Below are 50,800 nucleotides of genomic sequence, written 5' to 3' on the forward strand. Positions count from 1 at the left end.
CGGTCGGACCGTCACGACGCAGTGGCCGTCGCGCTCGCCCATCGACTCGACGACGCCGACCGTCCACCGGTCGACGTGGTGCGACGGCTCCCGGGCGTGGACGCGGTCGTGGTTCATTTGCCCGCCTCGGCTGCGCCCGCACTTCCTCCCCCGTCGACGCGCCGCACGGCGAGCGCGCCCTCGCAGGTACACGTCTCCTCGCACTTCGGACACTCCGCCGCGGGGCGCTCGATCGGATCGCGGTGGACCGTCTCGTAGCCGTGCGCGTCGAACAGCCGCTCCGGCGAGTCGTCGCCGCCGTGGTACCACGAGTCCGCGAGGAACAGGTCGACGCCCCGTTCCGCGCCGGTCTCGTGGAGCCGCCCGAGCAGCCGGCTCCCGAGCCCGCGACCGGTCGCGCCGTCCCGGACGTACCCCATCTCCAGGTGCCCGTACAGCGCCGCGGCGGGGAGCAGGTCGGGGTCGTCGAAGAAGTACATCTCCTCGGCCACGTCGGTCGGGTCGTCGAACTCGCGGAGCGCCATGACGCCGAGGATCGCGCCGTCGCCTTCGCCGTCCCCGTCGCTCTCGACTTCGGTCCCCTCGGCGCCGCCGCCCGCGTCCGCCTCGACCGCGACCAGCACGTGGTACGTCGGGTCGCCGATCCCGAGGTCGACGCCGTAGGAGCTCCCCTCGCTGAAGTGCGAGGTGATGAGCTCCTCCAGCGGCTCGGCGTCCGCCGGCCGGGGGTCGCGGATCGCGATATCGTCCATCTATCGGAGAGACGCCGCCGCCGACAAAGAACGGTGCGGTGTCGGCACCGCGCGTTCCGCTCGCCTCACACGCCGGCGCCCGGCCGCCAGACGCCCTGCCGCCGGTCGAGCCACGCCACGACGACCACGTGGGGCAGCGTCATCGCCGCGATGGCGACCAGCGACACGGCCAGCAGGTCGCCGGGCGCCGCGACGCCCGCGGGGACGCTCGCGCCGACCGCGGCCACGACGAGAAACCCGCCGAGCGTGAGCGGCGCGGCGTCGCGGCCGAAGCGAGCGAGCGCCCCGAAAGCGTCGCCGGCGGACGCCGCGCCCGCCGCCTCGGGGTCCACGAGGACGAGCCGCCCGACGTGCCGGAGCGCGTGCCACAGCGCGAAGTACACGCCGATCGCGAACACGGGCGCGGCGAGCAGGAACCACGCCCACAGCACCGCGAGCTCGCCGACGTCGCGCCGCCAGCCGCCCGGGTCACGCCGCGAGCCGTCCGCGTCGCGCCCGTCCCGGACCCGGCGGTATCCCAGTCCGACCGACGCCAGCGTCGCCGTCGCCATCCCGACGCCGACCCCGATCCGGACCGCGGGCGCAAAGAGGGGGTCGACCGCGGTCGCGGCCGCACCGGGGTCGACGAGGAACAGCCCGACGATCCACTCGGCCACCAGCCGGTACTCCTCGGGGTGTGCGAGGAGGGGGACGCCCATCGGCAGGCCGCCGCGGACGACGAGCGCGAGCCACCGCTCCCCGGAGGTGGGCAGGTGGTCGACCCCGGCGATCGCGAGCGTCGCCACGTCGCCCTGCCCCCAGTGGAGCCAGGTGAGCGCGATGAACCCGACGAACGCCGCGACGGGCGCGGCGAAGAACGCGGCGACGACCGCGCCGCCGAGGACCGCGTAGACGACCGAGACGACCGCGATCGACCGCCGAAGCGACACGCCCGGCGCGCCCCGGAGGGGAACGAGGTGGTCGACCGCGCCGTGGGCCATCCCGACGGCGAGGGTGCCGAGCGCGAACGTCGCGACGCCGACTTCGACCGGAAACAGAGGGGTCACGGCGCCGATCGGCAGCAGCGCGGCCAGCGCCAGCGCCGGGCGGCGCGCGAACCACCGGTCGACGCGCTCGCTCGCGGCGGCCGTTCCTGCCCCGGCTCGCTCGCCCGGCGACGCCTCCCCGGCGTCGCGCTCGCGAGCCTCGGCCGGAGGGGCGTCGGCCGCGCCCGTCGACGCCGAGGACGCCTCAGTCATCGACCACGTCTGGGTCCGGGTCGGCCGGCGCCTCCGGGCCGGAGACGTCGCGCTCGGTTCCGCCGGACGGCGACGGCCCGGCGACCGATCTCCGGCGGTCGTTCCAGTCGAGCACCCACTCGAACAAGACGAGGCCGTTGATCGTCATCGCTCCCGCGGCGACGAAGAACAGCATCTCCTCTATCGGAAGTCCGAGGACCGCGATCCCGGTCGTCAGCTCCGGCGACAGGTACCAGGTCCCCATCCCGATCGCGATCCGGTCCGCGACCCAGAAGTACGCTGCCGGGACCAGCGTCGCCGTGACCCACAGCCGAGGCGTGCGCGCGAGGTACCCCCCGCCCACGCTCCACTGGAGCGCGAGGACCGGCCCGACCCACGCGATCAGCCCGCCGAGGTACAGGAACGAGGGGTCGAGCCGAACGAGCCCCAGCCCGACCGGCACCATCGCGAGGCCGACGGCGACCCCGGCGGCCCGCGGCGCGCGGTCGAAGTCTCCCTCCCGGAACGTCGGGTCGAAGCCGATCCGGTGGAGCGCGAACGCGACGACGACCGTCTGTACCGTGAAGAAGAGGTACTCCCCCAGCGGGATCGACAGCGCCCGCGCGACGACGGCGCCGTCGGCGTATCCCCACGCCCCCCGTCGGATCATGTAGCTGATCCACGGCGTGGTGTAGGCGTACGCGATAGCGACGAGGATCGCGATCCCGGCGACCGCCCGGCGCTGGCGCTCCGGCTCGTACCGCGGGGCGACGTACCACAGCAGCGCCAGGACGGGGAGACTGAAGACGAGATGAAACTGGAGATACGTCAGCGTCGGCAGCATCGGACCACCCCAACGAGGACGCTCATGTCTACGTGTACTCTCTAGTTCTCTTTAACCCTTCAGCCGAACGTGGTCAGGTATCTCCGGCCCAAACCGGTTCGGGGATCACGCTTCGGCGGCGAGCACGCCGTGCGACTCCAACACCTTTCCGAGCCGGTACATGGATGCGACGACCGAGTCGCAGACCGGGCGCACCGCGGACTTGGGGACGAAGCCGACGGCGAGTCCCGCGACCTCCAGCATCGGGAGGTCGTTCGCGCCGTCGCCGACCGCCACCGTCTCCGCCATCGGCACGCCGGCCTCGGCCGCGAGGTCGGCGAGCGCGTCGTCCTTCGTCCCCTCGATGAGCGGCCCCTCCGCCTCGCCGGTGAGCGCGCCGTCTGCGTCGGTCGGCAGCCGGTTGGCGACTATCGTGTCCACCGAGACGCCCTCGCGGGCGAGCGCGGCCTCGACGCCGCGCTCGAACCCCCCGGTGAGCACGGCGACGTGGTGCCCCTCGTCGCGTAAGCGCTCGATGAGGCGCGCGGCGCCGGGACGGATCCGGACGGCGTCGAACGCGTCCTCGACGTCGGCAGCCGAGAGGCCGTCCAGTAGCTCCGCGCGCTGGTAGAGGCTCTCGGCGTAGCTGAGCTCGTCGTTCATCGCCCGCTCGGTGATCTCGGCGACCTCGTCGGCGACGCCGGCCCGCTCGGCGAGTAAGACCGTCATCTCGGAGTCGGAGAGCGTTCCGTCGAAGTCGAACGCGATGAGGCTCATGGCACCCGTTCGTCCCGGCGGGGCCTTGAAGCGCGCGGTCGACGGGTCACTCGCCGTCCGCGTCGGCGAGGAACTCCACGTCGCCGGCGATCACCGCGCTCGCGATGACCCCGACGCCGACGAGGAGCGCGACCCCGAGGGTCGTCAGCGTCACCGAGACCGCGGACCCGCCGACCGCGACGCCGACGAACGCCCCGACGGTCCCGCCGACGCCGCCGGCGATCACCGCAAGCGTCTGTGCCTCGCGCATAGCTGTCGGTTCAGTAACACGGTTTATAAGCGTTCCTCCCGGGTTCTCTCGGGTGATAACGCTGAGAGGGAGGCCCGAGTCCGTCCGGATCCGCTTCAGCGCGGATAGCTCCGACCGAGGTCGACGCCGACGGACTCGTCGCCGTCGTCGTTCGCCTCGTCGTCAGCGCCGTCGGAACCGCTCTCCTCCTCGCCGCCCGGACTCACGCTCCCGGTCCGGTAGCCGGCCATGTCGAGGGTGACGTACTCGAAGCCGAGGTCGGTGAGGTGTTCGTGGACGGCGTCGGCGAAGGCGGGGTCGAGCGCGCGCTCCAGCTCGTCTGGCGCGATCTCGACGCGGGCGAGGCCGTCGTGGTCGCGGACGCGGAACCCCGAAAAGCCCCACTCGCGGAGCACCCGCTCGGCCTTCTCGACGCGGGTCAGCCGCTCCTCAGTCACCTCCAGCCCGGTCGGGATCCGCGAGGAGAGACACGCCATCGAGGGCTTGTCGGCCACGGAGAGGTCGTAGGCGTCGGCGATCGCGCGGACCTCCGCCTTCGAGATCCCGGCGTCGAGCAGCGGCGAGAACACGTCGAGCTCCTCGACCGCGCGCAGCCCGGGCCGATGCCCCTCGCCCGGATCGTCCGCGTTCGTCCCGTCGCAGACGGTGTCGATCCCGAGCCCTTTGGCCGTCTCGTACATCCGGCCGAGCCGCATCGTCCGGCAGTGGTAACACCGGTCGCCGTCGTTGGCGACGAAGTTCGGGTCGTCCAGCTCTGAGAACGTGACCGTCTCGTGGTCGATTCCGATCTCGTCGGCGACCCGCTTCGCGTCGTCGAGCTCGGCCGCGGGGAGCGTCTCGCTGCGGGCGGTACACGCCACGGCGTCGTCGCCGAGCGCGTCCCGCGCCAGCGCGGCCACCACCGCCGAGTCGACGCCGCCCGAGAACGCGACGAGGACCCCGTCGCGCTCGCCGAGCGCGTCGCGGGCGCTCGCAGCCTTCGCCGCCGTCTCGGGTGCGAGCGACCCGTCGTCGGCCGCTCGCGCGTTTCGGCTCATGGCCGGCGTTCGCGGCGGGCGCGAAAAAGCCCGTCGCACGCGGAACCGGCGCCGTCGTCCCGCGCTTCCGAACCGGCGGACCCCGGGAGCGACCCGCACGCTTTACATCGTTGCCGCGATACCGGCGGGTAGATGGAGCTGGAGGCGATCCCCGGCGTCGGCGCCAAGACGGCCGCGGCCTTACGCGAGCTCGACGACCCGGCCGCGACCGTCGAGTCCGGCGACGTGGCCGCCATCGCCCGCGCGCCGGGCGTCAACGAGGCTCGCGCGGCCCGCATCGCCCGCGGGGCGATCCGCCGCCGCCACGGCGACGACGGGCGCGTGCTGGCCACCGACCGCGCCCGCGAGCTGTACCGGGAGGCGATCGACCTGCTGCGCGAGCGCACCGTCACCGACTACGCGGCGAAGCGGCTGGAGACGTTCTACCCGAGCGCGTCGGCCTCGCGGATCGAGGAGGCGCAGGCGTTCGCCGCCGAGGCGACCGACCGCGAGCCCGCCCCGGCGGTCCGCGAGGCGCTCGCCGACTGCGCGCCCCTCTCCGACCCGCCGACCGTCCGCGTCCGCGACCGCTGCCTCGCCACCGCCGACGCCGAGACGCTCGCTCGCGCCGAGGCCGAGGTGCCGGAGCTCTCCGTCGAGACCGTCGAGGACGCGCGCGACGTCTCCGAGCTCGGCCGGTCGTACGCCTCGGTCATCGTCTTGGACGAGTCGTTCGCCGGCCTCGACGTGGAGGGCGACGTGAGCGTGCGGCCTGACGCCCTCGAAAACCCCGCCGAAACCGTCCCCGAGCGCCTGCTCGCGTTCTTCGCCGAGAACCGCGAGCGGCTGGAGGCGGCCGCGGCGGTCCACGAGGCGGCCGCGGCGGCCGGCGACCCCGTCTCGGGAGGTGATCCCGACGGCGAGAGCGACGCCGGCACCGACCCCCCGGTCGAGACCGACCGCCTGCGCGACGCGCTCTCGCGGCTCGACGACGACGGCACCATCGCCGGCGACGCGGAGCTGGACCGGCTTACGGCCGCCGTCGACGACCTCGACGCCGCGGTGTCGACCGCCGCGTCCGTCGCCGACGACCGCCTGCGCGAGGCGATCCGCGAGCGCGACGTCACCATCGAGGGGACCGACTTCCTCTCCCTCGTCGAGCAGGGCGCCCGCGTCGACTCCCTCTTGGACCGCGAGCTGGCCGACGAGTACGACGCGGCGGTCGACGCCGCCCGCGAGCACCTCGCCGACGCGCTCCGCCTGGAGCCCGAGGAGGCGGAGCTGGCCGAGCGCGTCTTCGGCGGCGACCCCTCCTTCCCGGTCGACCACGACGAGAGCGCCGTCTCGCGGCTCCGGACCGAGCTCTCCGCGGCCCGGGACCGCCGCGCGGCGAAGCTGAAGGCCGACCTCGCGAGCGACCTCGGCGACCTCCGCGAGCCGGTCGAGCAGTTGGTGCGCGACGCGTTGGAACTCGACGTGGAGCTCGCGATTTCGCGGTTCGCACGCGACTTCGACTGCGCGATGCCCGAGGTGGTCGACCCCGACTCGTCAGATCCGGGCTTCCGCATCGAGGGCGGCCGGTCCCCGCTGCTCGACGTCGACTTCGCGGCGGTCGAGCCCGTCGACTACGCCGTTTCCGGCGCGACGCTCCTGTCGGGGGTCAACTCCGGCGGGAAGACCTCCACGCTCGATCTGGTCGCCCTCGTCGTCGTCCTCGCGCAGATGGGGCTCCCCGTGCCCGCCGAGTCGGCCACGGTCGAGCGGTTCGAGGAGATCCACTACTACGCGAAGTCGCAGGGGACCCTCGACGCGGGCGCGTTCGAGGCGACGCTGCGCGACTTCGGCGACCTCGTCGACGGCGCCGACGGCCGGCTCGTCCTCGTCGACGAGCTCGAATCCATCACCGAGCCCGGCGCCTCCGCGAAGATCATCGCGGGCATCTTGGAGGCGCTCGACGACCAGGACGCGACCGCCGTCTTCGTCTCCCACCTCGCCCGCGAGATCCGCGACGCCGCCGACTTCGAAGTCGCGGTCGACGGCATCGAGGCCGCGGGGCTCGTCGACGGCGAACTCCGGGTGAACCGCTCGCCGAAGAAGGGGCACCTCGCGCGGTCGACGCCGGAGCTCATCGTCGAGAAGCTCGCGGACGACCGCGGCGGCGAGTTCTACGGCGACCTGTTGGAGAAGTTCTGAGCGGCGGTTCGTCGACGGCGCGTCTCAGAGCCAGACGAGCCGCCACTCGCCGTCGTCGGTCGCGACGAGCCACTCCAGTTCGAACTCGTCGCCGTCGTCGGCGGCGACCGTCACCGAGACGATAGCGTTCTCCGCTGCGACGGCCTCGACCGTCTCGTCGTCCGCCGCCCCGCCGAAGAAGTCGGAGACTGCGCGGACGCGCTCGGCGTCCACGTCCCGCGCGACGACCTCGGCCGCGACGACCTCCTGCCGTCGGGCCCCGTCGAAGAGCCCCGGCACGTCGGCCGCGACCTCGCCCAGCGGGGAGGCGGGGTGCGCGAGCGCTTCGACGTCAGCGGCGAACGCCGTCGCATTCTCGGCCGTGCCCGCCCGCCGGTAGTACTCCCTGACGACCGTCACCGGCCCCTCCGGCTCGCCGGGCCACACGAGCCGCCACTCGTCGTCGTCGGTCGCGACGAGCCAGCGGAACTCGGCCTCCTCGCCCTCGCCGTCGACGACCGTCGCCGAGACGACCGCGTTCTCCGCCGCGATCGACTCGATCTCCTCGTCCGTCAGCGAGGCCGCGAGGAACCCCGAAATCGACCGGATCTCGTCGGGCGAGACGTCCTCGCCGACGACCGCGGCGTCCGAGAGCTCCTGCCTGATGACCGCGTCGAACGCCATCGGGACGTCTTCGGCGATGCGCGACAGGGGAGAGAAGGGGTGTGCGAGGGCCGTCACGTCCGCCGCGAACGCCTCCGCGTCTTCGCTCGCGCTCGCCCGCCGGTAGTACGCCTCGACCGCCGTCGCGGGACTGCCGGCGTCGCCGGCGGTGGAGAAGCGTCCGGCCGCGAGCGCGAGGACCGTTGCGCCGCCCGCAGAGAGGAACGACCGTCGTTCCATGAGCGTGTGGGAAGGAGTAACAAGTAAAAACTCTTTTCCCAATTTCGCCCCGAAACGGCCCGCAGATGCCGCTCAGTCGCCGTCGAGCTCCGCCGTGACCGTGATCTCCACGTCGAGCGGCGCCGGAAGTCGAGATACCTCGACGCAGGTCCGCGCCGGGTACGGTTCCGAGAGGAACGACCGGTACGCCCCGTTCACCGCGTCGTAGTCGTCCATGTCGGTGAGGTAGACGGTCGCCGACACGATCGCGTCCGGGGTCGTCCCGGCGGCCTCCAGGATCGCGGCGACGTTTTCGAGCGTCTGCGTCGTCTGTTCGGCGACCGACTCGGGGGCCTCGCCGGTGTCGGGGTCCACGCCCGTCTTCCCCGAGACGTGGACCGTGTCGCCGGAGACGATCCCCTGTGAGTACGGGCCGAGGGCCTCCGGCACGTCGTCCGTCGTGATCTCTCGCATTGTTCGGAGGAGGACGCGCCGCGGTATCAAGATGCGGGTCGCGGGTGTCGCCCCGGCCGCTCCGGCGCTCTTCGTCCCGCCGACATATTCATACTGGCTCGGTCGGAATCGAGCCGTATGCCAGCCGTGTCCCCGTTCGGCGTCCTCCTCTTCGCGGCGCAGGTCGGCGTCGGCGCTCAGGTGTCCCGCTTGCTTTCGACCACCGACCGCGCTCGTCGCGCCGCGGTCGGGCTCGCGGTCGCGGTGCTCGGACTGTTGGTCCTGTTCCGCTTCGGCGCGGTCGCGGCGCTCACGGCCGACCTGATCGCGCTCCTCGTCGTTGCGAGCGCGACCGGATCGTCCGGTCGTCGCCCGACTGCGGGGTGACCCTCGGCAGGTGACCTCTCGGCTTCGTTCGCTTCTTATAGTGATCGCGACGGTCGATAGCGGGAGTAGGTGTAGTACATCTTTAGTGGGCAGTTTATAAGTGGAATCTCGACGTTGCCGTCGGTTGTTTATAAGTGATCGATGCTACTGCGGTGAGGGCTTCCAAAGCCCCAGCCGTCGAGGGCGGTGTACGCTCGCTGCGCTCCCTCATTCCGGTGCTTACGTCGCCTACACCGCCCTCGACGGCTGCCCCTTTAAGTTCCTCCCCACACCGCACAGCACTGCCGGAAGACGGTCGCCTCGCTTCGCTCGGCGCTGCGTCTTCCGTACTCCCGCTCGCTCCCTGCGGTCGCTCGCGGGACCGCAGCCTCACGCCTCCCCAGCCTCGCCGCTCACGCCCTCCGGGCGTTCGCGGCGTCCCTCGCGGGCTGGCTCGCGGCCGCCGGTGGCGGCCGCTCGCAGGCGCGCCACCGCACTTTCCTTTTATAAGCGCTCGTCGCCGTCGCCCACGGCTATTTAAATACGACATCGCGACCGACGATCTGCGATACCTCCTCTCGGTATCGCTCGACGACGGGAAATTTCAGTTTCGTCTCCGTTCGATCCGAGGCGCGGAACCCCACCGGAGCGCTCCCGCCTCAGTCGTCGTCGGCCACCGCGGGCTTCCGGCGGTCGTCGCGGGGGCCTTCGAGGTCGACCTTCGGGAGCATGTCTCGGAGGTAGCGCCCGGTGTGCGAGGCGTCCTCGCGGGCGATCTCCTCGGGAGTGCCGTCCGCGACGAGCTCGCCGCCGCCGTCACCGCCCTCGGGGCCGAGGTCGATAACGTGGTCGGCGTTTTTCACGAGGTCGAGCTCGTGTTCGATGACGACGACGGTGTTCCCGGCGTCGACGAGCCGGTGGAGCACGTCGATCAGCTTGCGCTCGTCCTCCTTGTGGAGCCCCGTCGTCGGCTCGTCGAGGAGGTACAGCGTGTCGCCGGTCGCGCGCTTGCCCAGCTCCTCGGCGAGCTTCACGCGCTGGGCCTCGCCGCCGGAGAGGGTGGTCGAGGGCTGACCGAGCTCCATGTAGCCGAGCCCCACGTCCTTCAGGAGCTTCAGGCGGCGTTCGAGCCCGCGGTGGCTCTCGAAGAACTCGTGGGCCTCCTCCACGCTCATGTCGAGCACGTCGGCGATGGTCTTCCCCTTGTACTCCACGTCGAGCGTCTCGTCGTTGTAGCGCGAGCCGCCGCACTCCTCGCAGGGAACGTACACGTCCGAGAGGAAGTTCATCTCGATCTTGACGGTGCCCTGCCCGCCGCACTCCTCGCAGCGGCCGCCCTTCACGTTGAACGAGAACCGGCCCTTCTCGTAGCCGCGGCGCTTCGAGAGCTTCGTCTCCGCGAACAGCTCGCGGACGTGGTCGAACACGTCCGTGTACGTCGCGGGGTTCGAGCGCGGCGTCCGCCCGATCGGCGACTGGTCGATGAGCCGCACCGTCTCGACCTCGTCGAGCCCCTCGATCGCGTCGTGCTCGCCGGGGTCGACCGAGGTGTTGTCGTTCATCTCGCGGGCGAGTCCTTTATAAAGGATGTCGTTGACGAGCGTCGACTTCCCCGAGCCGGAGACCCCCGTCACCGTCGTCAGCGTGCCGAGCGGGACCGGCACGTCGAGGTCCTTCAGGTTGTGCTGGCGGGCGCCGCGCACCACGAGCTCGCCGTCGGGCTCGCGGCGCTCGTCGGGCACCGGAATCGACTTCCGGCCCGCGAGGTAGTCGGCGGTGACCGACTCGTCGGTCGCGACCACCTCGTCGAAGTCGCCCTGCGCGACCACCTCGCCGCCGCGCTTGCCCGGGCCGGGGCCCATGTCGATGATCTCGTCGGCCCGCCGCATCGTCTCCTCGTCGTGCTCGACGACGAGGAGGGTGTTTCCGAGGTCGCGCAAGCCTTCGAGCGTGTCGAGCAGCCGGTCGTTGTCGCGCTGGTGGAGGCCGATGGAGGGCTCGTCGAGGACGTAGAGGACGCCGACCAGCCCGGAGCCCACCTGCGTGGCGAGCCGGATGCGCTGGCTCTCGCCGCCGGAGAGGGTCGACGCCTCGCGGTCGAGCGTGAGGTACTCCAGGCCGACCTCCTCCATGAAGCCGAGCCGCGCGCGGATCTCCTTTAAGATCTCCTCGGCGATGGTCGTCTCGCGCTCGTTGAGCTCCGACTCCATCCCCTCGAAGTGCTCGCGCGCCTCGGCGATCGACAGCTCGTTCACGTCGGTGATCGACGTGCCGGCGACGAGGACGTGCCGCGACTGCTCTTTCAGGCGCGTCCCCTCGCACTCGGGGCAGGTCGTCACGGCCATGTACTCCTCGATGTGGTCGCGGGCGCGCTCGGAGTCGGTCTCCACGTGGCGCCGCTCCAGGTTCGGGATGACCCCCTCGAACCTCTCGGTCTTCTCGCGGGTGCCGTTCTTCGTCGTCCACTCGAAGTGGACCATCTCGTCGGTGCCGTAGAGGAACTGCCGCTGAATCCCCTCGTCGAGCTCCTCGAACGGGGTGTCGAGGTCAACGCCGAAGTGGTCGGCGACGTTGTCGAGCTGGCGGGAGTAGTAGGTGCGGTCGTAGCTCCACGGCTCGAACACGTGTTTGAGGGGTTTCGAGGGGTCCTCGACCACGAGGTCCTCGTCGACCTCCTTCGTCGAGCCGATCCCCTCGCACTCGGGGCAGGCGCCGTACGGGCTGTTGAAGGAGAACGAGCGCGTCTCGATCGCGGAGAACTGGACGTCGGAGTTGGGGTTACCGAGCTCCTCGGAGAACTCCACGACGAGGCGGTCGTCGCCGTCCGCGTCGGCCGCGAGCGACCCCGTCGAGCGCGCGTTCGACGCGAAGGGCACGTCCTCGGGCGGGTCGGGGACGATCAGCTTGAGGGCGCCGTCGGCCTCTTCGAGGGCCGTCTCGACGGAGTCGGTGATCCGCGAGCGGGCGTCCGACGAGACGGTCACGCGGTCGACGATCACGTCGATCGTGTGGTCGTAGTTCTCGTCGAGGTCCGGGTCGTCGAGGGTCAGGTCGACCGGCTCGCCGTCGACCTCGACGCGGCTGTACCCGTCGCTCACGAGCTCCTCGAAGAGGTCCTCGAACGCGCCCTTCTGGTCGCGCACGACCGGCGCGGCGATCTTCGCGCGGGTGTCCTCGGGGAGCTCCAGGATCTGGTTCACCATGTCCTGAGCGGACTGCTCGCCGACCTCCTCGCCGGTGACGGGGTCGTACTGGGTGCCGATCCGGGCGTACAGCAGGCGGAGGTAGTCGTGGAGCTCGGTGACGGTCCCCACGGTCGACCGGGGGTTGTTCGCGGCGTTCTTCTGATCGATGGAGATCGCCGGGGAGAGCCCCTCGACCGACTCCACCTGCGGTTTGTCCATCTGCCCGAGGAAGTTGCGGGCGTACGCGGACAGCGACTCGATGTAGCGGCGCTGCCCCTCGGCGTAGACGGTGTCGAACGCGAGCGACGACTTCCCGGACCCGGAGAGCCCGGTGACGACCGTGAACTCCTCGCGCGGGATCCGGACGTCGAGGTCCTTGAGGTTGTGTTCCTCGGCGCCGCGGACCTCGATGTACTCCTTACTCATTTCACTCCTCCGTTGCGGGCGCGCGCGGGAATAGTCGTCGGTCGCGGGGGCCGCGAGGGGCCGTTCCCGCCGTCGGCCGCGTCGAGCGCGGGGCTCACTCCGCGTCGAGCGCGGGGCTCACTCCGCGTCGAGCGCGGGGCTCACTCCGCGTCGAGCGCGGGGCTCNTCGAGCGCGGGGCTCACTCCGCGTCGAGCGCGGGGCTCACTCCGCGTCGAGCGCGGGGCTCACTCCGCGTCGAGCGCGGGGCTCACTCCCCGACGAACTCCGCGGGCGGCGAGAGGTCGCGGCGCCCCCCGAAGGTGACGAGGAAGAGGACGCCAATCCCGACGCCGTACGCCAGCATCAGCGGAATCGTCGCGAGGAACATCGTGATCACGTCGGCGGGGGTGAACACGGCCGCGACGAGCAGGATCCCGATCGTCACCTCGCGCCAGCGTGCGCGGAACACGCGGTACGGGACGCCCGCGTTGTTCAGCAGCACCATCGCGATCGGGATGTCGGCGAGGAAGCCGATCCCGATCGTGGTGTAGATGACGAGCCAGAGGAAGTCGCTCACCTGGTAGGTGATCACCATGTCGGCGAGCCGGGCGTCGGTGACGAGCCAGCCGATGAGCCCCGGCGCGATGGTCGTGTAGCCGAGCGCGAAGCCGCCGATCATGCCGGCGCCGAGCGCGCCCGCCCACAGGTACACCTGGTAGAGCCGCCCGGCGACGAAGCCGCGCTCGCGCAGCGCGGGCCACGCGTAGTAGAGGGCCACCGGGAACGCGGCGAAGATCCCGAGCATCACCGAGAACTTCACCATGAAGATGAGCGCCTCGACCGGGTGGAGGGTGATGATGTTGATCCCGCCCTCGATCTCCGCGGGCACGCGCCGCTCGAGGTCGCCGCGGACGGTGCCGAGCCCGCCGAGGTACAGCCACGTGAACGCGGCCGCCATCACGGCGCCGAACACCGCGACGATCCGGAACGACCGCGTGCGCAGCGAGTCGAAGATGAACTTGAGGTCCGTGTAGTAGCCGCCGATGTCGTCCTCGGCCGCCTCCTCCTCGCCGTCCGTGAGCTCGGCGAGGAACGTCGAGCTCGCGCGCGAGGTCCGGTTCTGGACGGAGCCGACCAATCCGTCCCCGCCGGCGTCGCCGTCGCCGCCAGCGCTTCCGGCGTCGCTCGCGTCGCCGTCCGCGTCGCCCCCCTCGCCGTCGCTCCCCTCGTTCACCTCGTCGAAGCGGTCGAGGATCGCCTGCGCCTTCTCCGGGTCGTCGTCGTCGATCGCGGCCTGCGCCAGCGCGAGCGACTCCTCCTCCTCCATCTGGGCGAACGCGTCCGCGGGGGCCGCTCGGACGCCCGCGGCGTCGAGCTCGCCCACGTCGATGGCGGTCGGGTCGCCGTACTGGTAGCCCGCGCTCGCCGTGTCGAGGTCGGTGTACACCGCCCACAGCGTCGCGACCGCGGCGAACGCCAGCGCCCACAGCGCGGCGTAGATCCCGAGCGCGGTCGCGGGGTCGAGGCCGAGCCCCTCGCCCGGCGCGAGGAAGCGCCGGGTGCTCCCCGCGAGCCGCAGGAGGTCGTTGAACGCGGTCCGGCCGCCGTACTCGTAGAAGCCGTACACGACCGCGCCGCCGAGGACGGTCGCGCCCCCGACGACGTTCCAGTGGTTTCGGACCGCGCCGAGCACGTCGATCCGGTCTGAGCTCCGCTTCGCCGTGACGACGAGCTTCGCGAGGTAGAGGCTGAAGCCGTACAGCGCGACCAGCGGGAACGCCCACAGCAGCTGGGTGAACGGGTCCGGCGGGGAGAAGACGGCGCCGAACACGAAGATGGCGACGACCGCGTAGCGCCACTTGTCGCGGAACGTCTCGTACGGGACGATCTCGGCGTACGAGAGGCCGGTGATCACCATCGGCATCTGCCCGGCGAGCCCGAAGGAGAGCGAGAGGAAGACGATGAACTCGGTCCACATCACGATCCCGTAGGTCGGCTGGATGTCGGCCTCGAGGCCGAACTCCGCGAGGAAGCCGAACATCAGCGGGAAGAAGGCCAACACGCCGTAGGCGACGCCGGCGGAGAACAGGCCGGCGCCGAGCAGCCCGAGCAGCGCGAGCTTCCAGCGGGCGATCGGCGACTTCGGCCACATGCCGCGGGCGCGGAGCTCGTCGCGGGTGACGTAGATCAGCGGCGGGATCGCGACGATCGCGCCGACGATCAGCCCGATCTTCGCCTGGAGGAGGATCACCTCGAACGGGGTCGTCGCGATGATGTCCGCCTCCTCGGCGACGGCGGCGCTCATGTTCGACTCCGTCACCTCCCGGAGCCGGTCCCAGATGTACGTCCGGAGCGCCCAGAACGTCGCGAGGAAACCGATCAGGAAGACGACGAACACCTTCTGGAGGTCCTTCTGGATCGACCGAAGGAACGCCTTCGCCGTCTCTTGGCCCTCCGCGATCGACCGTTGGGTGTCCTCGTCGAGGGCGCTCGCCATACGGAGGGCGAAGGCCGTCGCCGTTATCAACCTTTTCGACCGCGGGCGCTCCCGCCGCCGACGCTCCCCGCCGATCCGGCCGACGACGCTCCCGGACACGCCGGCGAACGGGGCCGATCGACCCCGCGCGGCGCCGCTATCCGAAAAGGTTGATAACCGCCCGGTCGCGTAGGGCAACTGAATGGACGACTCGGACCGGTCGCGCGACGACGACTCGGCCGCCGCTGACGGGTCGACCGACGAGGCCGAACCCGGAAGCGACGGCGCCGTCGACGGGGGGTCCGAGGCCGACGAACCCGACGACTCGCCGGCGTCCGAGAGCGTCGAGTCCGAGGTGACCGCGGAGGTCGAACCCGAGGTGGGGTCGGCCGAGAGCGACGCGGACGAGTCCGCCGACGAGCGGCCGGAGACGCTCTCGGACCCGGACGAGGTGGTCGAGGCCGAGGACGCCGGTCGGTCGGACGCCCTCGACGACGAGAGCGAGAGCGACCAGGGGTCGGTCGACGACGCCGCGGGCGCGGGCACCGAGGCCGCCGGCGACGGCGGCGCCCCGGCGACGACCGCCGACGCCGCGGACCCCGCGACCGCCGGCGTGCCGGCGACCGAGGACGACGAGCCCTTCGACGGGATCGAGGGCCCCGAGACGGACGAGGAGATGCCGCTGGCGGCCCACATCGAGGAGATGATGCGCCGGCTGGCGGTCGTCTTCCTCATCGGCGGCCTCGCCACCCTCGTCGTCGTCACCGAGTCGACGGAGCTGATCAACTACTTCTGGAGCTACCACATCCCGGCGCCGATGGAGAACCGCCCGCGGCTGTACGGCCCGCTCGAACTCCCGCTCACCCGGCTGAAGGTGGCCGGTCTCGCGGGCGTCGTGGTCGGGCTCCCGGCGTTCGTCTACGAGACGTACCGGTTCATGCGGCCGGGGCTGTACCAGACCGAGCGGCGCTACTACCTCGCCGCGGTGCCGACGAGCCTCGTCTTAGGTGGCATCGGGATCGCGTTCGCGCACTTCCTCGTGTTGCCCGCGATCTTCTCGTACTTCACCACCTACACCGCCGACGCGGCGACGATCGCCTTCGGGCTCGCGGAGACGTTCAACCTGATCGTCATCATGCTCGCGTTCATGGCGATCGTGTTCCAGATCCCGCTTTTCATCATGCTCGCGATCATGATGAACCTCGTCACCCGGCAGTGGCTGGAGGCGAAGCGGCTGATCTTCTGGGGGTCGTTCCTCGGGATCGCGTTCCTCTTTAGCCCCGACCCGACCGGCATGGCGCCGATCATCGTGACGCTGACGATGATCGCCCTCTTCGAGGGGACGCTCGCCATCCTGCGCTGGACCGGGAACTAAACCGGCGTCGGGCTCCGGTGGCGTGTCTCGACCGCACGTCCCCGGAGGTTCGACACCAAACAGCTTTGGTAAGCGGTGGTTCGGTGTTATACACCCATGTGCGCGTGTCCCCGGACCGACGCCAGTGGCACAGCCGAGACGGAGCGCGACTCGCGGTCGAGAACCGCGTCGGCTCCTCCCTTCGGCGAACGATGACTCCAGAGACACGGGTCCTCGATTCGTCGACGGTCTTGCTCGTCGGGGCGAACGACTGGGTCGTCCAGCTCGCGGAGACGCTTGAGGGCCGGACCGACGCGACCGTGACGCGGGTCCGAACCAAGGCGGAGGCGCTCGACGCCGTCAGGGAACGATCCCCCGACTGCCTCGTCAGCGAGTACGCGCTGGAACGCGAGACCGGGATCGACCTCCTCAGAGCGGTCCGCGACGAGACCGCGACGCTCCCGGTCCTGTTGTGTACCGCGGCGGGGAGCGAGGCCGTCGCCAGCGAGGCGATCGGGGCGGGGGTCACCGATTACGTCGCGCTCACGGAACCGGACGCACGGATGACAGACGAGCTCGTCGATCGAACGGAACGGGCCGTCCGGTCCGCAAGGCCCTCGGTCACGCAACGGGAGCGTGCCAGACAGTTCGACGCGGTGTTCGACGACTCCCGGACCGCGACGTGGGTGCTCGACCCGGACGGATCACTCACCCGCGCGAACGAAACGGCGCGGGAGATGGTCGGCGTCGACGTCGAGGCGACGCTCGGCGAGCCGTTCTGGACGCTCCCGTGGTGGTCGCGGAGCGACGCCCCGAACGCGGACGTCCGACAGATCGTGACCGACGCGCTGGGCGGCGAATTCGTCAACGCCGTCGTCACGCAGCCCCCGGACGTCGACGACCAGCGCGTCGTCGACCTCTCCGCGCGCCCCGTCGAGAACGAGCGCGGAGCGCTCGTTTCGGTCGTCGTCGAAGGCGTCGATATCACCGAGCGCGTCGAGCTGGAGCGCGACCTCCGTCAGTCGGAGGAGCTCCATCGCGTCACGCTGAACAACATGACAGACACGGTCCTCATCACGGACGAAGACGGCGAGTACACCTACGTCTGTCCGAACGTCCACTTCATCTTCGGCTACACGGCCGACGAGATCCGCGAACAGGGGACGATCGACGACCTCCTGGGCGAGGACCTCTTCGATCGCGCCGAACTCGCGGCGGACGGCGTTCTCAAGAACATCGAAACCACCGCCACGGACAAGGCCGGCCGCGAGCACACGCTCTTGGTCAACGTCCGCGAAGTCTCGATTCAGGACGGGACGGTCCTCTTCAGCTGTCGGGACATCACGAAGCGCAAGCGGCGTGAGGAGGCGCTCACGACGCTCCACGAGACGGCTCGCGATTTCCTCTACGCGGAGACGCATCAAGAGGTCGCCCAGCGCGTCGTCGACGACACGCCGGGCGTGTTGAACCTGGACGCGAGCGCGGTGTACCTCTTCGACGCCGACACCAACGACCTCCGACCCGCGGCGTATTCCCCCGCGATGAAGGCGCTCAACGGGCCGCTCCCGGTCGTTCACGCCGACGGGGAAGCGATCCCGAGCTACAGCTTCGTCGAGGACGAAGCGCTGTTTTTCGACGACGTCCACGGAGCCGACCGCCTCGAAAACCGGGCGACGGACCTTCGGAGCGCGACCTACATTCCACTCGGCGACCACGGCGTGTTCGTCGCCGGCTCGGACCGGGTGGGCGCCTTCGACGACGTGACGCGGGACCTCGCCGATCTGCTCGCCGCGACCGCCGAGGCGGCCCTCGACCGAATTTCCCGGGAGTCTCGACTCCGCGAACAGGACCGCACGCTCCAGCGCCAAAACAAACAGCTCACCGCCCTGAACCGAATCAACGAGACGATCCGCGAGATCGATCAGGCGGTCGTCCAAGCCGAAACGCGAGAGGAGATCGACCACGCGGTCTGTGAGCTGTTGACCGGGGCCGACCGCTTCAGGTTCGCCTGGATAGGCACGGTCGACCCGGCGACCGACACCGTCGAACCGCGGGCCTGGGCGGGCACCGGGCGGGGGTACCTGGACAGCCAGTCGTTCGCGGTCGGCGTGGAACACGCGGAACCGGCCGGCCGAACCGCGGCCACCGGCGACGTGACGCTGGTGACGAACGTCGCCGCCGAGCTCCGAGACGCCCAGTGGCGCAAGGACGCGCTGGCCCGCGACTACCTCTCCGTGCTGAGTATTCCGCTCGTGTATAACGACCTCTCGCACGGCGTCCTGACGGTGTACGCGCCGGCCCGGGACGCGTTCGACGACACGACGAAGGCCGTCCTCGCAGAGCTCGGCGAAACGGTCGCCTCCGCCCTCAGCGCGATCGAGCGGAAGAACGCGCTGCTCACGACGTCGATGACGCGCGTCGAGTTCGACGTCGACGATCCGGGGTTCGTCCTCTCGCGGCTCGCGCGGGACGCGGGCTGTACCCTTTCGTATCAGGGGGGCGTCCGACAGTCCACCGAGGGGAGCTACGTGTTCGTCACCGTCGAGGACACCGCCTTAGAGGCCGTTATCGAGGCCGCCTCGCAGCTCGTCGCGATCGACGACGTGCGGACGATCAGCGCCGGGGAGGACGGCGGGGTCTTGCGACTCAGGCTCACGCAGCCGTTCCTCGCCTTGGACCTGGCCGATCACGGCGCCGTGTTTCGCGAGGCGACGGCCGATCCGACTACGACGACGCTCGTGATCGACATCCCGGACAGCATCGAGGTCCGGACGATCACGCGGCTCGTCCGGGAGACCTTCTCCACCGTCGAACTCAGCGCCAAACGAACGCTCGACCAGACCGCCACGCACGACCCCTACTCGAAGTTCCTCGACAAGCTGACCGAGCGGCAACTCGAGGTGATCCAGACCGCGTACTACAGCGGGTACTTCGAGTCTCCACGCGAGAACACCGGCGAAGACGTCGCGGCGACGTTAGGGATCTCTCCGCCCGCCTTCTACGCGCACGCCCGGACCGTCCAGCGCAAACTGTTCGCGACGCTCTTCGAGGAGAACAACCTCCCGATCGCCGCGTCCGCGGAAACGGTTGAATAACGAACCACCCGTTCTTGAGATGGTTTGATAGTAAACCTGTACACATACCCTTATACACTTATTATGTCTGCCCAGAGTGTCCCGCGCCGTCTGCTGGCACTCGTGAACTCACGATGAAAGACCTCGAACCCGAAACGGACGACGAAACCACGTACGAGTGCTTCGAGTGCGGAAACATCCTCATCAGCGAGCGCAAGCCCGGGCAGTGTCCGGACTGCGGCGGACCGATGCGAAACCGGCAGATGCCGCTCGAATGACGATGGCCTCCAAATCGGACAACGCCGGCGACGAGTCGGCCCGAGAGGCGGACGAACCGGTCGAGCCGACGTCCGCGGTCGAAACGGCCCGTCGCCAGCTGTCCCACGCCGCCGACCACCTCGACATCGACCCGAACGTCGTCGAACGCCTCAAACACCCGAAGAAGGTCCACGAGGTGACGATCCCCGTCGAGCGAGACGACGGGACCGTCGAGGTGTTCACGGGGTATCGCGCCCAACACGACAGCGTCAGAGGCCCGTACAAGGGCGGGCTCCGGTACCACCCGCACGTAACCAGAGACGAGTGCGTCGGGCTCGGTATGTGGATGACCTGGAAGTGCGCGGTCATGGACCTACCGTTCGGCGGCGCCAAAGGCGGCGTCGCCGTCGATCCGAAGGACCTGAGCACGGACGAGAAAGAGCGGCTCACTCGTCGGTTCGCACAGGAGCTCCGGGACGCCATCGGTCCCAACCGAGACATACCAGCCCCCGACATGGGAACCGACCCGCAGACCATGGCGTGGTTGATGGACGCGTACTCGATGCAGGAGGGCGAAACGATACCCGGTGTCGTCACCGGGAAACCGCCGGTCGTCGGCGGCAGTGAGGGTCGCGAGGAGGCCCCGGGTCGCAGCGTCGCGATCATCACGCAGTTGGTCTGTGAGTACTACGACCGTCCGCTCGCGGAGACGACGGTCGCGGTCCAGGGGTACGGGAGCGTCGGGGCGAACGCCGCGCGGCTGCTCGACGACTGGGGAGCGACCGTCGTCGCGATCAGCGACGTGAACGGGGCGATGTACGACCCGGCGGGGATCGACACGGCGTCCGTCCCGTCGCACGACGAGGAGCCGGAGGCCGTCACCACGTACGCGGACACCGTGATCACGAACGACGAGCTGCTCACGCTCGACGTCGACGTCCTCGTTCCGGCGGCGCTGGGGAACGTGATCACCGAAGCCAACGCCGACGCGATCGCCGCGGACCTCGTCATCGAGGGCGCGAACGGGCCGACGACCGCGGCGGCCGACTCGATCCTCGCGGCGCGGGACGTCGCGGTGATCCCGGACATCCTCGCCAACGCCGGCGGCGTCACGGTGAGCTACTTCGAGTGGCTCCAAGACATCAACCGTCGGTCCTGGTCGCTCGAACGCGTGAACGACGAGCTCGAAACGGAGATGCGGGCCGCCTGGCGGGCCGTCAGAACGGAGTTCGAAGCGCGCGACGTCACGTGGCGCGACGCGGCGTACATCGTGGCGCTCACGCGGATCGCCGAGGCCCACGAGTCCAGGGGACTCTGGCCGTAGCGGATCGGGCTCCTCCCCGCCCGCACGGCACCGCCGGCGGACGTTCCCCCGCGGTTTAGCGTCGCAGCGCGGCGCTCAAGAGGCCGACGCCGCGTCGCCGCGCCGCCGATACGCATTTGTCCGCTGCGGAGCGATCGGGCCCGTATGGTCCTCGGTCTCGTCGTTCCGGCCGCCGTCTCGTTCGTGTTCGCCGCGATCGCGGCGTACGTGGGTGCCCTCCGCGCGCTGGAGGTCTACTTCGACCCGAACCAGGACAGCGTCTTCCTCATGGACGACCGCGACCCGCCGCGGCGGCAGTGACGCCGCGGCGGCCGCGTCGCGGCCGGTGACTCGTCCTCGCCCTCTCACTCCCCGCCGAGCAGTTCGACGAGCAGCGCGTTCTGCGCGTGCATCCGGTTCTCCGCCTGGTCCCAGACGAGGGCGCGGTCGGACTCCAACACGTCGTCCGTGATCTCCTCGCCGCGGTGTGCGGGCAGGCAGTGCATCACCTTCGCGTCGGTGCCGGCCAGCAGGTCGGCGTCCACTTGGAACCCGTCGAAGGCGGCGAGCTTCTCGCCGCGTACGTCCTCCTGCCCCATCGAGATCCACACGTCGGTGTACACCACGTCGGCGCCCTCGACGACCGCCTCGGGGTCCGTCGTCGGCGCCACGTCCAGCCCGAACTCCGCGGCGCGGTCGAAGACGGATCGGTTCATTCCGTACTCCGCGGGCGTGGCCACCTCCACGTCGATGCCGGCCATCGCGGCGCCGACGACGAACGACTGCCCGACGTTGTTGCCGTCGCCGACCCACGCGACGGTGGCGTCCTCGCCGACCGTCTCCCGGATCGTGAGCAGGTCCGCGAGCGTCTGGCAGGGGTGCGCCTCGTCGGTGAGCCCGTTGATCACGGGGCAGTCGGCGTACTCGGCGAGGACCTCGACGTCCGCGTGGTCGAAGAGGCGTGCCATCACGCCGTCGACGTACCGCCCGAGCACGCGCGCCGTGTCCCGCAGGGGTTCCCCGTGGCCCAGCTGGATGTCGTCGGGCCCGAGGAACATCGCGTGGCCGCCGAGTCGGGTCATCCCCGTCTCGAAGGAGACGCGGGTGCGCGTCGAGGGCTTCTCGAAGATCATCCCGAGCGTCGCGTCCGCCAGTCGGGGGTCCGTCTCGCCCGCCTTCATCGCGGCGGCGCGGTCGAGCAGGGCGTCCAGTTCGGCGGGCGTCACGTCGTCGATGTCGAGGAAGTCGTCGGTGGCGAGTGGCATCGTTGGGTTGGGTGTGGTGTCGTTCGAAAACGGTGTGCGTCGGGTTCGCGGACGGTCAGCGTCGCTTCCGGCAGACCTCGGTCAGCACGTCCACGGCGCGGTCGAGGTCAGGGAGCGGGAGCCGCTCGTCGGGCGCGTGGTCGAGGTCGGAGTTCCCGGGGCCGTAGGTGACCATCGGGCAGTCCCACGCGGCCGCGAAGAGGTTCATGTCGCTCGTGCCGGTCTTCCGGAGCAGGCGCACGTCGCCGCCGGCGCCCCGTATCGCGACGCGGAACGCCCGCGCGAGGTCGGTCCGCGGGCTCTCCATCACGGGCGGCATCGGCTCGCCCCAGTGGACCGAGCCCGTCGACAGCTCCGCCTCCGCCAGCTCGTGGATCTCGTCGACCGGGCGCGAGGGCGGGATCCGGAGCTGGACGTCCATCGTCGCCTCCACGGCGAGGCCGTCGTCGCTCAGGCCGCCGTCGACCGAGATGGGCTTGGTCGTCACCTGGTCGAACACGGCGGTCTCCGCGTCGTCCGGCGTGAACGCCGCCTCGACGCCGTGCCACCAGTCGATCGCGTGCTGGATCGCGTTCGGCTCCGGCCGCGAGGAGTGGCCCGACTCGCTCGTGTTGACGTACGTCCCCTCCAGCAGGCCGCGGTAGCCGAGGGTGATCCCCCGCCAGCCCGAGGGCTCGCCGTTGATCACCGCGTCGGGCGCGTCGCGGTCCTCGATGAGGGCGCGCGCGCCGCCGGAGTCGACCTCCTCGCGGACGACGCCCGCGAAGGAGACGCCGGTCTTCACCGCCGCGACCGCCATCGCGACGAGCGGCCCGGTCGCGTCGACCGCCCCGCGGCCCCACAGCACGGGGTCGCCGGGCTCGCCGACGCGGACGTCCGAGGGCTCTGGCAGCTCGCCCTCCGGCGGCGCCGGCCGCACCTCGACGGGGATGTCCCCGGGGACGGTGTCGACGTGGGAGGTGAGGAGGACGGCGTCGTCCGCCGGCGCGCGGACGTTCCCGACCTCGTCGATCCACGCCTCGCGGCCGTTCGCCTCGAAGAAGTCGACGAGGCGCTCCGCGGCCCGCTCCTCCTCGCCCGACGGCGAGGGGATGGAGACCATGTCGTACAGCAGCTTCCGAGCGGGCGTGTCGCAGGCCGCGGGGTAGCCGCCGCCGGCGACGACGTCGGTGCCGCCCTCGGAGTCGGCTTCGGCCTCCCGCTCCGTGCCGGCCGCCATCAGCCGATCACCTCGGCTATCGCGTCGACGACGGCGTCGGCGTGTTCGCGCTCGATCGTCAGCGGCGGTAGCAGCCGCAGCACGGTCCGCCCCGCGGGGAGCGCGAGGATCTGGTGGTCGATGGCGAGGTCGCGCAGGAGGCGGTTCGAGCCGCGGCGGACCTCGATCCCGACCATCAGCCCGTCGCCGCGCACGTCGCGGACGTCGTCGCCGAGGCGGTCGCGGAGCTCGCCGCGGAGGTAGCTCCCTATCTCGTCGGCGTGTGCCGCCAGCTCCTCGCGCTCGATCACGTCGAGGGTGGCGCCCGCGGCCGCGGAGACGACCGGGCCGCCGGAGAACGTCGAGCCGTGGTCGCCGCTGTCCTCGGCGATCCAGTCGCGGCACAGCGTCGCGCCGATCGGGAGCCCGCTGCCGAGCCCCTTCGCGGTCGTGAGGATGTCCGGGACCACGTCGTGGCGGTCGGCCGCCCACATCGAGCCCGTCCGGCCGAGGCCGGTCTGGATCTCGTCGAGGATCATCGCGGCCCCGCTCGTCGCGGTCGCGACGCGGACGGCCTGGAGGTACTCCGTCGAGACCGGGTTGATCCCGCCCTCGCCCTGGAGCGGCTCTAAGATCACCGCGGCGGTGTCCTCGTCGACCGCCTCGCGCATCGCGTCGGCGTCGCCGTACTCGACGAACTCGACGCCGCCGGCGAGGGGGCCGAACCCCTCCTTGTACTTCTCCTTCCACGTGGTCGCGAGCGTTCCCATGGTCCGGCCGTGGAACCCCTGCGTGGTGGCGACGATCTTCTGCCGCCCCGTCGCGTGCCGGGCGAACTTCAGCGCGGCCTCGTTCGCCTCGGTGCCGGAGTTACAGAGCCAGACGTTGTCGACGTCGACCGGGGCGACCTCGGCGAGCCGCTCGTACAGCGCCGTCCGCGCCGCGTGCGGGTACGACGCCTGGACGTACATGAGATCCTCCAGCTGACTCGTCGCGGCGTCGACGACCTCGGGGTGACAGTGCCCGACGGGCGTACAGGCGTAGCTGGCGCCGAAATCGAGGTACTCGGTGCCGTCGGTCGCGGTGAGGTACACGCCGTCGCCCGACGCCATCTCGATCGGCTTCTCCGAGAAGACGAAGCCGCTCACGCGTCGATCCCCTCCGTTTCGTCCGTGTCGCCGGTCTCGTCACCGGCGTCGTCGTCAGCCAGCGCGGACCGTTCGATCGTCGTCCCCTCGCCGCCGAGCGCGGCGACGACCGGGTCGCGGACGTTGGCGTCCGCGATCACGACGCGGCCGGACCCGCCTTCGAGCGCCTCCGTCGCGGCCATCACCTTCTTGCCCATGAACCCCTCGGCGGCGTCCTCGACGGCCGCCAGCTCGTCGGGCGTCGCGGCCGCATCGATGCGCGTCTCGGGGTCGTCCGGGTCGGCGTACACGCCGGACACGTCCGTCAGCAGGACGAGGTCGGCACCGAGCGCGCCCGCGACGGCCGCGGCCGCGCGGTCGGCGTCCGCGTTGACGGGAGTGACCTCCCCGTCCCCCTCGTCGCCCGCCATCGGCGGCGAGACGACCGGGGTGTAGCCGTCGTCGAGGAGCCCGGCGAGGAGGTCGGCGTTCACCGACTCGATCTTCCCCGAGTGGTCGCCGCGCCGGATCTTCTTCTTCCCGTCCTCGACGACGCGGACCGCCGACTTGCGCGGGCCGGAGAGGAGCCCGCCGTCGACGCCGCTCAGCCCGACCGCGTCGACCCCGGCCGACCGGAACTGTGCCGTCAGCTCGGTGTTGAGCTTGCCCGCCATCGCCATCGCGAACGCCTCCATCGTCTCCGCGTCGGTGAAGCGGCCGGTGACGCCGGAGGCGGACTCGACGTACTCCGGCTCGATGCCGAGCCGTTCGAGCGTCTCGTCGACGACCGTCGAGCCGCCGTGGACGACGACGACCGCGCGCCCGTTGGCCGCGAGGTGCGCGACGTCGCCGACCGCGCCGGCCGGGTCGACCGCCTTCGCCCCGCCGACCTTGACGACGACCGGGGGCTCTGCCCCCGACGCCGCCTCGCTCTCGCCCGTCATGGCGACCCCACCGGGTGGAGCCCGTCGAACTCGAGGCCGGCGGTCTCCGGCAGCCCCAAGGCGACGTTCGCCGCGTGGACGGCCTGCCCCGCCGAGCCCTTGGTCATGTTGTCGATCGCCGAGAAGACGACGACGCGCCGGTTCCCGGGGTCGAGCTCGAAGCCGACCTCGCCGTGGTTGGTGCCGGCGACCGACTTCGGCTCGGGGTAGCGGTAGACGCCGCCCCCGCCGGAGACGATCCGCATGAACGGCTCGTCGGCGTAGGCGTCGCGGTACGCGCCCCACAGGTCCCCCTTCGAGACCGGCTCGTCGGGGAAGACGTGGCAGGTCGCGCTCGCGCCGCGCACCATGTCGACCGCGTGGACGGTGAACGAGACGGAGAGGCCGAGGTACGCCTCGATCTCTGCCTCGTGGCGGTGGCCGGTGGGCGCGTACGGACGCACGACGCCCGAGCGCTCCGGGTGCGAGGAGGCCGCGCCGCCGCCGGCACCGCCCTCCGAGGAGCCGACCTTCACGTCGACGACGACCTCCCCGGCGTCCGGACCGAGCGCGCCCGCGTCGACCAGCGGCTTGAGGCCGAGGATCGTCGCGGTCGCGTTGCAGCCGCCGCCGGCGATCAGGTCCGCGCCGGGGAGGTTCTCGCGGTTCAGCTCCGGGAGCGCGTACTCGGCGCGTTCGAGGTACTCCGGCGACTCGTGGCCGTCGTACCACTCGTCGTAGGCGTCGGCCTCGGGGAGCCGGAAGTCCGCCGAGAGGTCGACGACGGTGTCCGCGGCCTCGAAGAACTCGTCTATCCGCCCCATCGAGACGCCGTGCGGCGTCGCCGCGAACAGCACGTCGACCGACTCCAGGTCGTCGGGGTCGGAGAAGCGCAGGTCCAGCCCGCGCAGGTTCGGGTGCGAGCGCCCGACGGTCATGTTGTCGGCCGACCGCGAGGTGGCCTGAACGACCTCGAAGCCCGGGTGGCCGGCGAGGATCCGCAGCAGCTCGCCGCCGGTGAAGCCGGTGCCGCCGACGACGCTCGCGGTGTAGGTGTCGGCGGTCATGCGTTCGCCTCCTCGGTTTCGTTTTCGTCGCCGCCGTCGGCCAGCGCCGCGGCCTTCGCCTCCAGCCAGTCGACGACCCGCGCGGGGACGTCGACGTCGGTGGCCGCGTCGAGCGCCTTGAACTCGACGGTGTGGTTCACCTCGTGGACGGTGTAGTCGTCCGCGGCGCCCCCGGCGGCGTCCGCGTCCGCGCCGACGCCCACTTCCATCAGGTCGACGCCGAGCATGCCGCCGCCGACGGCGTCCGAGGCCTTCTCGACCAGTTCGGTCGCCCGCTCGTCGAGGTCGAACGACTCCGTCTCGCCGCCCTTCGCGGCGTTCGTGAGCCAGTGGTCCGACGAGCGCGTCATCGCCGCGACCGGCTCGCCGTCGACCGCCAGGACGCGGACGTCGCGGCCGGGCTTGTCGACGAACTCCTGGACGTAGAACACCTTGTGCTCGTAGTGGCCGAGCGTCTCCTTGTGTTCCAAGATCGCCTCGGCGGCGTTTCGCGAGTCGATCTTCGCCATCAGACGCCCCCACGAGCCGGTGACCGGCTTGAGGACGCACGGGTAGCCGAACGACTCGATCGCCTCCAGGGCGGCGTCCGTCGTGAACGCGACCTCCGTCGCCGGGGTGGGGATGTCCGCCTCGGCGAGCGCGAGCGAGTTCTTCGCCTTGTCGGCGCAGACGTCGCCCGTCTCCGGGGCGTTCACCACCGGGACGCCGTAGCTGTCGAGAAAGCGCGTCGCGTACAGCGACCGGCTCGTGGAGAGGCAGCGGTCGACGACGATGTCGAGGTCGTCGACCGCCGCCGTCGTGGACTCCAGCCCGAACCGCTCCTTGCGCACGTCGATCTTCTCGACCTCGTGGCCGCGCTCGCGGAGCTCGTTGAGCAGGAGCTTCTCGTCCTTCCGGATCCGCGAGTAGAGGATCCCTACGCGCACGTCGGCTCCCCTCCGTTCGCGTCGGCGCTCACGCGCATGTCGACCACTCGCGTGTCGCGGCCGTGGCGGTCGTCGCCATTACTCGCCCCAGTCCTCCTCGAGCTCGGGCGCCTCCTCCAGGACGACCGGGTCGAGCGAGATGACCTCCAGCTCGGTCCCGGTGACCGGACTGTCGATGATCTCGCCGACCTCGACGTCGGCCGGGATCTCGATTTCCTCGCCCGTGATCGGGTCCTCCGCGGTCAGCGTGTCGGTGTCGCTCGTCATCGTGGCAGAGACTCGTCCTCGAACGGGCATAAAGGCTTCGAACTTATTGGATAGTTTACATAAGATATATCGGTCGCTAATGGTGGCAGTTCGACGAAATAGCGCCGTATCGAGATCGAATGTCAGATCTCGGTAGTAAATATGTCCCCCTACGGGGACGGTCGTCGTCGTCGATCGGGTCGGCGCCGATCGGGGCGACGGCGGTTCGCCCGGCGCCGCCCGAGCTGACGACCGCCGCGCGGTCGCGGCTCAGACATGGCGTTCGACCTCCGCGTCCAGCGCCTCGCTCGCGGCGGCGAGCGCGTCGCGCTCGGCCGCCAGCGCGGCGTCGTCCGCTTCGATTCCGTCCTCGGCGGCGGCGAGCTCGTCGGCGACCGCCTCGGGGGCCGGCCCGCCGGGGGAGTCGCGGCTCGCGACGCTCTCGGCCGGGTCGAGCGCCGACGCCACGTCCTCGCGGCTCACGTACGCGGAGAGGGGCTCGCCGGTGACCTTTCGAGCGGCCTCGTCAACTTTTGCGGCCGCCGCGTCCGGCGAGTCGCCGTCCTCGACCGCCTCCGCGGCCGCCGCGACGATCTCGTGGGCGGTCCGGAAGGGCATCCCGCCCATCGCGAGCAGGTCGGCGACGCCCGTCGCCGTCGAGAACCCCTCGCCCGCGGCGGCCGCGAGCGCGGCCTCGTCCCAGTCGGCGGTCGCGACCGCGCCCGCGGCGACCGCGGTCGCCTCCCGCACGTCGCCCGCGATCTCGAAGACGCTCGCGTGGGCGCGCTGGAGGTCGCGGTTGTACGCCCGCGGCAGTCCCTTCAGCAGGCTCAGCGCGCCGGTCGCCTCGCCGATCGCGTCGCCCGCGACGCCGCGGGTCAGCTCCAGCGTGTCGGGGTTCTTCTTCTGGGGCATGATCGAGGAGGTCGACGAGTAGGCGTCGGCGAGCTCGACGACGCCCTTGTTCGAGAAGACGATCAGGTCCTCCGCGAGCCCCGACAGCGTCGTCGCGAGCGTCGCGAGCGCGCTCGCCGACTCAGCGAGGAAGTCGCGCGCGGAGGCGGCGTCCATCGAGTTGCGGACCGTCCCGTCGAAGCCGAGCAGCTCGGCGGTGCGGTCGCGGTCGACGTCGAACGGCGTCCCCGCGAACGCGGCGGCGCCGAGCGGCGACCGGTTCGCACGGTCGTAGGCGTCGAGCAGGCGCTCCGTGTCGCGCGCGAGGCCGCCCTCGTACGACAGCAGGTAGTGCGCGACCGTCGTCGGCTGGGCCGGCTGGAGGTGGGTGTAGCCCGGCATCACCGTCTCCGCGTGCTCGCTGGCGACGTCGACGAGCGCCTCCCGGGCGGCGACGGTCGCCTCGACCGCGTCGAGCAGGTCCTCGCGCAGGCGGTACCGGACGCAGGTCGCCACCTCGTCGTTGCGCGAGCGGGCGGTGTGCATCCGGCCGCCGTCGGGCCCGATCCGGTCGATGACGGCCGTCTCTATCGCCTCGTGGACGTCTTCGCCGTCGGGGAGCGCGCCGTGGCCGGCGGCCTCGACGTCGGCGAGCGCCCCGAGGATCTCGCCCGCGACCGCCTCGTCGACGATCCCCTGCTCCGCGAGCATCACCGTGTGCGCGCGGTCGACCGCGAGGTCGGCCTCGAAGATGGCGGCGTCGGCCGCGAGGCTCGATAAGAACTCGCGGGCGGGGCCGCCGCTGAAGCGGTCGCGGCGGACGGCCGTGCCGGGGTCGTCGTCGGTCATTTACTCGTGGTCGGCGTCGGTCTCGGCCGTTTCACCGGAGCCGTCAGTGGCCAGTTCGGGCTTCGAGACGCTCGCCTTCACGTCGTTGGCGAGGCGCTCCTGGAGCCCGTGGTACTTCGCGACGCCCGTCGCGTCCGACTGGGCGATGCCGGCGACGTCCTCGGTGTTGAACGAGGCCATCTCCTCGGAGTAGACGGCGTACTCGGAGTCGCGCGCGACGACCCGGCAGTCGCCGCCGGACACCTTCACCGTCGCCGTGCCGGTCACCACGTCCTGCGTCTCGTCGACGAAGGCGTCGAGCGCGTCGACGACGGGCGCGAACACGAGCCCCTCGTACGCCTTCTCCGACCACTCCTGCTCGATCCCCTTCTTGAACGAGCGCTCGTTCTTCGTTAAGACGAGGTCTTCGAGCGCCTGGTGAGCGGTCAGCAGCACGGTCGCGGCCGGGTGCTCGTAGTTCTCGCGCACCTTCAGCCCGAGCATGCGATCCTCCATCACGTCGGTGCGGCCGACGCCGTAGCCGCCCGCGTACTCGTTGAGGTGCTGGATGAGGGGGACCGGATCCATTTCTTCGCCGTCGACGGCGACCGGGACGCCCTCCTCGAAGGCGATCTCGATGGTGGTCTCGCCCTCGGGCTCGGCGGTCCACTCGTAGATGTCCGCCGGCGGCTCGTAGTCCGGGTTCTCCAGCTTGCCGCCCTCGACCGCGCGCGACCAGATGTTCTCGTCGATGGACCAGACGCCGCCGTCGCCGGCCTCGACGGGCAGGTCCTTCTCGGCGGCGTAGTCGATCTCCCACTCGCGGGTGAGGCCGAGCTCGCGCACGGGGGCGATCACTTCGAGGTCGGAGCCGCGCCAGACGGCCTCGAACCGGAGCTGGTCGTTGCCCTTGCCCGTGCAGCCGTGGGCGATGGCGTCACAGCCCTGCTCCTCGGCGACGCCCAGAATGGCCTCCGCGATGACCGGGCGCGCGAGGGCGGTGCCGAGCGGGTAGCCCTGGTAGTCGGCGTTCGCCTTCACCGCGTCGAAACAGAGGTCCGCGAACTCGTCTTTCGCGTCGACGACGTGGATGTCGAGCCCCAGCGCCTCGGCGGTCTCCTCGGCCTCGTCGAACTCCTCGGTCGGCTGGCCGACGTCGACGTTGACGCCGATGACCTCGTCGTAGCCGTACTCCTCTTTCAGTAGCGGTACGCAGACCGTGGTGTCGAGTCCCCCGCTGAACGCGAGTGCAACGCTCGTCATTACCAGTGTACACCCGTCCTACACCCTTAAATTCAGCGTTTTCAATATTGTAAGAAAAGGGCGGAGCGGCCGCTCGCGGAACGCGGAGTCGAGACTCTTCGGAACGGAACGGCGCGAACGCGACGAGGGATGAAAGTTATCGGCCCGAGGGGCCTCGTCGTCGCGCCGCGCCGGAAGCCGGTCGCGGCGGTCGGACGTCTCGTCGCGGTCGCAGGGCTCGTCGGCCTCGGACGAGGTCGCGGCGAGCCGCTGCGGTCATCACCTGTACGTACCCGATCTCCGCTATAAAACTGTTCCGCTATACGTGACCGGCAGCGGATCGGCGGCGAACGGATTCAAATCCCCTGTCGCTTGCTTATAAATAGCTGATAGCGGATCGGCGGCGAACACCTCCAAAGCCCCAGCCGTGAGGGCGCCGTACGCTCGCTGCGCGCTTCAGTCGCTCGCGTTGCTCGCTCCTTCCAGTGCTTGCGTCGCCTACGGCGCCCTCACGGCTGCCCCTTTGAGTCCCGCCCCGCACAGCACCGCACAGCGCCTCACACCTCCCCAGCCTCGCGGTTCGCTCGGGCTCCCTTCGGTCCCCCGTCGCTCACCGCGTCCCTCGCGCGCGCTGGCTCGCGGCCTGTCGGCCGCTCGCAGGCACGCGCCACCGCTCCGCTCTTTATAAGCAATCACTGTTACGGCTCTCGTATTTAAAAACTCCCGCGACGAAAGTAGTCTCGAATGCCGGATTTAGCCGCCGTCAGATCGCCTCTCGGTACGCCTCCAGCGTCCGCTCGACGTCCTCCTCGGTGTGCGCGTAGGAGGTGAACTGGCACTCGAACTGGTTCGCGGTGAGGAACACGCCCTGCTCTTTCATCTCCTGCCAGAACACGCGCTCCCAGCGGTCGGTCGCGGCCGCGGCGACGTCCGCGCCCGTCTTCGGGCAGTGGTCGTACCGGGCGCAGTCGGGGTCCTGTCGGCAGCCGCCCGCACAGCAGTCGTCGACGTCGGCGGGCGCCTCGCGGGTGAAGATCGTCTTGAACATCGAGTCGGTGCCGACGACGGTGTACTCCGGCGCGCGCTCGGCGCAGATCTCCGCGATCCCCTCGCGGAGCTGCCGCCCGAGGCGGTTGACGTGCTCGTACACGTCGTTCTCGGCGGCGTACTCCAGTCCGGCCTTCCCCGCGGCCATCGTCACCGGGTGGCCGGAGAAGGTGCCGGACTGGAACACGTCGCCCGCGGGCGTGAACCCCTCGATTATCTCCGCTTTCCCGCCGATCGCGCCGACCGGGAAGCCGCCGCCGATGATCTTGCCGAACGTCGTCACGTCGGGGGTGACGCCGAACTTCGACTGCGCGCAGCCGAGGCCGCCCACCCGGAACCCGGTGATCACCTCGTCGAAGACCAGGAGCGAACCGTGGTCGTCACAGAGGTCGCGCAGCGTCTCGTGGTAGCCGTCGATCGGCGTCACGATCCCCTTGTTGGCGAGGATGGGCTCGACGAGGACCGCCGCGATCTCGTCGCCGTGTTCCGCGAACACCTCCTTGGCCGCTTGGGGGTCGTTAAACGGGATCGGGAGGGTGTGCTCGGCGAACTCGTCCGGGATCCCCTTCGTGGAGGGGTGCGCGTCCCCCGGCGACCCCTCGACGAGCGTCGACTCCTGCGCGCCGTGGTAGCCGCCCCGCATCACGACGATCTTGTCGCGGTCGGTGTGACCGCGCGCCAGCCGGACCGCCGAGACGGTCGCCTCCGTCCCCGAGTTGACGAACCGGATCGACTCCACGCTGGGGACGTGCCGCGCCACGAACTCCGCGTGTTCGACCTCGATCGCGGTCGGCGCGCCGTACATCGGCCCCTCCGCGACGTGCGACTGGACGGCGGCCTCGACCGGGTCCGGGAGATCGTGGCCGTACAGGAGCGGCCCGTACCCCATCACCCAGTCGACGTATCGGTTGCCGTCGGCGTCGATCACGTGGCCGCCGTCGCCGCGCTCGATGAAGAACGGGTGCGGCATCGTCGCCCGGACCGAGGAGTTGACGCCGCCCGGCATGACCGACAGCGCGCGGTCGTACAGGCCGCGCGAGCGCTCGTGGTTCATACCGATCGGTTGGGTCGGCGGGCTGAAAGTAGTTGCCGAACCGGGCGGCCCGATTCGGCCGCTCAAAAGGAACCGCGTCGGTTCGCGCGCTACGCGCCTCCACCGTCTCCGGTCCGGTCGCTACACCGCCTCCGGGCCGGTCACGCCCGTGCGGACCTGGAGCGCGTCCTCGACCGGCATGACGAACACCTTGCCGTCGCCCGGCTCGCCGGTCTCGGCGGCGTCGGCGATCGCCTCCGCGACCTCGTCGGCCGGGATGTCGGCGACGACGACCTCGACTTTCACCTTCTGGTGGAGGTCGACGGTGAACTCCTCGCCGCGCCACTGACCCTTCTTCGCGGGCTGGCTGCCGCGCCCGGAGACGTTCGTCACGGTGAGCGAGGGCGCGTTGATCTCCGCGAGCGCCTGCTTGATGGCTCCGAGCTTGTCGGGGCGGACGACCGCGGTGACCATCTTGATCTCCGCGCCCGCCTCCTCGCCGCCGTCGGCGCGGGGGGACCCGTCCGTGGTGTCGACGACGGCGGAGCCGCCGTCCGTCGCGACGTTCGCGCGGCCGAACTCGGGGTACGTCTCGACGCCGTGTTCGCTGACGTCGAGCCCGTCGCGCTCGTGTTCGGGGGTGACGCGTGCCTGCCCGACCGCCTTGAACAGGCCGAAGACGGCCGCCGTCGCGACCACGGTCCAGCCGGCGATGACGACCACGCCGATGACCTGCGAGACGAGCACGTCGACGGAGAAGCCGTTGATGCTAACGAACGGCAGCGCGAGCACGCCGAGGACCCCGGCAGAGCCGTGGACCGGGAACACGGCGCAGACGTCGTCGATCTTCATCGTGTCCGAGACGAACTCGAAGACCAGCGGGAGCTGGAGGCCGCAGAGGAGCCCGACCGCGATAGCGCCCCACCAGGTGGCGAGGTTCGCGATGCCGGTCACGCCGACCAGCCCCGCGAGCAGCCCGTTCGCGACGTACAGCGTGTCGACCTTCTTCGAGAGGGCCACCGACGCCAGCGCGGCGCCGACCCCGCCGGCGGCCATGCCGAGCGTCGTGGTGAGCGAGACGCGGCCGACCGCGGCGTAGCCGCCGAGCGCGAGCTCGCCGGACTCGGTGACCGAGAAGACGGTCGCGGTGGTGCCGACGTTGAAGCCGTACCAGCCGAACGCCAGGATAAGGGTGCCGAGCACCGCGAACGTCATCGAGTGGCCGGGGATGACGTTCGAGGAGCCGTCCTCGGCGTAGCGGTCCATCCGCGGGCCGAGCACGTACGCAGCCGTGAGGCCGGCGATGCCGCCCATGCCGTGGACGATCATCCCGCCCGCGAAGTCGGTGAAGCCGAGCCCGGCGCCACCGAGGAAGCCGCCGCCCCAGGTGATCCCCGCGACGACCGGGTAGATGACCGCCGAGATGGCGAACGTGTACGCCACGTACGCGCGGAGCTTCGCGCGGCCGGCGACCGCGCCGGAGACGATCGTCGCCGCCGTCATCGCGAAGACGGCGCCGAACAGCCAGCTGTTGACCCAGCCGCCGTCGCCGAGCGCGGACGCCGCGGAGAAGCCGGCGCCGCCGGCGATCCCCTCGACGCCGAACCCGATCAGGAAGTAGACGAGGACGCCGACGCTCCACGTCAGCAGGTTCTTGGTGAGCTGGTTGGCGACGTTCTTCGCGCGCACCTGCCCCGCTTCGAGCATCGCGAAGCCGGCGTGCATGAAGAAGATGAGGAAACACACCACCGCGACCCACATCAGGTTCACGCCCTCGGCGAGGACGCTCGGGTCGATCGAGGCGAGCACGCCGCCCGTCACGCGTCCGCCACCTCTACTGAACGACTGTCCGGTTCACGCTTCGTTTCGCTCGTGTTCATGTGCTGAATCACGTTTCGACTCCCGGGAACGGCTATACATAAACGTTAGAGTTGAGTTTCACAAAAAATCTACTTGATAATACAGTGCGCGTCCGATATAAGGAGATGTCTATGGAATATAAGGTCGTTTCTTCGAGGATTTCGCGGCAATCGTTGCGCTCGAAGCGGACGGGCGTTGTGTAAAATTTCTATCCGTTCCGTCGTGATCCCCCGCCGACGGCCGCTCTGCGCCCGTGCGCGGTCGGTTCTGGCGAGTATTGCCACGCCGCCCTCTCGCGATTCGTCGTCGTACGGGGCGTCCTCCGCGAATTCGGACGGCTGGAGGCTTCTCGATGAAAATTGACGTTCGTCAACCCGATATCCCGTTCGACGGACGATTCGATCGATCGGTAGCCGTTCGACACGATCACCGATCGACTAACGTCGGCGAAACCTCGCTTACTCCGGTTTCAGCCCCTCGTTCTGGACGCGCATCACGGCCTCGCCGTCGGCGAGATTCGGCGCGTCGACGAGGCGGACGATCCGCTTGTCGCCCTTCGACTTCCGGAGGTAGATCCGGAAGGTGGAGGCGTGGCCGAGGATGTTGCCGCCGATCGCCTGGGTCGGGTCGCCGAAGTAGGAGTCGGGGTTCGACGCGACCTGGTTGGTGACGAGGATGGCGGTGTTGTACAGGTCGCCGAGCCGCATCAGGTCGTGGAGGTGCTTGTTGAGCTTCTGCTGGCGCTCGGCGAGCTCGCCGCGGCCGACGTACTCCGCGCGGAAGTGCGCGGTGAGCGAGTCGACGCAGACGATCCGGATCGGCCACTCCGTCTCCTCGTGTTCGCCGGCCAGCTCCTTCGCCTTCTCGGCGAGCAGGATCTGGTGGTTGGAGTTGAACGCCTTCGCGACGTGGATCTGGTCCAAGAACGCGTCGACCAGGTCCTCCAAGGCCTCCTCGTCGTTCGGGGTGCCCTCGATCTCGCGGCGCTCCATCTCGTCGGCGAGGATCTCGTCGTCGAGCCCGCGGACCATATCGTCGATCCGCTCCGGGCGGAACGTGTCCTCGGAGTCGACGAAGATGCAGCCGCCCTCCAGCCCGCCGTTCTCCTTCGAGAGCTGGACGTTGACGGCCATCTGGTGGGTGACCTGCGACTTCCCGGAGCCGAACTCGCCGTACACTTCCGTGATCGACTGCGTCTCGATGCCGCCGCCGAGCAGGTCGTCGACCTCGTCGATCTGCCAGGAGAGCTTGCCGATCTCCTGGCGACGTTCGAGCACGGTCGCGCCCGTCTCGAAGCCGCCGACGTCGGCGGCCTCGCGTGCGGCGTTGATGATGTCGCTGGCGGACGACTCGCCGATGTCGGCGGTGTTGGACATCTCGCCGGGGCTCGCGACCGCGATCGACTGGTAGCTCTCGAATCCGTTGTCAACGAGCTTGTCCGCGGTCGCCGGGCCGACGCCGGGGAGGTCCTCGAGTTCGTCTTCAGGCATGTACACGAGGCTTGTTCCCCATCCCGTATAAAGACTGGTTTACACCCCAGTGAAAGTGAAACGCGCGCGGCGTCATCGCTCGGTCGTGGCTCGTCATCTCTCGTAACGCCTCGCCGGAATTGCCCGTCGGACCGCGCGGTGAAACTGGTCCGGCGGTCCGAAAAAACCCGGATTTCAGTCCCTCAGAACCCGACGCGGCGGACGTAGTCGAGGTCGCGGATCTCCACGAGCAGGTCGCCCGACAGGTCGGCGTCGGTGATCACGTACAGCTTCGGGTCGTCGGTGAACTCCGGGTCCTCGCTCAGCACCTGCCGGATCGAGACGTCGCGGTCGGCGAGGATGGACGTGACTTCGGCGACGATCCCGGCCTCGTCGGCGGCCGCGACCTCGATGGTGAGGACCGTGAGGTCCAAGACCGGGGCGAGATCCATCAGGCTCGGGATCGACGAGATGTTGGTGAAGATGCGCTTCAGTTCGGGGTCCGCCAGGATGGCGTCCGTCGTCGAGTCCACGACGCGGCGGTCGACGTCGAGCTCGCGCGCGATGCCGGTGTAGGGGATCTCGATCCCGCCGGAGACGACCCGCCCCTCCTCGTTGACCGAGAAGCCGCGCTCTAAGAACAGCCGGATCACCGCCTGCTGGCTGGGGGACCCCTCGAACTTCTCGAGGATCTCGTCGAACATTCGTTGCTACGGATCCGCGACGCGAGGGGTTAAAAAACGGGGTTCCGCCGCGGCGTCAGTCCGTCGTCGCCGCGTAGACGCCGCCGAGGACGGCGCCGTAGACGACGTGGCCGACGAGGCTCTCGACGCCGACGTTCGGCAGCGGCGGCGCGCCCGGGAACCCGACGGCGCCGAGCCAGATCGGCATCGCGACCACGGCGAGCGCGACCCAGACGAGGAGGCCGTAGCCCGCCCCGACGCCGAGGCCCGCTCCGACCGAGTCGCCGAGGTCGGGCCGCAGTCCCGCGACCGCGGCGAACCCGAGCCCGATGACTGCGCCGTGAGACATGTGGATCGCCCAGCCGAGGGCGCCGGCGGGCCCCTCGATGCCGTACATCGCCGGGATCGCCATCCGCAGCACGCCGGGGGTCATCGCGGACATCATCGCACCGAAGACGAGGCCGCCGACCAGTCCGCCGGCCACGCCCGCCTTCCAGTTCCCAGTCTCCGTCGATACGTCGGTCGAAGTTACGGTTTCGGTCGCCATCTCGGTTCAGTGGTCGCCCGAGAACCGGTAATGTATGCCGGAATAATGCGGTCGCGGCGCACTGGCCCGGTAGTTATTTATAATAACTGAGGTTATTTCCCCGGATCAAATCATCGACACTCAGCGCCGTTCGACCACTTCCGCCCCGCCACCCGACTCCTTTTGACCGGTGGCGCCGAACCCCATCCCGTGTCAGAGTCGCCGCACCTGCGGTTCTTCCCGTACGAGGAGCCCTACCCGAACCAGCGCGAGGCGATGGACAGGGTCGCCAACGCGCTGGACCGGGGTCAGGACGTGCTGTTCGAGGGCGCCCCCGGAACGGGCAAGACCCTCTCCGCGCTCGTGCCCGCGCTCGAACACGCCCGCGAGCACGACCGCACGGTCGTTATCACCACCAACGTCCACCAGCAGATGCGGCAGTTCGTCGAGGACGCGCGCGCTATCACCCGCGAGGAGCCGATCCGCGCGGTCGTATTTAAAGGAAAATCGTCGATGTGCCACATCGACGTCGACTACCAGGAGTGTCAGACCCTCCGGGACACCACCCGCGAGATGGTCGAGACGGAGAGCGAGGTGCGCGAGCTGGAGTCGCGCCAGCGCGAGCTGCTGGCCGAGAGCCGCGAGGGCGACGCGGGCGCCGCGGAGGCCCGCGAGGCGATCATGGAGGAGCTCGACGAACTGGAGGCCGAGGTCGACGAGTACGAGACTGCTAACGTCTGCGAGCACTACCGCAACAACCTCACCCGCGACACCGACGAGTTCTTCGGGTGGCTCTTCGAGGACGTCCGGACCCCCGACGACGTGTACGAGTACGCCGACGAGCGCGAGCTGTGCGGCTACGAGCTGCTGAAGGAGGGGATGGAGGGGGTCGACCTCGTCGTCTGCAATTACCACCACCTCCTCGACCCGAACATCCGCGAGCAGTTCTTCCGCTGGATCGACCGCGACCCGAGCGAGATAATCACCGTCTTCGACGAGGCGCACAACATCGAGGACGCCGCCCGCGACCACGCGACTCGGACGCTGACCGAGAACACCCTCGACGCGGCGCTCGACGAGCTGGCCGACAGCGACGACTCCCGCGCCGAGCCAGCCGAGAACGTCCTCCGGGCGTTCCGCGACGCCCTCGTCGAGACGTACGAGGACGGGCTCGGGTTCGGTGGGGTCGACGAGAACTGGGAGGACGTCTCGGTCGCCAACGACGACCGCCGCGACGACCTCACGCTGGCGTTCCTCCGCAACTACGAGGGGCGGGGGATCGACACCGAGACCGAGCTCGCCGTCCAGCTCGGCCAGGCGATAGACGAGGAGTACGAGCGCCGCTACCGCGACGGGGAGGCGACCACCCGCTCGGAATCGCAGACGCTCGCGGCCGCCCGGTTCGTCGCGACGTGGATGGACGAGGGGGCGGAGTTCGGCCAGTACCCGGTGGTCTCCGTCCGGCGCGACGCCGGCACCGACGAGGTGTACGGGCGGGCGGAGCTGTACACCTGCATCCCGCGGAACGTCACGAGCGAGCTGTTCGACGAGGTGGCCGCCTCCGTCCTGATGAGCGCGACGCTTCGCCCCTTCGACGTGACCGAGGACGTGCTGGGACTGGAGGACGTCGCGTCGATGGCCTACGAGATGGGCTACCCCGAGGCGAACCGCCGGACGTTCGCCGCCGACGTGCCGCCGCTGTTCGCCTCGGACCGCAACGACCCGGAGACGCAGGCGGCGGTGTCGTCGCTGCTCCGCGACGCGATCCGATTCACGCCGGGCAACACGCTCGCCTTCTTCCCCTCGTACGCGGAGGCCGAGCGTTACCACGAGCGCCTCACCGGTGCGGGCGGCGGAAGGGACACGAGGGACGGGTCCGGAGCTGGAAAAAACGCTGACATCGGTCCGATCCACCTCGACGGGCCGGGAGAAGACGAGGAGCGGCTCCGCACCGAGTTCGTCGCGGGCGACGGCGCCGCGCTGTTCACCTCGCTGTGGGGGACGCTCGGCGAGGGGGTGAGCTTCGACGGCGACGACGCCCGCACGGTCGTCGTCGTGGGCGTCCCGTACCCGCACCTCTCGGACCGGACCGAGGCGGTCCAGGACGCCTACGACCGGGCGTTCGCGGACCGCGACCGCTCCCGCGACCCGGGGTGGACCTACGCCGTCGAGATCCCGACGATCCGCAAGACGCGGCAGGCGCTCGGCCGGGTGATCCGCGGCCCCGACGACTTCGGCGTGCGGATCCTCGCGGACCGCCGCTACACGACCGCCGACATGGGGAAGTACTCGGTCCGCTCCGCCTTCCCGCCCGAGGAGCGCGAGGAGCTGCTCGACGTCGACCCCGAGAAGCTGAAGTTCGCGATGCTGAACTTCTACCAAGATCACGACGCGTACGACGGGCCGCCGCCGTCGCCGTGAGGCAGTCGCTCGCGGGGACCGCCGTCGTCGTGCGGCGATCGGGAGCAGGAACCGCCGTCGTCGTGCGGCGATCGGGAGCAGGAACCGCCGCCGTCGCCGACCCTACCCCGGCATCGACGCGAGCAGGACCGAGGCCACGAGCAGGAGCCCGCTGAGCAGCGTCGTGACCACGACGTGGATCAGCGTCATCACGGCCACGGCCCGCCGGGGCTGCTCGTAGCTCCACCAGAACATCGTCCCGTCGACGAGGAGCGCGGCGAGGAGGATGAGCGCCCCGGGGAGTTCGAACGCGTTCCCGACGACGCTTATCACCGCGGGCAGCGGGCCGATGTAGAGGGCGCGCCGCGGGTCGACGTCCCCGAGGACGTTCCGGGCCGCGATGTGCGCGGTGAGAGAGAGGAACAGCGCCAACAGGACGGTCGTCCCGAGCACGGAGACCGGCGTCACCGTCTGTAAGAGCATGGTCGGTCTACGGGACGAGGGGTAAAAGTGGCCGCGGAACGCGCCGACGGTGTCGCGTCCGCGTCGGGGCCGCGACGTTCTCCCGTCCGATGTGGTCCGTTTCGGTCCGCGGCGTTACTCCAGCAGTCCGAGCCCGTTCAGCTCCTCGACGATCACGTCGACGGCGGCCGCGGCGTCCTCGGGGCTCGTGCCGCCGGTGACGACCACCTTGCCGCTCCCGAACAGCAGCGCGACGACCTCCGGCTCGTCGAGCCGGTAGACGAGCCCGGGGAACTGCTCCGGCTCGTACTCGATGTGTTCCAGCCCGAGGCCGATCGCGATCGCGTTCAGGTTCAGGCTCTCGCCCAGGTCGGCCGAGGTGACGATGTTCTGGACCGTTATCTCCGGGTCCTCGATCGGGATCTGGAGCGCGCGGAGCTCGTCGAAGACGATGTCGAGGCTCTCGTGGACCGCCTCGATCGAGTTCGCGCCGGTGCAGACGATCTTCCCCGAGCGGAAGATGAGGGCGGCCGACTTCGGGTCGGTGGTGCGGTAGACGAGCCCGGGGAACTGCTCGGGGTCGTAGTCGGCGCCCTCGAGGTCCATCGCGACGCTCTGGAGATCGAGCTCCTGTCCGATCCCCGTGGAAGCGACGACGTTCTCTACGGTGATCGTCTCCTTCGGGTCGGCCGTCATTACCTCTATTCTCGCCCGAACGCCGTAAAAAGGTGGCTGGTCGGAACCGCCACGCTATTGGCGCCGCCGCGCGGAGCGGGCGGCGTGTACTGGCTCGAACTCGCCGGCGAGACCGACGCCTTCGCCGCCCGCGAGGCCGCGACCGCCGCCACCGGCGTCGACCTCCTCGCGCCGGGGATCGCGCGCACCGGCGGGATCGACCGCGCCCGCGTCCGCCGGCTCGCGTACACCCGCGCCGCCCACGAGGCGGTCGCGCGGACCGACGCCGACGTCGACGCCGCGGCCGCCGCGCTCCGGGCTGCGACGTTCGACCGCTCCGGGAGCGTCGCGGTCCGCGCCCGGAACGTCCGCGGGACGGCCGGCGTCTCGACCGAGACGGCCGAGCGCGAGCTGGGTGGCGTCCTCGTCGACCGCGGGTTCGACGTCGACCTCGACGACCCCGACCACGTCCTCCGCGCGCTGTTCGCGGCCGGCCCTCGCGCCGAACACGACGCCGTCGTGGGCGCGGACGGCGGCGACGCGGACCTGTGCGCGCTCGGCTGGGTCGCGGCCGAGGCCGCCCGCGACTTCGCGCCGAACCCCACCGACCGCCCGTTCTTCCAGCCGGGGAGCATGGCCCCGGCGGACGCCCGCGCGTACGCCAACCTCGCGGGCGCCGCCCCCGGGCGGACCCTGCTCGACCCGATGTGCGGTACCGGCGGCCTCCCGCTGGAGGCCGGCCTCGTCGGCGCCGACGCCGTCGCCTGCGACGCGCAGGCGAAGATGGTCCGCGGCGCGCGGGAGAACTTCCGCGAGTACCTCGGCGCTCCCGGCACCGACGACTCGCCCGACTGGCACGTCGCGCGCGGCGACGCGACCGCGCTCCCCGTCCCCGACGACGCGGTCGACGGCGTCGCGTTCGACGCCCCGTACGGCCGGCAGTCGAAAATCGCGCGCCACGAGCTGGCGGACCTCGTCGCGGGCGCGCTCGCCGAGGCCGCTCGGGTCGCGCCGCGAGCGGTGCTGGTCGCCGACCGCGACTGGCGCGCCCCCGCTCGCGAGGCCGGCTGGACCGTCGACGCGGCGTTCGAGCGTCGGGTCCACCGGTCGCTGACGCGCCACGTGCTGGTGTTGCGTCGCGGCGACGCGGCGGGGGACGGAGGGGTTGCGACCGGGATCTCGCCGGAGCGAGAGTGAACGCTCGATCGGCGGAATCGCTCCGATCGACCGCTCGCGCGACAAGTTTCAGTTTCGCTCCGGCACCGGGCAACGGTTAAGTGCGCGGCCTCTCGTGGTACTCGCATGACCGGGGACGCCGGGGACATGCTCTCGTGGGACGAGTCCGTGTTCCGCGACGAGTCGGTGTTCGAGATCGACCACGTCCCCGAGACGTTCCGCCACCGGGAGAGCCAACTGGAGAACCTGAAGTACGCGCTCCGCCCCGCGGTCCGCGGCTCTCGCCCCCTCAACACGATGGTCCGCGGCCCGCCGGGGACGGGGAAGACCACCGCGGTCCAGAAGCTGTTCGGCGAGCTCGGGGCCCGGACCGAGGTGCGGACGGTGCGCGTCAACTGTCAGGTCGACTCGACGCGCTACGCGGTGTTCTCCCGGCTGTTCGAGGGGATATTCGAGTATGAACCCCCTTCTTCCGGCATCTCCTTCAAGAAGCTGTTCGGCCAGATCACCGACCGGCTCGTCGAGGAGGACGAGGTCCTCGTCGTCGCCTTGGACGACGTGAACTACCTCTTCTACGAGAACGAGGCGTCCGACACGCTGTACTCGCTGCTCCGCGCCCACGAGGCCCACTCGGGCGCGAAGATCGGCGTGATCGTCGTCTCCTCGGACCTCGGCCTCGACGTGATCGACGACCTCGACACCCGGGTCCAGTCCGTCTTCCGCCCCGAGGAGGTGTACTTCCCCGTCTACGACGCGACCGAGATCTACGACATCCTCGCCGAGCGCGCCAAGCGCGGCTTCCACGAGGGGGTCATCGGCGACGCGGAGCTGGAGCGCGTCGCCGACCTCACCGCCGACAGCGGCGACCTCCGGGTCGGGATCGACCTCCTGCGCCGGGCCGGGCTCAACGCCGAGATGCGCGCCTCGAAGACGGTCTCCGAGGAGGACGTCGAGGACGCGTACGACAAGTCGAAGCACGTCCACCTCTCGCGGTCGCTCCGCGGCCTCTCGGAGTCCGAGCGCGACCTCGTCCGCGTCCTCGCCGAACACGACGGCGAGCGCGCGGGGGCGGTGTACGACGCCTTCAACGACGAGACCGACCTCGGCTACACGCGCTACTCGGAGATCATCAACAAGCTCGACCAGCTCGGCGTGATCGACGCGGAGTACGCCGACGTCGACGGCCGCGGCCGCTCGCGGGAGCTCTCCCTGGCGTACGACGCCGAGGCGGTGCTTGACCGGCTGGAGTAGGCGGCGACCTACCTCTCGTCGTCACCGCGCGCCGTCTCGTACCCAGTCGCCCACGCGAGGGCCCCGACGGCGAGGATCGCGACGGTCTCTCGATCCGACCCGACGAGGGACTGCGCGACGATGGAGACGGCCCCGACCGAGACGGCGACGTACGCGCCTTCCGGGACCGCGAAGGGGAGTCGACCGCGCGACTGAAGCGCCGCGGTCACGAACATCGCACCGAGGAGCGTCAGGCCGAACACCGGGAGGACAGCGGTTGCCGAGGACATACTTCCGACTGATCGCGTCGCGAGTAATACATTTCGGCGGTCGCGCGGTCGGAGCGAACCGCCGACGCCTTTTCAATAGCTCCGCCCGCACCTCGTCGCATGAAGACGAGCGGCGGGAGCGACGCGATGAAGCGGCGCGCCGGCGAGTCGGCGGCCGAGGCTGTCACCGACGGCGACGTGGTCGGACTGGGGACGGGGTCGACGGCGGCGCACGCGATCCGGCGGCTCGGCGACCGGGTCAACGCCGGCCTCGACGTCCGGGGCGTTCCCACCTCCTTCGCGAGCCGCGAACTCGCCGCCGAGGAGGGGATCCTCTGCCTCGACCTTCCCGAGGCGGTCGGACCGGACGGGCCGGGGATCGACCTCGCCATCGACGGGGCGGACCAGGTGGCGACCGGGAGCGATGGGGCGGACGACCCCGTCTCCGGCGGCGCACTTATAAAAGGCGGCGGCGCGGCCCACGCCCGCGAGAAGCTCGTCGACGCCGCGGCGGACCGCTTCCTCGTGGTCGCCGATCCATCGAAGGAGTCGCCGCGGCTGGACCGGCCGGTTCCGGTCGAGGTCCTCCCCGCGGGGCGGACCGCGGTCGCCGCGGCGGTCCGAGAGGCGGGCGGCGAGCCGACGCTGCGGCGCGCGGAGCGGAAGGACGGTCCCGTCGTAACCGACAACGGGAACCTCGTCCTCGACTGCGAGTTCGGCGAGGTCGCCGATCCGGCCGCGCTGTCGGCGACGCTGTCGTCGATCCCGGGGGCCGTCGAACACGGCCTCTTCGTCGGGCTGGCGGACGAGATCCACGTCGGGACGGAGTCGGGCGTCCGGGTCGACGAGGTCTGAAACCGCTGAATCACGGCGCCACGGCCGACAGTGCCGCCGCTCGGCGGACAGCGTCCAAATAAAATGGAACGGAAACGAGTTCCGTCTTAGAGGTCGCGCGGCTGGACCGTCTTCCGGTCGTTGGCCTCGGCGCGGCGCGCGGCGTCTTCGAGCAGCTCGTCCACTTCGTCGTCCAGCGCGTCGTAGAAGTCCGAAGCGACGTTCTTGTCGTCCAGGGCTTCCTTGACGGCCGCTTTGACAATGAGGTCTGCCATGCGATCGGGCCTACCCGGTGATGGTTAATAAGAGTTCCTGAATTCGCCCGCGAGGGGCGCCGTAAAGCCGGTTCGCGGGGGGCTGCGAACATAGTCACTTATAAATCTTGTGAGATTATCGTCGCCGCCCCGGAGCGAACGCGCTCCGAACCGCCCTCGGCACCGCCTCGGACTCGCTTCGATCGGGCCGCGTCCCCCGCCGCGTGGCGCTCGCGGGTGCGCTCCGGCCCGCGATTCGGCTTCGCGCGCGGCGCTCTCTCGCGGCGAACCGACAGGTTCGACCGGCTCCCCCGCCGACGGTGCGGCATGCGAGAGACGTTAGCGGCGCTTGAAGNTTGAAGCGGGCGAGATCGGCGTCGAGGAGGCGGAGTCGCGGCTCGCGGGCTACGCGACGACCGAGGCCGGGCGGTTCGACGCCGCCCGCGAGCGGCGGCGCGGGATCCCCGAGGCGATCCTCGCGGAGGGGAAGACGCCCGCGGAGGTCGCCGCGCTGGCGACGACGGCGCTTGACACCACCGGCCGAGCGCTGGTGACGCGCGCCGACGAGGCGACGGCGGCGGCGGTCGCGTCGGTGGTCGGCGACGGCGACCCGGGCGCGACGGTCGACCGCGACGACCGCACGGGGTCCGTCGTCGCGCACGCGGGCGACTTCGAGCCCCCGTCGCTCGACGCCGCGGTCGCGGTCGTGGCCGCCGGCACCGCTGACGCGCCGGTCGCCGGCGAGGCGGCGGTCGTCGCCCGCGAGGTCGGGGCGACGGTCGACCGGGTCGACGACGTCGGCGTGGCCAACCTCGACCGGATCCTCGATCAGGTCGACCGGATCCGCGAGGCAGACGTCGTCGTCGTCGCGGCCGGCCGCGAGGGCGCGCTCCCGACCGTCGTCGCCGGCCTCGTCGACGCCCCCGTGATCGCCCTCCCGGTCTCGACCGGCTACGGCGTCGGCGGCGAGGGGGTCGCGGCGCTGGAGGGGGCGCTCCAGTCGTGTTCCGTGCTCACGACCGTCAACGTCGACGCCGGTTTCGTCGCCGGCGCGCAGGCCGGCCTGATCGCCCGCGCGGTCGACGCGGCGCGCGCCGAGTGAGGCGACCGGGCCCCGCCGAACGCTCCGCTCGGCGGACCGGCTCGAAGGAGCGAATACCGGCAGCCGACGGGGTCGAAAAAGGGTATTTGTTCGTTGAGTCCGTATGGTAGTTGCCGACGCACGTCGGCAACACATGCCACGCTGTGACCACTGCGGGTCGCACGTCTCGGACCGCTTCGCGCGGGTCTTCGCGGACGAGCACGGCGACCTGAACGCGTGCCCGAAGTGCTCCGCGAACGCGGGCATCGCCGAGGTGTCTCGCGAGCGGACGCGAACCGGGGACTGACCGGCGAAACGCCGATCGGAGACCGAGCGCACGGAGAGCCGCAGCTCCGTCTCGTCTTCGGTTCGGGCACCTCCCCGATCCGACCCGGGCACATCCGTACCCACTTTGCGTTCGCGCCCGGACGGCCGGCCGTGGCCGACCACTACGTGTACGTGATCGAGTGCGCCGACGGCACCCTCTACACCGGGTACACGACGGACGTCGAGCGCCGCGTCGCCGAACACGACGCCGGAGAGGGCGCGAAGTACACCCGGGGTCGGACCCCCGTGACGCTGCGGCACGTCGAGTCGTTCGACTCGCAGTCGGCGGCGATGTCGAGAGAGTACGCGATCAAGTCGCTGTCGCGCGCGGAGAAGGAGCGGCTGATCGACGACGGGTAGGTCCGCGTCCCGGAGTTACTCGACGAGGCGTTCGATCTCCGTGACGAGGATCCCGGTTGCGCCGACCGAGCGCAGCTCGGAGATCGTCTCGAACACGTCGCGCTCGTCGACGACGGCGTGGACCGCCACCATCCCGTTGCCGTTCTCGTCGGCCTCGACGTCCATCACGGTCGGGCCGCCGAGCCCGGGAATCACGTCCTTCACGTCGTCGAGCCGGTCTTTCGGCGCGTTCATCATCAGATAGCGCCGGCCGTCCGCGGCGAGGACGGACTCGAAGGCGGTCAGCACCTGCTCGACCTTCGGGTCGTCGACCACGTCGGGGCGGGCGAACAGCCGGACCGAGGAGTCGAGCACGTCGTCGATCACGGCCAGCCGGTTCACCTTCAGCGTCGTCCCCGTGGAGGTGATGTCGACGATGGCGTCGGCCATGTCGACGTGCGGGGTGAGCTCCGTCGCGCCCGTCACGGTGACAACGTCGGCGTCGACGCCCACCCGGTCGAGGTAGTCGCGGGTGACGTTCGGGAACTCGGTGGCGACGGTCCTCCCGGCGAGGTCTTCGACGGCCGCCACGTTGCCGTCCTCGGGCGCCGCGAGGACGAGCTTACAGGAGCCGTACCCCAGGTCGAGCAGGTCGACGAGGTCGTCGCCGTCGGCGGACGCGGCGTCGTCCGCCACGCCGCCCGACTCGGCGGCCTGGTCGAGGCCGGTGACGCCGAGGTCCGCGGCGCCGTCGCGGACGTACTCGGGGATGTCGGCCGCCCGCGCGAACAGCACCGTCACGTCCTCGTCGACGGTGTCGGCGTACAGCTGGCGGTCGGCGGTCTCCTCGACGTGGAGCCCCGCGCGCTCCAACAGCGAGAGCGTCGGCTCGTGCAGGCGGCCCTTGTTGGGGACGGCGATGCGCATACGCCACGACTCGCGGGGACAGGGGGAAACGTTTTCGTCCGGAGCGCGAGGCGGGTGTCGACGCGAGACCGTTTATAAACAAACGCGGTGGCGCGTGCCTCCGAGCGCCCTGTGGGCGCGAGGAGCACGCGCGAGGGAGTCGCGAACGCCCGCAGGGCGTGAGCGACGAGGCTGGGGAGGTGTGAGGTGCGGTTGCGGTTGCTGTGCGGGGCGGGACTCAAAGGGGCAGTCGCGAGGCGGGCGCAGGCGACGCCAGCACCGCAGCGAAGGAGCGAGCAGCGCGAGTGACTGAGCGAGGCGCGCAGCGAGCGTGCGCCCGCCTCGCGACTGGGGCTTTGGAGGTGTTCGCCGACGATCCACTGTTGATCATTTATAAGCAAGCGGCTGGGGATTTGACGGTGTCCACCGACGATCCGCTGTTGATCATTTATAAGCAAGCGACCGGGGCTTTGGCGGTGTTCTCCCTAGCGGTAACCCTGTACGTCCGAGCGACTGCTGTTTCAGGAGCCTCCGTCACGCCACTGGGAGCGATCGGGTATTCACAGCCGGCCGAACCGCTGAGATTTCCGGCAGGATAAACGACGTAGCCGCGCCGCTCAAGTGCCTCGCCGCCCAACGACGCGTATCGTGAGCGACGCCGACTCCCCCCTCTCGGAGGACCGCCCGACCGTCGACCGCCCCCTCCGCGTCGACGCCCCGTTCGAGCCCGCGGGCGACCAGCCCGAGGCGATCGAGCAGCTGGTCGAGGGGTTCGAGTCGGGCGCGGAAAAGCAGACGCTGCTCGGCGTGACGGGCTCCGGGAAGACCAACACCGTCTCGTGGGTCGCCGAGGAGCTGGACCAGCCGACGCTCGTACTCGCCCACAACAAGACGCTCGCGGCCCAGCTGTACGAGGAGTTCCGCGAGCTGTTCCCGGACAACGCCGTCGAGTACTTCGTCTCCTACTACGACTACTACCAGCCGGAGGCGTACGTCGAGCAGACGGACACGTTCATCGACAAGGAGATGTCGATAAACGAGGAGATCGACCGCCTCCGCCACTCGGCGACGCGCTCGCTGCTCACCCGCGACGACGTGATCGTGGTCGCCTCCGTCTCGGCCATCTACGGGCTCGGGGACCCGCAGAACTACCGCGACATGGCCCTCCGTCTGGAGGTCGGCGAGGCGGTCGGCCGCGAGGAGCTGCTCACCCGGCTCGTCGACCTGAACTACGAGCGCAACGACGTGGACTTCACGCAGGGCACGTTCCGCGTCCGCGGCGACACCGTCGAGATATACCCGATGTACGGGCGCTACGCGGTCCGCGTCGAGCTGTGGGGCGACGAGATCGACCGCATGATCAAGGTGGATCCGATGCACGGCGAGGTCGTGAGCGAGGAGCCCGCCGTCATGCTCCACCCGGCGGAGCACTACTCGATCCCCGACGACAAGCTCGAACAGGCGATCGCGGAGATCGAGGACCTGATGGAGAAGCGGGTCAGCTACTTCGAGCGACAGGGCGACCTCGTGGCCGCCCAGCGCATCGAGGAGCGCACCACCTTCGACATCGAGATGCTCCGCGAGGCGGGCTACTGCTCGGGGATCGAGAACTACTCCGTCCACATGGACGACCGCGAGTCGGGCGACGCCCCGTACACGCTGCTGGACTACTTCCCCGACGACTTCCTCACCGTCGTCGACGAGTCCCACCAGACGATCCCGCAGATCAAAGGGCAGTACGAGGGGGACAAGTCGCGCAAGGACTCGCTCGTCGAGAACGGGTTCCGGCTCCCGACCGCCTACGACAACCGCCCGCTCACCTTCGAGGAGTTCGAGGCGAAGACGGACCGCACGCTCTACGTCTCGGCGACGCCCGGCGACTACGAGCGCGAGACCTCCGACCGGATCGTCGAGCAGATCGTCCGCCCGACCCACCTCGTCGACCCGAAAGTGGAGGTGACGGGCGCGACCGGGCAGGTCGACGACCTCCTCGAACGCGTCGACGAGCGGATCGAGCGCGACGAGCGCGTCCTCGTCACCACGCTCACCAAGCGGATGGCCGAAGACCTCACGGAGTACCTCGAGGAGGCGGGCGTCGACGTGGCGTACATGCACGACGAGACGGACACCCTCGAACGCCACGAGATCATCCGCGACCTCCGCCTCGGCAACATCGACGTGCTCGTCGGCATCAACCTGCTCCGCGAGGGGCTCGACATCCCGGAGGTGAGCCTCGTCGCCATCCTCGACGCCGACCAGGAGGGGTTCCTCCGCTCCACCACGACCCTCGTCCAGACGATGGGCCGGGCCGCCCGCAACGTCAACGGCGAGGTCGTCCTCTACGCCGACGAGGCGACCGACTCGATGGAAGAGGCCATCGAGGAGACCCAGCGCCGCCGCGAGATCCAGCTGGAGTACAACGCCGAGCACGGCTACGAGGCGACCACCATCGACAAGCCGGTCAGCGAGACGAACCTCCCCGGGTCGAAGACGGACACCTCGTCGGTCAGCGTCGGCGACGTGGAGAGCGAAGACGAGGCGAAAGCGCAGATCGAGGCGCTCGAAGACCGCATGGACGAGGCCGCGAGCAACCTGGAGTTCGAGCTGGCGGCCGACATCCGCGACCGGATCGCGGAGCTCCGGCGCGCCTTCGAGATCGACGCGGGCGACGAGGGCGTCCCCGCGCCGGCGATGGACGAGTAGCGGCGCACGCGCCGACGAGCGCGGCGAGCGGCCCCGTCGCCCCGACGCCGCCGCTCCGATTCTCACGCCGCGTCACCGTGGCGACGGGGTTTTTTACCTCGCTGCGTCGCAGTCGGGCACGTGTACCGTCGCGCGGTCGTCGCCGGCGCGCTCGCCGTCGCCACCGGCGGGTGCGTCGACCGCCTCCACGACGTCGCCGCCTCGACCCCCGGCGACCTCGGCGTCCGGAGCCGCTACGTCGACGGCAACCCGATGGTCGACGAGCGCAGCGTCCTCGCCCGGCCCGAGGAGCTGTTGACGCACGCGGCCTCCTTCCGCTCGGCCTCGTCGGCCCGCGGCGCGCTCAAGCCCGACGCGACCGAGTCCCGTGAGTTCGTCGAGCGAACCGACTTCGTCGACGACGGCGGCGACGCGGTGCTGGTGATCGCCCAGCGGCTCACGGCGCCCGAGGTCCGCCTCCGCCTCGGCGGGATCAGTCGCACGGGCGACCGCTCGCTCCGGATCGCCGTCGATCAGACCGGGGTCCGCGGCGAGATCGATCCCGACGAGCCGGTCGCGAAGACGCTCCTGTTGCGGCTCACCGACGAGCGCGGCCCGCCGAAGCGCGTGATCGTCGTCATCGGCGACGGGCGCGCCGGAATCACGGTGTGAGCGCGACCGGTCCGAGACGCCGCGTCCCGGCCCGGTCCCGCGATCGTTTTGTGCCCGGAACGCCTCCGGCCGTCCATGTCACTCCGCAGTCGTCTCCTCGGATCGGCCCTCCTCGTCGTCGGCGTCGCCGCGATCGCGGCCACGGTTTCCCTCGCCCCCACGGTCCCTCCGGAACCGGCGGCCGACTCGGTGTCGCTCATCGCTCCCACCCCGTACTCGTTCATCGCCACTCCGCCTCTCCTCGCGGTCGGTTCGGTGCTTCTGGTCGGTGGGGCCGCGGCGCTCGCGGGTATCGACCTCTCGGCGCGTGCGGCGCTCCTCGCACCCGCGGTCGGTGGGGTCGCCGCCTTCGCGTTCGTCGTCGGCGCGGTCACAGCGCCCGCGGCGGTCCTCCC

The 50,800-nt window shown here is 70.4% G+C and carries 47 protein-coding genes and 1 pseudogene (1 of these 48 only partly in view); 18 read left to right on the forward strand and 30 right to left on the reverse strand.

Annotated features, from left to right (window positions below; translation table 11 throughout):
- From C470_RS09250 to larE, 7 genes are all read right to left on the reverse strand, one after another.
- Positions 1–117, reverse strand: partial view of a DUF7861 family protein gene (locus C470_RS09250; protein WP_008366788.1) — the start only. 174 nt of this gene lie to the left of the window's left edge; 117 of the gene's 291 nt are visible here — the first part of the coding sequence; the start codon lies at positions 115–117; its stop codon lies off the left edge, out of view.
- Entirely contained in the window at positions 114–752 is a 639-nt protein-coding gene (locus C470_RS09255) for a GNAT family N-acetyltransferase (RefSeq protein ID WP_008366789.1), read from the reverse strand. Before C470_RS09255 ends, C470_RS09250 begins: the two co-directional genes overlap by 4 nt.
- Before the next feature lie 65 nt (positions 753–817).
- A complete protein-coding gene (locus C470_RS09260) occupies positions 818–1,990 on the reverse strand; it encodes a Brp/Blh family beta-carotene 15,15'-dioxygenase (protein ID WP_008366791.1) in 1,173 nt (390 codons plus the stop codon).
- On the reverse strand, positions 1,983–2,813 hold the full coding sequence (locus C470_RS09265; RefSeq protein WP_008366792.1) for a lycopene cyclase domain-containing protein: 831 nt from the start codon (positions 2,811–2,813) through the stop codon (positions 1,983–1,985). The genes C470_RS09260 and C470_RS09265 overlap by 8 nt, the downstream gene beginning before the upstream one ends.
- Before the next feature lie 105 nt (positions 2,814–2,918).
- Positions 2,919–3,569, reverse strand: coding sequence for a phosphoserine phosphatase SerB (serB, locus tag C470_RS09270; RefSeq protein WP_007345624.1), 651 nt, complete (start codon positions 3,567–3,569; stop codon positions 2,919–2,921).
- A gap of 46 nt (positions 3,570–3,615) precedes the next feature.
- Entirely contained in the window at positions 3,616–3,819 is a 204-nt protein-coding gene (locus C470_RS09275; protein WP_004599317.1) for a hypothetical protein, read from the reverse strand.
- A 95-nt stretch (positions 3,820–3,914) separates the two neighbouring features.
- Positions 3,915–4,856 (reverse strand): ATP-dependent sacrificial sulfur transferase LarE, encoded by a 942-nt coding sequence (gene larE / locus C470_RS09280; protein ID WP_008366796.1) that lies wholly within the window; start codon positions 4,854–4,856, stop codon positions 3,915–3,917.
- 132 nt (positions 4,857–4,988) lie between these two features.
- On the opposite strand from larE, the gene C470_RS09285 reads away from it, so the two are divergent.
- The gene (locus C470_RS09285) at positions 4,989–7,028 is read left to right on the forward strand and encodes a MutS-related protein (protein ID WP_008366798.1); all 2,040 of its coding nucleotides are present in this window, start codon (positions 4,989–4,991) and stop codon (positions 7,026–7,028) included.
- Between the two features lie 24 nt (positions 7,029–7,052).
- Here the strand turns inward: C470_RS09285 and C470_RS09290 are convergent, their stop codons facing one another.
- Positions 7,053–7,910, reverse strand: a complete 858-nt coding sequence (locus tag C470_RS09290) for a hypothetical protein (RefSeq protein WP_008366800.1) — start codon at positions 7,908–7,910, stop codon at positions 7,053–7,055.
- 72 nt (positions 7,911–7,982) lie between these two features.
- Positions 7,983–8,363 carry a RidA family protein gene (locus C470_RS09295; RefSeq protein WP_008366801.1) on the reverse strand — a complete coding sequence of 127 codons (381 nt, stop codon included), beginning with the start codon at positions 8,361–8,363 and terminating at the stop codon, positions 7,983–7,985.
- 117 nt (positions 8,364–8,480) lie between these two features.
- Between C470_RS09295 and C470_RS09300 the strand changes: the two genes are divergently transcribed.
- Positions 8,481–8,729 carry a hypothetical protein gene (locus tag C470_RS09300; protein ID WP_004599322.1) on the forward strand — a complete coding sequence of 83 codons (249 nt, stop codon included), beginning with the start codon at positions 8,481–8,483 and terminating at the stop codon, positions 8,727–8,729.
- A 638-nt stretch (positions 8,730–9,367) separates the two neighbouring features.
- Here C470_RS09300 and uvrA read toward each other — a convergent pair.
- The gene (uvrA, locus tag C470_RS09305) at positions 9,368–12,319 is read right to left on the reverse strand and encodes an excinuclease ABC subunit UvrA (RefSeq protein WP_008366803.1); all 2,952 of its coding nucleotides are present in this window, start codon (positions 12,317–12,319) and stop codon (positions 9,368–9,370) included.
- Positions 12,320–12,567: 248 nt separating this feature from the next.
- Positions 12,568–14,796, reverse strand: a complete 2,229-nt coding sequence (gene tatC / locus C470_RS09310; RefSeq protein ID WP_008366805.1) for a twin-arginine translocase subunit TatC — start codon at positions 14,794–14,796, stop codon at positions 12,568–12,570.
- Positions 14,797–14,977: 181 nt separating this feature from the next.
- Here tatC and C470_RS09315 point away from each other — a divergent pair, with 181 nt between their 5' ends.
- The 5 genes from C470_RS09315 to C470_RS16115 all read left to right on the forward strand — a co-directional run bounded on the left by C470_RS09315 (position 14,978) and on the right by C470_RS16115 (position 21,085).
- Positions 14,978–16,150 carry a twin-arginine translocase subunit TatC gene (locus C470_RS09315; protein ID WP_004599326.1) on the forward strand — a complete coding sequence of 391 codons (1,173 nt, stop codon included), beginning with the start codon at positions 14,978–14,980 and terminating at the stop codon, positions 16,148–16,150.
- 191 nt (positions 16,151–16,341) lie between these two features.
- A complete protein-coding gene (locus tag C470_RS09320; RefSeq protein ID WP_049908679.1) occupies positions 16,342–19,224 on the forward strand; it encodes a bacterio-opsin activator domain-containing protein in 2,883 nt (960 codons plus the stop codon).
- 113 nt (positions 19,225–19,337) lie between these two features.
- The gene (locus C470_RS15725) at positions 19,338–19,481 is read left to right on the forward strand and encodes a rubrerythrin-like domain-containing protein (RefSeq protein WP_004599328.1); all 144 of its coding nucleotides are present in this window, start codon (positions 19,338–19,340) and stop codon (positions 19,479–19,481) included.
- A complete protein-coding gene (gene gdhB / locus C470_RS09325) occupies positions 19,478–20,785 on the forward strand; it encodes a glutamate dehydrogenase GdhB (RefSeq protein WP_008366810.1) in 1,308 nt (435 codons plus the stop codon). Before C470_RS15725 ends, gdhB begins: the two co-directional genes overlap by 4 nt.
- A gap of 144 nt (positions 20,786–20,929) precedes the next feature.
- Positions 20,930–21,085, forward strand: coding sequence for a hypothetical protein (locus C470_RS16115; protein ID WP_004599330.1), 156 nt, complete (start codon positions 20,930–20,932; stop codon positions 21,083–21,085).
- Between the two features lie 44 nt (positions 21,086–21,129).
- On the opposite strand, the gene argF is transcribed toward C470_RS16115, so the two are convergent.
- From argF to C470_RS09395, 14 genes are all read right to left on the reverse strand, one after another.
- Entirely contained in the window at positions 21,130–22,029 is a 900-nt protein-coding gene (gene argF / locus C470_RS09330) for an ornithine carbamoyltransferase (protein WP_008366812.1), read from the reverse strand.
- Between the two features lie 55 nt (positions 22,030–22,084).
- A complete protein-coding gene (locus tag C470_RS09335; protein WP_008366814.1) occupies positions 22,085–23,248 on the reverse strand; it encodes a [LysW]-lysine hydrolase in 1,164 nt (387 codons plus the stop codon).
- Positions 23,248–24,375: an aspartate aminotransferase family protein gene (locus tag C470_RS09340; RefSeq protein WP_008366816.1), complete on the reverse strand. Its 1,128-nt coding sequence runs from the start codon at positions 24,373–24,375 to the stop codon at positions 23,248–23,250. The genes C470_RS09335 and C470_RS09340 overlap by 1 nt, the downstream gene beginning before the upstream one ends.
- Positions 24,372–25,298 carry an acetylglutamate/acetylaminoadipate kinase gene (locus tag C470_RS09345; protein WP_008366818.1) on the reverse strand — a complete coding sequence of 309 codons (927 nt, stop codon included), beginning with the start codon at positions 25,296–25,298 and terminating at the stop codon, positions 24,372–24,374. Before C470_RS09345 ends, C470_RS09340 begins: the two co-directional genes overlap by 4 nt.
- Entirely contained in the window at positions 25,295–26,344 is a 1,050-nt protein-coding gene (gene argC / locus C470_RS09350; protein ID WP_008366820.1) for an N-acetyl-gamma-glutamyl-phosphate reductase, read from the reverse strand. The genes C470_RS09345 and argC overlap by 4 nt, the downstream gene beginning before the upstream one ends.
- Positions 26,341–27,270: a lysine biosynthesis protein LysX gene (gene lysX / locus C470_RS09355; RefSeq protein WP_008366821.1), complete on the reverse strand. Its 930-nt coding sequence runs from the start codon at positions 27,268–27,270 to the stop codon at positions 26,341–26,343. The genes argC and lysX overlap by 4 nt, the downstream gene beginning before the upstream one ends.
- 78 nt (positions 27,271–27,348) lie before the next feature.
- Positions 27,349–27,537 (reverse strand): lysine biosynthesis protein LysW, encoded by a 189-nt coding sequence (gene lysW, locus C470_RS09360; protein ID WP_004599337.1) that lies wholly within the window; start codon positions 27,535–27,537, stop codon positions 27,349–27,351.
- Between the two features lie 249 nt (positions 27,538–27,786).
- Positions 27,787–29,259, reverse strand: coding sequence for an argininosuccinate lyase (gene argH, locus C470_RS09365; protein WP_008366824.1), 1,473 nt, complete (start codon positions 29,257–29,259; stop codon positions 27,787–27,789).
- Positions 29,260–30,501, reverse strand: a complete 1,242-nt coding sequence (locus tag C470_RS09370; protein ID WP_004599339.1) for an argininosuccinate synthase — start codon at positions 30,499–30,501, stop codon at positions 29,260–29,262.
- Positions 30,502–31,243: 742 nt separating this feature from the next.
- Positions 31,244–32,581: a glutamate-1-semialdehyde 2,1-aminomutase gene (gene hemL, locus C470_RS09375; RefSeq protein WP_008366826.1), complete on the reverse strand. Its 1,338-nt coding sequence runs from the start codon at positions 32,579–32,581 to the stop codon at positions 31,244–31,246.
- A gap of 120 nt (positions 32,582–32,701) precedes the next feature.
- Positions 32,702–34,381 carry an ammonium transporter gene (locus C470_RS09380; protein ID WP_004599341.1) on the reverse strand — a complete coding sequence of 560 codons (1,680 nt, stop codon included), beginning with the start codon at positions 34,379–34,381 and terminating at the stop codon, positions 32,702–32,704.
- 497 nt (positions 34,382–34,878) lie between these two features.
- Positions 34,879–35,910, reverse strand: a complete 1,032-nt coding sequence (radA, locus tag C470_RS09385) for a DNA repair and recombination protein RadA (protein WP_004599342.1) — start codon at positions 35,908–35,910, stop codon at positions 34,879–34,881.
- 182 nt (positions 35,911–36,092) lie between these two features.
- Complete coding sequence (locus C470_RS09390) at positions 36,093–36,593, reverse strand: hypothetical protein (protein WP_004599343.1); 501 nt, start codon at positions 36,591–36,593, stop codon at positions 36,093–36,095.
- 55 nt (positions 36,594–36,648) lie between these two features.
- On the reverse strand, positions 36,649–37,119 hold the full coding sequence (locus C470_RS09395; protein ID WP_008366829.1) for a hypothetical protein: 471 nt from the start codon (positions 37,117–37,119) through the stop codon (positions 36,649–36,651).
- 189 nt (positions 37,120–37,308) lie between these two features.
- Here C470_RS09395 and C470_RS09400 point away from each other — a divergent pair, with 189 nt between their 5' ends.
- Entirely contained in the window at positions 37,309–39,519 is a 2,211-nt protein-coding gene (locus C470_RS09400; protein ID WP_008366830.1) for an ATP-dependent DNA helicase, read from the forward strand.
- Positions 39,520–39,621: 102 nt separating this feature from the next.
- Here the strand turns inward: C470_RS09400 and C470_RS09405 are convergent, their stop codons facing one another.
- Both C470_RS09405 and C470_RS09410 read right to left on the reverse strand, forming a co-directional pair.
- Positions 39,622–39,981: a DUF7473 family protein gene (locus tag C470_RS09405; RefSeq protein ID WP_004599346.1), complete on the reverse strand. Its 360-nt coding sequence runs from the start codon at positions 39,979–39,981 to the stop codon at positions 39,622–39,624.
- Between the two features lie 114 nt (positions 39,982–40,095).
- Positions 40,096–40,656, reverse strand: a complete 561-nt coding sequence (locus tag C470_RS09410; protein ID WP_004599347.1) for a TATA-box-binding protein — start codon at positions 40,654–40,656, stop codon at positions 40,096–40,098.
- Positions 40,657–40,740: 84 nt separating this feature from the next.
- On the opposite strand from C470_RS09410, the gene C470_RS09415 reads away from it, so the two are divergent.
- Positions 40,741–41,832, forward strand: coding sequence for a THUMP domain-containing protein (locus tag C470_RS09415; protein ID WP_049908677.1), 1,092 nt, complete (start codon positions 40,741–40,743; stop codon positions 41,830–41,832).
- 105 nt (positions 41,833–41,937) lie between these two features.
- Positions 41,938–43,062: an ORC1-type DNA replication protein gene (locus C470_RS09420; RefSeq protein ID WP_004599349.1), complete on the forward strand. Its 1,125-nt coding sequence runs from the start codon at positions 41,938–41,940 to the stop codon at positions 43,060–43,062.
- Positions 43,063–43,070: 8 nt separating this feature from the next.
- Here the strand turns inward: C470_RS09420 and C470_RS09425 are convergent, their stop codons facing one another.
- The gene (locus C470_RS09425; protein WP_004599350.1) at positions 43,071–43,331 is read right to left on the reverse strand and encodes a hypothetical protein; all 261 of its coding nucleotides are present in this window, start codon (positions 43,329–43,331) and stop codon (positions 43,071–43,073) included.
- A gap of 99 nt (positions 43,332–43,430) precedes the next feature.
- On the opposite strand from C470_RS09425, the gene rpiA reads away from it, so the two are divergent.
- A complete protein-coding gene (gene rpiA / locus C470_RS09430; RefSeq protein ID WP_008366835.1) occupies positions 43,431–44,165 on the forward strand; it encodes a ribose-5-phosphate isomerase RpiA in 735 nt (244 codons plus the stop codon).
- An 86-nt stretch (positions 44,166–44,251) separates the two neighbouring features.
- On the opposite strand, the gene C470_RS09435 is transcribed toward rpiA, so the two are convergent.
- Positions 44,252–44,419, reverse strand: a complete 168-nt coding sequence (locus tag C470_RS09435; RefSeq protein ID WP_004047560.1) for a DUF1931 family protein — start codon at positions 44,417–44,419, stop codon at positions 44,252–44,254.
- 328 nt (positions 44,420–44,747) lie between these two features.
- On the opposite strand from C470_RS09435, the gene larB reads away from it, so the two are divergent.
- The 3 genes from larB to C470_RS09445 all read left to right on the forward strand — a co-directional run bounded on the left by larB (position 44,748) and on the right by C470_RS09445 (position 46,166).
- Positions 44,748–45,500, forward strand: coding sequence for a nickel pincer cofactor biosynthesis protein LarB (larB, locus tag C470_RS09440; RefSeq protein ID WP_008366838.1), 753 nt, complete (start codon positions 44,748–44,750; stop codon positions 45,498–45,500).
- Positions 45,501–45,633: 133 nt separating this feature from the next.
- Complete coding sequence (locus tag C470_RS16120) at positions 45,634–45,786, forward strand: DUF7563 family protein (RefSeq protein ID WP_004599353.1); 153 nt, start codon at positions 45,634–45,636, stop codon at positions 45,784–45,786.
- A gap of 131 nt (positions 45,787–45,917) precedes the next feature.
- Complete coding sequence (locus C470_RS09445) at positions 45,918–46,166, forward strand: GIY-YIG nuclease family protein (protein ID WP_004599354.1); 249 nt, start codon at positions 45,918–45,920, stop codon at positions 46,164–46,166.
- A 15-nt stretch (positions 46,167–46,181) separates the two neighbouring features.
- On the opposite strand, the gene hisG is transcribed toward C470_RS09445, so the two are convergent.
- A complete protein-coding gene (gene hisG / locus C470_RS09450; protein WP_008366840.1) occupies positions 46,182–47,072 on the reverse strand; it encodes an ATP phosphoribosyltransferase in 891 nt (296 codons plus the stop codon).
- Between the two features lie 398 nt (positions 47,073–47,470).
- Between hisG and C470_RS16225 the strand changes: the two genes are divergently transcribed.
- The 4 genes and pseudogenes from C470_RS16225 to C470_RS09465 all read left to right on the forward strand — a co-directional run.
- Positions 47,471–47,650, forward strand: coding sequence for a hypothetical protein (locus C470_RS16225; protein ID WP_162471266.1), 180 nt, complete (start codon positions 47,471–47,473; stop codon positions 47,648–47,650).
- 49 nt (positions 47,651–47,699) lie between these two features.
- Complete coding sequence (gene uvrB, locus C470_RS09455) at positions 47,700–49,754, forward strand: excinuclease ABC subunit UvrB (protein WP_008366841.1); 2,055 nt, start codon at positions 47,700–47,702, stop codon at positions 49,752–49,754.
- Between the two features lie 120 nt (positions 49,755–49,874).
- Complete coding sequence (locus C470_RS09460) at positions 49,875–50,405, forward strand: hypothetical protein (RefSeq protein WP_004599358.1); 531 nt, start codon at positions 49,875–49,877, stop codon at positions 50,403–50,405.
- Between the two features lie 75 nt (positions 50,406–50,480).
- Positions 50,481–50,800 (forward strand): annotated as a pseudogene (locus C470_RS09465) (hypothetical protein); the annotation flags it as partial.

The organism is Halorubrum distributum JCM 13561 (assembly GCF_000337395.1).
Lineage (GTDB): Archaea > Halobacteriota > Halobacteria > Halobacteriales > Haloferacaceae > Halorubrum > Halorubrum distributum.

What these genes read in the sequence shown, in the direction of transcription:
- argH (WP_008366824.1), bottom strand. Translation starts at nt 29,259, where the DNA reads ATGACCGACGACGACCCCGGCACGGCCGTCCGCCGCGACCGCTTCAGC.
- C470_RS09420 (WP_004599349.1), top strand. Translation starts at nt 41,938, where the DNA reads ATGACCGGGGACGCCGGGGACATGCTCTCGTGGGACGAGTCCGTGTTC.
- C470_RS09335 (WP_008366814.1), bottom strand. Translation starts at nt 23,248, where the DNA reads ATGGCGGCCGGCACGGAGCGGGAGGCCGAAGCCGACTCCGAGGGCGGC.
- C470_RS09435 (WP_004047560.1), bottom strand. Translation starts at nt 44,419, where the DNA reads ATGGCAGACCTCATTGTCAAAGCGGCCGTCAAGGAAGCCCTGGACGAC.
- C470_RS09255 (WP_008366789.1), bottom strand. Translation starts at nt 752, where the DNA reads ATGGACGATATCGCGATCCGCGACCCCCGGCCGGCGGACGCCGAGCCG.
- C470_RS09265 (WP_008366792.1), bottom strand. Translation starts at nt 2,813, where the DNA reads ATGCTGCCGACGCTGACGTATCTCCAGTTTCATCTCGTCTTCAGTCTC.
- C470_RS09345 (WP_008366818.1), bottom strand. Translation starts at nt 25,298, where the DNA reads ATGACGGGCGAGAGCGAGGCGGCGTCGGGGGCAGAGCCCCCGGTCGTC.
- rpiA (WP_008366835.1), top strand. Translation starts at nt 43,431, where the DNA reads ATGAAGACGAGCGGCGGGAGCGACGCGATGAAGCGGCGCGCCGGCGAG.
- argC (WP_008366820.1), bottom strand. Translation starts at nt 26,344, where the DNA reads ATGACCGCCGACACCTACACCGCGAGCGTCGTCGGCGGCACCGGCTTC.
- C470_RS09300 (WP_004599322.1), top strand. Translation starts at nt 8,481, where the DNA reads ATGCCAGCCGTGTCCCCGTTCGGCGTCCTCCTCTTCGCGGCGCAGGTC.
- C470_RS09295 (WP_008366801.1), bottom strand. Translation starts at nt 8,363, where the DNA reads ATGCGAGAGATCACGACGGACGACGTGCCGGAGGCCCTCGGCCCGTAC.
- larE (WP_008366796.1), bottom strand. Translation starts at nt 4,856, where the DNA reads ATGAGCCGAAACGCGCGAGCGGCCGACGACGGGTCGCTCGCACCCGAG.
- C470_RS09285 (WP_008366798.1), top strand. Translation starts at nt 4,989, where the DNA reads ATGGAGCTGGAGGCGATCCCCGGCGTCGGCGCCAAGACGGCCGCGGCC.
- uvrA (WP_008366803.1), bottom strand. Translation starts at nt 12,319, where the DNA reads ATGAGTAAGGAGTACATCGAGGTCCGCGGCGCCGAGGAACACAACCTC.
- C470_RS09395 (WP_008366829.1), bottom strand. Translation starts at nt 37,119, where the DNA reads ATGGCGACCGAAACCGTAACTTCGACCGACGTATCGACGGAGACTGGG.
- C470_RS09370 (WP_004599339.1), bottom strand. Translation starts at nt 30,501, where the DNA reads ATGACGAGCGTTGCACTCGCGTTCAGCGGGGGACTCGACACCACGGTC.
- C470_RS16115 (WP_004599330.1), top strand. Translation starts at nt 20,930, where the DNA reads ATGGTCCTCGGTCTCGTCGTTCCGGCCGCCGTCTCGTTCGTGTTCGCC.
- C470_RS09405 (WP_004599346.1), bottom strand. Translation starts at nt 39,981, where the DNA reads ATGCTCTTACAGACGGTGACGCCGGTCTCCGTGCTCGGGACGACCGTC.
- C470_RS16120 (WP_004599353.1), top strand. Translation starts at nt 45,634, where the DNA reads ATGCCACGCTGTGACCACTGCGGGTCGCACGTCTCGGACCGCTTCGCG.
- C470_RS09315 (WP_004599326.1), top strand. Translation starts at nt 14,978, where the DNA reads ATGGACGACTCGGACCGGTCGCGCGACGACGACTCGGCCGCCGCTGAC.
- C470_RS09390 (WP_004599343.1), bottom strand. Translation starts at nt 36,593, where the DNA reads ATGTTCGACGAGATCCTCGAGAAGTTCGAGGGGTCCCCCAGCCAGCAG.
- gdhB (WP_008366810.1), top strand. Translation starts at nt 19,478, where the DNA reads ATGACGATGGCCTCCAAATCGGACAACGCCGGCGACGAGTCGGCCCGA.
- C470_RS15725 (WP_004599328.1), top strand. Translation starts at nt 19,338, where the DNA reads ATGAAAGACCTCGAACCCGAAACGGACGACGAAACCACGTACGAGTGC.
- C470_RS09410 (WP_004599347.1), bottom strand. Translation starts at nt 40,656, where the DNA reads ATGACGGCCGACCCGAAGGAGACGATCACCGTAGAGAACGTCGTCGCT.
- radA (WP_004599342.1), bottom strand. Translation starts at nt 35,910, where the DNA reads ATGCCTGAAGACGAACTCGAGGACCTCCCCGGCGTCGGCCCGGCGACC.
- serB (WP_007345624.1), bottom strand. Translation starts at nt 3,569, where the DNA reads ATGAGCCTCATCGCGTTCGACTTCGACGGAACGCTCTCCGACTCCGAG.
- C470_RS09425 (WP_004599350.1), bottom strand. Translation starts at nt 43,331, where the DNA reads ATGTCCTCGGCAACCGCTGTCCTCCCGGTGTTCGGCCTGACGCTCCTC.
- tatC (WP_008366805.1), bottom strand. Translation starts at nt 14,796, where the DNA reads ATGGCGAGCGCCCTCGACGAGGACACCCAACGGTCGATCGCGGAGGGC.
- hemL (WP_008366826.1), bottom strand. Translation starts at nt 32,581, where the DNA reads ATGAACCACGAGCGCTCGCGCGGCCTGTACGACCGCGCGCTGTCGGTC.
- C470_RS09260 (WP_008366791.1), bottom strand. Translation starts at nt 1,990, where the DNA reads ATGACTGAGGCGTCCTCGGCGTCGACGGGCGCGGCCGACGCCCCTCCG.
- lysW (WP_004599337.1), bottom strand. Translation starts at nt 27,537, where the DNA reads ATGACGAGCGACACCGACACGCTGACCGCGGAGGACCCGATCACGGGC.
- C470_RS09320 (WP_049908679.1), top strand. Translation starts at nt 16,342, where the DNA reads ATGACTCCAGAGACACGGGTCCTCGATTCGTCGACGGTCTTGCTCGTC.
- C470_RS09290 (WP_008366800.1), bottom strand. Translation starts at nt 7,910, where the DNA reads ATGGAACGACGGTCGTTCCTCTCTGCGGGCGGCGCAACGGTCCTCGCG.
- hisG (WP_008366840.1), bottom strand. Translation starts at nt 47,072, where the DNA reads ATGCGCATCGCCGTCCCCAACAAGGGCCGCCTGCACGAGCCGACGCTC.
- C470_RS09275 (WP_004599317.1), bottom strand. Translation starts at nt 3,819, where the DNA reads ATGCGCGAGGCACAGACGCTTGCGGTGATCGCCGGCGGCGTCGGCGGG.
- argF (WP_008366812.1), bottom strand. Translation starts at nt 22,029, where the DNA reads ATGCCACTCGCCACCGACGACTTCCTCGACATCGACGACGTGACGCCC.